The organism is Micromonospora humi (assembly GCF_900090105.1).
Lineage (GTDB): Bacteria > Actinomycetota > Actinomycetes > Mycobacteriales > Micromonosporaceae > Micromonospora > Micromonospora humi.
Genome location: NZ_FMDM01000008.1, coordinates 1 through 57,671, shown reverse-complemented (window position 1 = coordinate 57,671; position 57,671 = coordinate 1). Strand labels below are relative to the sequence as shown.

At 76.3% G+C, this 57,671-nt stretch carries 3 protein-coding genes and 3 pseudogenes (1 of these 6 running past the window's edge); 1 reads left to right on the top strand and 5 read right to left on the bottom strand.

What is annotated here, in order from left to right; genetic code table 11:
- Both GA0070213_RS16815 and GA0070213_RS31895 read right to left on the bottom strand, forming a co-directional pair.
- Nucleotides 1–1,046: pseudogene (locus GA0070213_RS16815) on the bottom strand (type I polyketide synthase) (its annotated part extends 3,700 nt beyond the left edge of the window); the annotation flags it as partial.
- 18 nt (nt 1,047–1,064) lie between these two features.
- Nucleotides 1,065–17,165 (bottom strand): type I polyketide synthase, encoded by a 16,101-nt coding sequence (locus GA0070213_RS31895; RefSeq protein ID WP_245716424.1) that lies wholly within the window; start codon nt 17,163–17,165, stop codon nt 1,065–1,067.
- 217 nt (nt 17,166–17,382) lie between these two features.
- On the opposite strand from GA0070213_RS31895, the gene GA0070213_RS16805 reads away from it, so the two are divergent.
- Entirely contained in the window at nt 17,383–18,603 is a 1,221-nt protein-coding gene (locus tag GA0070213_RS16805) for a cytochrome P450 (protein ID WP_091064510.1), read from the top strand.
- Between the two features lie 51 nt (nt 18,604–18,654).
- Here GA0070213_RS16805 and GA0070213_RS16800 read toward each other — a convergent pair.
- The 3 genes and pseudogenes from GA0070213_RS16800 to GA0070213_RS31855 all read right to left on the bottom strand — a co-directional run.
- A pseudogene (locus GA0070213_RS16800) lies at nt 18,655–28,470 on the bottom strand (type I polyketide synthase); the annotation flags it as partial.
- 43 nt (nt 28,471–28,513) lie between these two features.
- A pseudogene (locus GA0070213_RS32235) lies at nt 28,514–36,964 on the bottom strand (type I polyketide synthase); the annotation flags it as partial.
- Between the two features lie 23 nt (nt 36,965–36,987).
- Nucleotides 36,988–57,642: a type I polyketide synthase gene (locus tag GA0070213_RS31855; RefSeq protein WP_425412838.1), complete on the bottom strand. Its 20,655-nt coding sequence runs from the start codon at nt 57,640–57,642 to the stop codon at nt 36,988–36,990.
- Nucleotides 57,643–57,671: the final 29 nt, after the last annotated feature.

Here is a 57,671-nt window from a genome sequence, read left to right as displayed (position 1 = left end):
GCCTGCGCCTCGATCGGGTCGCCGAGCGTGGTGCCGGTGCCGTGCGCCTCCACCACGTCGACGTCGCCCGGGCCGAGGTCGGCGCCGGCCAGCGCCTGCGCGATCACCCGCTGCTGGGACGGGCCGTTGGGGGCGGTCAACCCGCTCGACGCGCCGTCCTGGTTGACCGCGCTGCCGCGCACCAGGGCCAGCACCGGATGCCCGTTGCGCCGGGCGTCGCTCAGCCGTTCCAGCACGAGCAGCCCCGCGCCCTCGGACCAGGCGGTGCCGTCGGCCGACGCGGCGAACGACTTGCAGCGCCCGTCGGCGGCGAGACCGCTGTCGACGGTGAAGCCGGTCAGCACCGACGGCGTGGCCATCACGGTGACGCCGCCGGCCAGCGCGAGCGTGCACTCCCCCTGGCGCAGCGACTGCGCGGCGAGGTGGACCGCGACGAGCGAGGACGAGCACGCGGTGTCGACCGTGACGGCCGGCCCCTCGAAGCCGAAGGTGTAGGACACCCGGCCGGAGATGGCGCTGCCGGCGTTGCCGGTCGCCAGGTAGCTCTCGGCGTGGTCACCGGCGGTGCCGACGAGCGCCCCGTAGTCGTGGTACATGGCGCCGACGAAGACCCCGGTGCGGGTGCCGCGCAGCAGCGTGTGGTCGACGCCGGCGTGCTCCAGCGCCTCCCAGGCGACCTGGAGCATGAGCCGCTGCTGCGGGTCCATCACCAGTGCCTCGCGCGGCGAGACGCCGAAGAGCTGGGCGTCGAAGTCACCGGCGCCGCTGAGGAAGCCACCCTCGCGCGGCCCGCCGGCGGCGGCGGTGAGCGCGTCGACGTCCCAGCCCCGGTCGGACGGCAGCGCGCCGATCGCGTCACCGTCGGCCGCCACCAGGTGCCACAGGTCCTCGGCGCTGGCCACCTCGCCGGGATACCGGCAGCCCATCGCCACGATCGCGATCGGCTCCCGGGCCCGGTCCTCGGCGGCGCGCAGCGCCTCCCGCGTGTCCCGAAGGTCGACCGTGGCCCGCTTCAAATATTCCAGGAGCTTGTTCTGGTCTGTCATGGCGCCTCTTTCCGTCGCTCACACCGCGCGGTCGAGGAACTCGAAGAGCTCCTCCGCCGTCGCCGACTCGAGGTCCTGCTCGCCGTCCGTGTCCTCGGTCCCGCCGTTCAGGCGGGCGACGAGCGAGCGCAACCTCCGCTTGACACGTGCATGCGCGTCGTCACCGGGCTCGACCGCGTCCAGCACGGCCTCCAACCGGTCCAGCTCCTCCAGGGCGACCTCGGCGGCCGGCTTGGCGGGTGGCACGAGCGCCAGCCGCAGGTGCTGGGCCAGCGCCATCGGGGTGGGGTGGTCGAAGACCAGCGTCGCGGGCAGCCGCAGGCCGGTGACGCCGGCGATCCGGTTGCGCAGCTCGATGCCGGTCAGGGAGTCCATGCCGAGGTCGAGGAAGCCCCGTTCGGAGCGCACCTCGCCGCCGGACGGGTAGCCGAGCACGACCGCGACGTGGGTGCGGACGAAGTCGAGCACGACGCGCTGCCGCTCCTCGTCGGGCAGCTCGACGAGCCGCTCGCGCAGCGGCGGGCCGTCGCTCTCCGCCGGGCGGCCGGCCGCGGACCGCACCGGGGTACGCACCAGCGAGCGCAGCAGGTGCAGCAGCGGCCCGGTGGCCGCGCTCAACGCGCCCTGGGCGAACAGCAGCGGCACCACCACCGGCGCGGGGTGCCGCACCGCCGCGTCGAACAACGTCATGCCGTACGCGGTCTCCATCGGCCGCAGGCCGGTCCGTTCGACCCGGCGCACGTCGAGTTCGGTGAGCGCGCCGGTCATCCCGGTCGGCTGCGCCCACGGGCCCCACGGCAGCGACTTGGCCACCAGTCCGTCGGCCCGGCGGCGCTGGGCCAGCGCGTCGAGGAACGCGTTGGCGGCCGCGTAGTTGCCCTGCCCGGCCCCGCCGAACGTGCCGGCGGCCGAGGAGAACAGCACGAACGCGGTGAGGTCGAGGTCGCGGGTGAGGTCGTGCAGGTTCGTCGCGCCCCGGGCCTTGCCGCGCATCACCAGGTCGACCCGGCCGGGGTCGAGCGCCGCGATCACCCCGTCGTCCAGGACGCCGACCGCGTGCACCACGCCGGTGAGCGGCCGGTCGGCCGGGATCGCGGCCAGCACCTCGGCCAGCCGGTCCCGGTCGGCCGCGTCGCAGGCCACCACCGTCGCCTCGGCCCCCAGGGCGGCGACGTCGGCGACCAGGTCCGCGGCGCCCGGGGCGTCGGCCCCGCTGCGGCTGGTGACCAGGAAGTGGCGTACGCCGTGCACGCCCGCCAGGTGTCGCACCAGCGCGCTGCCCAGCGTGCCGGTGCCGCCGGTGACCAGGACGGTGCCGTGCGGCCCGAAGGCCGGGGCGGTGTCGCCGTCGGCCGGCGCGACGCGCACCAGGCGGGCCGCGCGGACCCGGCCGGCCGCGGCGGCCAGCTGCGGCTCGCCCGAGCACACCGCCGCGGGCAGCGGCGTGAGGTCGGCGTCCGCGCCCAGGTCGAGCAGGACGAAGCGGTTCGGGTGCTCGGACTGGGCCGAGCGCAGCAGCCCCCAGGCCGCCGCCGGGGCGAGCGCGGGCTTCGCGCCGACCGCGCCCCGGGAGACCACGAGCAGGCGCGCCGGTTCGAACCGGTCGTCGCCGATCCACCGCTGGGCCAGCGCCAGGGCCTCGTGCACGCAGCCCGCCGCCCGGTCGACGACGTCGCCGTCGTCGTCGGTCGCGGACAGCGCGACCACCACCACGGCCGGGTCGTCGGCGCCGTCGAAGTGACCGGGGACGTCGTCGAACGTGGCGCAGGTGGTGATCCGCCCGCCCGCCGCGCGCACCTGGTCGGCCAGCGGGGCGTCGCCGACGACCAACCAGTGACCCGGATCGGTCGGGGTGACCGCGAGGTCGCTCCAGTCCAGCTCGTAGAGGGTGGTCGGCCGGGCCGGGCCGGACGCGCCGAACGAGGCCGGCAGCGGCCGGGCCGCGAGCGCGTCGACCGCGACGACCGGGGCGCCCGCCGCGTCGGCGATCCGCACCACGATGCCGTTCTGCTCGGAGAGGCCGAGCCGGACCCGGACGGTGTCCGCGCCGGTGGCCCAGAGGCGTACGCCGCTGAAGGAGAACGGCAGCTCGGCGCCGCGCGGTCCGGTGCCGCCGGCGGCCGGGTGCAGCGACCGCAGCAGCCCGATGCCGTGCAGGGCGGCGTCCAGCAACGCCGGGTGCACGCCGTAGCCGGCCGCGTCGTCCCCGTCGTCGTCGGGGAGCGCGACCTCGGCGAAGACCTCGCCGTCGCGCTTCCACATGGCGCGCAGCCCCTGGAACGCGGGGCCGTAGCCGTAGCCGCGCTCGGTCAGGTCGTCGTAGAACCCGGTCGTGTCCACCGCCTCGGCCTCGGCCGGCGGCCACTGCCGCAGGTCGAAGTCGGGTTCGTCGGCGGTCGGTGCGAGCGTCGCGCTGGCGTACCGGGTCCACTCCACGCCGTCGCCGTCGCCGGTGTCGGCGTCCGGGCGGGCGTAGACCGCGACGGTGCGGCGACCGGTTTCCCCGGGCGGGCTGACCACGACCTGGATCCGGACCGCCTGCCGCTCGGTGACCACCAGCGGCGCCTCCAGCGTCAGCTCGTCCAGCGCCGCGGCGCCGACCCGCAGCCCGGCCTGCAACGCCAGCTCGACGAACGCGGTGCCGGGCAGCAGCACGGTCCCGAGCACCGCGTGGTCGCCCAGCCAGCGCTGGTCGCCGGCGCTGAGCCGGCCGGTCAGCACCAGCCCGTCGCCGTCGGCCAGCGCCACGGCGGCGCCGAGCAACGGGTGGCCGGCGTCGGTCAGCCCGGCGCCGCTCAGGTCACCGGCCGCGGCGGTACGCGCCGGGGTGAGCCAGTAGCGGCTGCGTTGGAACGCGTACGTGGGCAGCGGTACCACCGGTGCGGCGTGCCCGGCCAGCGCGGCCGACCAGTCGACCGTGCCGCCCTGGGCGTGCAGCTCGGCGGCCGAGCGCAGCACCCGGGCCAGGTCGCCCTCGTCGCGGCGCAACGTGCCGACGACCGCCGTGCGGCTGCCCGGGTCGGCCTCGTCGAGGGTCGCGCGGACCGCCATGGCGAGCACCGGGTGGGCACTGGCCTCGACGAAGAAGTGGTAGCCGTCGGCGGCCAGGGCGCGCACGGCGGAGTCGAAGAGCACCGGCCGGCGCAGGTTGCGGAACCAGTAGCCGGCGTCCATCGTGCCGGTGTCGGCCCAACCGTCGTCCACCGTGGACCACATCGGGATGCGGCCCGGGACGGGGCGCACCGGGGCGAGCGCGGCGGTCAACTCGTCGCGCAGCGCGTCCATCTGCGGGCTGTGCGAGGCGTAGTCGACGGCGATCCGCTTGACCCGTACGCCGTCCGCGGCGCACGCGTCGGCGAAGCGGTCCAGGCCGTCCACCGTTCCCGCCACCACAGTGGTCTCCGGACCGTTGACCGCGGCGATCGACAGGTCGGGGTGGGCGGCGAGCCGCTCCTCGACCGGGCCGGCGCCCAGCCACACCGAGACCATGCCGCCGGTGCCGGCGACCGCGCCGACGAGCTTGCTGCGGACCGCGACGATCCGGGCGGCGTCGTCGAGGCTGAGGCCACCGGCCACGTGGGCGGCGACGATCTCGCCCTGCGAGTGGCCGACCACGGCGTCCGGCACCACGCCCCACGACTCCCAGAGCCGGGTGAGCGCCACCATCACGGCGAACAGCACCGGCTGGACGACGTCGACCCGCTCCAGCGAGGCGGCGTCGGGCCGGTCACGCAGGACGTCCTGGAGCGACCAGTCGAGGTGCGGCGCGAGCGCCAGGGCGCACTCGTCGATCGCGTCGGCGAACACCGGCGCGGTGTCCATCAGCGTGGCGGCCATGCCGATCCACTGGCTGCCCTGCCCCGGATAGACGAACACGGTCTCGCCGGTGGTCACCGTGCCGGTGACCACGTCGGCGCTGGGCCGGGCGGCGATCACGTCGTCCAGCCGGGCCAGCAGGTCCTCCCGGTCGGCGCCGAACAGCACCGCGCGGTGCTCGAACGCGGCCCGGGTGGTGGCCAGCGACCAGGCGACCGGGCCGGGCCCGGCGTCGGGCCGGTCGGCGAGGTGCCGGCGCAGCCGGTCGGCCTGTTCCCGCAGGGCCTCCTCGGTGCGACCGGAGAGCAGCCAGGCCAGCGGCGCCGGGGACGCCGGCGCGCCGGCGTCGGTCCCGGTGGGCTCCGGGGCCTGCTCGACGATGGCGTGCGCGTTGGTGCCGGTGCCGCCGAACGACGAGATGCCGGCCCGGCGTGGGCCGCCGCCGGACGGCCACGGCCGTCCCTCGGTCAGCAGCCGGACCGCGCCGCGTGCCCAGTCGACGTGCGGGGTGGGCTCGTCGACGTGCAGGCTCGGCGGCAGCACGCCGTGCCGGACGGCCATCACCGCCTTGATCACACCGGCCACGCCGGCCGCGGACTGGGTGTGCCCGATGTTGGACTTCACCGAGCCGAGCCAGAGCGGACGGTCGTCCGGCCGGTTCTGCCCGTACGTCGCGATGATGGCCTGGGCCTCGATCGGGTCGCCGAGCGTGGTGCCGGTGCCGTGCGCCTCGACCAGGTCGACGTCGGCCGGCTCCAGGCCGGCGTTGGCCAGCGTCTGCGCGATCACCCGCTGCTGGGAGGGGCCGTTGGGGGCGGTCAGGCCGTTGGAGGCGCCGTCCTGGTTGGTCGCGGTGGCGGCGACCACCGCGAGCACCGGGTGCCCGTTGCGGATCGCGTCGGAGAGGCGCTCCAGCAGGACGACGCCCGCGCCCTCGCCCCAGCCGGTGCCGTCGGCGGCCGCCGCGAACGGCTTGCAGCGGCCGTCCGGGGCCAGGCCGCGCTGGCGGCTGAACTCGGTGAACGAGGTCGGGGTGGGCAGCACGGCGACGCCGCCGGCCAGCGCGAGGTCGCACTCGCCCTGCCGCAGCGCCTGGGCGCCCAGGTGCAGCGCCACCAGCGACGATGAGCAGGCGGTGTCCACGGTGACGGCCGGGCCCTCCAGCCCGAGCCCGTAGGCCACCCGGCCGGAGACGGCGGCGGTGCCGGTGCCGGCCAGGAAGAAGCCCTCGGTGGCGCCGAGGCCCAGGTGCGCGCCCATGCCGTAGCCCTGGAACGAGGTGCCGACGAAGACGCCGGTGCGGCTGCGGGCCAGCGTCTGCGGGTTGATCCCGCCGCGCTCGATCGCCTCCCAGGACGTCTCCAGCAGGATCCGCTGCTGCGGGTCCATGGCGAGCGCCTCGCGCGGGCTGATGCTGAAGAACCCGGCGTCGAAGTCACCGGCGTCGTAGATGAACGCGCCCTCGCGGACGTAGGAGGCGCCGAGCGCGTCGGGGTCCGGGTCGTAGAGCGCGTCGAGGTCCCAGCCGCGGTCGTCGGGGAACCGGTCGACCGCGTCGACGCCGTTGACCACCAGCTCCCACAGCTCCTCCGGGGTCCGCACGCCGCCGGCGTACCGGCAGCTCATCCCCACGATGGCGATCGGCTCGTCGGCGCCGTTGGCGGCCGCCACGACGGTCTCGGCCGGCGCCTCGCCGAGCAGCTCGGCGCGCAGGTGCTCGGCGAGCAGCGCCGGGGTCGGGTAGTCGAAGATGAGCGTGGTGGGCAGTTGGAGGCCGGTGGCGGCGCGCAGCTTGTTGCGGACGTCGACCGCGGTGACCGAGTCGAAGCCCAGCTCCCGGAAGGCGCGGTTGGGTGCGATCTCCTCCACCCCGGTGTGCCCGAGCGTGTCGGCGGCCAGGTTGCGCACCAGGTCCTGGAGGAACCGCTTGCGCTCGCCGGCCGGCAGCGCGGTCAGTCGGGCCGCGAACTCGCCGGTCTCGCCGTCGGCGCCGTCCGGCCGGTCCGCCTCGCGTCCGGCGCGGGCCTCCGGGATCTCGTCGATGAGCGGTCGCGGGCGGGCGGCGGTGTAGCTGGGCGCGAAGCGCTCCCAGTCGATGTCGGCGACGGTGAGGTGTGGTTCCGGCTCGCCCATCGCCTGGTCGAGCGCGGCCAGGGCGAGCTGCGGCGGCATCGGGCGCAGGCCGCGCCGGGCGAGCTGGGCGACCGCGTCGGCGGTGGCCATCCCGCTGCCCTCCCAGCCGCCCCAGGAGACCGCCAGCGCGGGCTGCCCGCGCTCGTGCCGCTGCCGGCAGAGCGCGTCGAGGTAGGCGTTGCCGGCGGCGTACGCGGCCTGGCCGCCGCCGCCCCAGACGCTCGCGCCGGAGGAGAAGACGACGAACGCCTCCAGGTCGTCGCCGGCCAGCTCGTCGAGGTTGCGGGCGCCGGTCGCCTTGCCGCGTACGGTGGCGGCCAGCTCGGCCGGGTCGATGTCGGTGATCGGTGTGGACTGGGCGACCCCGGCGGCGTGGAAGACGGCGGTCAGCGGGGCGGTGTCGTCGACGCCGGCGAGCAGCGCGGCCAGCGCGTCGCGGTCGGCCACGTCGCAGGCGACGATCCGCACCCGCGCGCCGAGTTCGGTGAGCTCTGCGGCCAGCTCCGCCGCGCCGGGCGCGTCGGGGCCCCGGCGGCTGGTCAGGAGCAGCCGCTGCGCGCCGGCGGTGGCCAGCCGGCGGGCGACGTGGGCGCCGATGGTGCCGGTGCCGCCGGTGACCAGCACCGTGCCGCGCAGGCTCGGCGCGGGCCGGCGGTTCGGGTTCGGCGCGGCGCGCACCATCCGCCGGGCCAGGACGCCGGAGGCGCGGACCGCCAGTTGGTCCTCGTCGCCGATTCCGGCGAGCGCGGCGGCGATCCGGCCGGCCGCGCGGGCGTCGATCTCCGGCGGCAGGTCGATCAGGCCGCCGACGCGGTCGGGCTGTTCCAGGCTGGCCACCAGGCCCAGGCCCCAGCTCTGGGCCTGGGTGGCGCCGGTGATCCGGTCGGCCGGGGAGACGCTGACCGCGCCCCGGGTCACGATCCACAGTGGCGCGTCCCGGTCCGCGCGGGCGTGCTCCTGCACCAGGGCCAGGTTGCCGACGGTGCCGCGGGTGACGTCCGGCCGGTCCGGGTGCGGGGTCTCGTCCAGCGCCAGCAGCGACACGATGCCGGCGAGGTCCGTCGTGTCGACGTCGGTGACCACCTCGGCGCCGTGCGCGGTGAGCAGGCGGCCGATCTCTTCGGCCGTCGGTTCCCCGTCCGGGGCGACGAGCAGCCAGCGGCCGGACAGCGTGGCCGGGCCACCGGTCGGCGCCGGTCGCCACTCGACGCGGTAACGCCAGCCGTCGACGGTCCGGCGGCGCTGCTCCCGCGACCGCCAGGAGGCCAGCACCGGCAGCACCGGGGCGATCCGGTCGGCGCCGTCGGCGCCGAGCGCCTCGATCAGCGGGGCCAGGTCGGAGCGTTCCACCGCGTCCCAGAACCCGGCCTCGGCGGCGTCCTGCGCGGTGCCCGTGGAGGCCGGCGCGGGGTTCGGCTCGAGCCAGAAACGCTGGTGCTGGAAGGCGTACGTGGGCAGCGGCACCGGCGGCGCGGCGCCGTCGGCCCGCGCGGGCAGCGCGGTCCAGTCGAACCGGGCGCCCCGGGCGTACGCCTCGGCGACCGAGGCGCGGAAGCGGTCCAGGCCGCCCTCCTCGCGGCGCAGCGACCCGACGGCGACCGCCTCGACGTTCGCGTCCTCGGCGGCGTCCTGCACCGCGTGCACCAGCACCGGGTGGGTGCTCGCCTCGACGAAGACGGTGTGCCCGTCGCGCAGCAGTTGCCGCACCGCGTCGGCGAAGCGCACCGTCTGCCGGATGTTGCGGTACCAGTACGCCGCGTCGAGGTCGGCGGTGTCCACCGGCCCGCCGGTGACGGTCGAGTAGAACACCGGGCCGTCGCCGGCGCGGGGCGCGATGCCGGCCAGCTCGGCCAGCACCGGCTCGCGCAGCACGTCCATGTGCCAGGAGTGGGCCGCGCCGGGAATGCGGATCTTGCGGACCCGGACGCCCTCGGCGGTCAGGTCGGCGAACAGCCGGTCGGCGGTCTCCGGATCGCCGGCCACCGAGACGGTCCGGGGACCGTTGACGGCGACGACGTCCAGGCCGGGGTAGTCGGCGAGCCGGGCCTCGACGTCGGCGGCGGGCAGCGACACCGCGACCATCGCGCCGGCGATCTGGGCGCCCCGCTCGGCCAGCAGTCGGCTGCGCACGGCGATCACCGTGGCGGCGTCGTCCAGGGTCAGGCCACCGGCCAGGTAGGCGGCGGCCACCTCGCCCTGGGAATGGCCGACCACGGCGGCCGGCTCGACGCCCTCGGCGCGCCACAGCTCGGCCAGCGAGATCATGGTGGCGAACAGGGCGGGCTGGACCACCGCGACGTCGTCGAGCGACCGCTGCGGGTCGGCGCCGCGCAGCACGTCGGCCACCGACCAGCCGAGCCGGGGACGCAGCACCGCGTCGCAGGCCTCGACCGAGGCGCGGAAGACCGGCGAGGACGCCAGCAGCCCCTCGGCCATGCCGAGCCACTGCGGGCCCTGGCCGGGGAAGACGAAGGCGACCTTGCCGCCGGCACCGGCGACGCCCCGGACCAGGCCGGGCGCGCCGCTGTCGGCGGCGAGCGCGTCGAGCAGTCCGGCGTAGCCGTCCCGGTCGTCGGCGAACAGCACCGCGCGGTGCGGCAACCGGCCCCGGGTGGTGCTCAACGCGTACGCCACGTCGTCCGGCCGCCAGTCGGGCTCGGCGTCGAGGTGGGCGCGCAGCCGCTCGGCCTGCGCCCGCAGGGCCTTGGCGGTGCGGGCCGAGAGCAGCCACGGGCCACCGGCCCGGTCGACAGTGGACCCGGCGCCCGCCGGGGCCTGCTCGATGATCACGTGGGCGTTGGTGCCGCTCATGCCGAACGAGGACACGCCGGCCCGGCGGACCCGGTCGGCGGCGGGCCACGGCACCGGCTCGGTGAGCAGCCGGACGCCGCCCGCCGACCAGTCGACGTGCGCCGAGGGGCGGTCGACGTGCAGGGTGGCGGGCAGCAGCCCGTGCCGCAGCGCCAGCACCATCTTGATGATCCCCGCGACGCCCGCCGCGGACTGGGTGTGCCCGATGTTCGACTTGATCGAGCCCAGTCGGAGCGGGGCGTCGTCGGCGCGGTCCCGGCCGTACGTGGCCAGCAGCGCCTGCGCCTCGATCGGGTCGCCGAGGGCGGTGCCGGTGCCGTGCGCCTCCACCGCGTCCACGTCGGCGGCGGTGAGGCCGGCGTGCCGCAGCGCGGCGGCGATGACCCGCTGCTGCGACGGCCCGTTCGGGGCGGTGAGCCCGTTGCTGGCCCCGTCGTGGTTGACCGCCGACCCGGCGACCAGCGCCAGGACCGGGTGCCCGTGGCGGCGGGCGTCGCTGAGCCGCTCGATCAGCACCACGCCGGCGCCCTCGCCCCAGCCGGTGCCGTCGGCGCCGTCGGCGAACGCCTTGCACCGCCCGTCCGGGGCGAGCGCGCCGCCGCGGCTGCTGTCGACGAACATCCCGGGGGTGGTCATCACGGTGGCGCCGCCGGCGATCGCCAGGTCGCACTCGCCGTGCCGCAGCGCCTCGGCCGCCAGGTGCAGCGCCACCAGCGAGGACGAGCAGGCGGTGTCCACGGTGACCGCCGGGCCCTCCAGGCCGAACGTGTAGGAGATCCGGCCGGCGACCACGCTCGTCGCCGTGCCGGTGAGCAGGTGCGGTTCGGAGCCCTCGGGTAGCCGCAGGTCGCCGACGCCGTAGCCGGTGGTGGCGGCGCCCACGTAGACGCCGGTACGGCTGCCGCGCAGCGTCTCCGGGTCGATGCCGGCCCGCTCGAACGCCTCCCAGGACGTCTCCAGCAGCAGCCGCTGCTGCGGGTCCATGGTCACCGCCTCGCGGGGGCTGATCGCGAAGAACCCGGCGTCGAAGTCGGCCACGCCGTCGACGAAGCCACCCTCGAAGGTGTACGAGGTGCCGGGCTCGAAGAGGTGCTCGACGTGCCAGCCGCGGTCGGCCGGGAACGCGTCGACCGCGTCGACGCCGCCGGCGACGATGCGCCACAGCGCGTCGGGGGTGTCCGCCCCGCCCGGGAACCGGCAGCCCATGCCCACGATGGCGATCGGGTCGTCGGCCGGCCGGTCGACCGGCACCGGGGTGACAACGGGCGACTCGGCGGCGGTCCCGCCCAGTTCGGCGTCGAGGAAGGCGGCGACGGCCGCCGGGGTCGGGTGGTCGAACACGAGCGTGGCGGGCAGCCGCGTGCCGAGCACGGCGCGCAGCCGGTTGCGCAGCTCGATCGAGGTCAGCGAGTCGAAGCCGATCTCCTTGAACGGCCGGTCCGGCTCGACCGCCTGCGGGCCGGGCAGGCCGAGCACCGTGGCGGCGTCGGCGCGTACCTGCTCCAGCAGGGCGGCCCGGTCGAGCCGGGGCCGATCGGCGTCGCGGCCGGTGCCGGCCGCCCGGCGCTGCGGGGCGCGGGCCAGCTCGGTCAGTACGGCGGGCAGGTCGGCGGCGCGGGCGGAGAGCGCGGCCGGGTCGAACCCGGTCGGTACCAGCGCCGGTGCGGCGGCGGCGAGCGCGGCGTCCAGCAGCGCGAGTCCGTCGGCCTCGGTCAGCGGCGGGAAGCCGGCGGCGGCCAGGCGCGCCCGGTCACCGTCGGTGAGCTGCCCGACCATGCCGCCGCCGGACCACGGACCCCAGGCCAGCGCCTGGGCGGGCAGGCCGGCCGCGCGGCGTCGGAGCACGAGCGCGTCGAGCAGGTGGTTGGCGGCGGCGTAGCCGGCCTGCCCGGCGCTGCCGACGGTGCCGGCCAGCGCCGAGAAGACGACGAAGGCGGCGAGGTCGAGGCCGCGGGTCAGCTCGTCCAGGTGCAGGGCGGCGTCGCCCTTGGGCCGCAGCACGGTGTCCAGCCGCTCCGGGGTCAGCGCGGACACGACCCCGTCGTCGAGCACGCCGGCGACGTGGAAGACGCCGGTCAGCGGCCGGTCGGCGGGGATGCCGTCGATCAGGGCGGCAAGGGCGGACCGGTCGGCCACGTCGCAGGCGACCACCTCGGCGCCGGTCGGCACGCCGTCGCCCGGGTCGACCGCCCCGGGTCCACGCCGGCTGGCCAGGATCAGGTGCCGGACGCCGTGCTCGGCGGCCAGGTGCCGGGCGACCAGGGTGCCGAGCCGGCCGGTGCCGCCGGTGATCAGGACCGTGCCGGCCGGGTCGAGCGGCCGGGGCACGGTGAGCACCACCTTGCCGACGTGCCGCGCCTGGCTGACGTGTCGGAACGCCTCGGGCGCCCGGCGGACGTCCCAGGCGTGCACCGGCGACAGGCGCAGGCTGCCGTCGGCGAACAACTCCACCAGCCGGCCGAGGATCTCCCGGATCCGGGCCGGCCCGGCGTCGATGAGGTCGAAGGCGCGGTAGGTGACGCCCGGGTGGGCGGCGGTCACCGCCGCCGGGTCGCGCACGTCGCTCTTGCCCATCTCGACGAACGTGCCGCCGCCGGCCAGCAGCCGCAGCGAGGCGTCCACGAACTCGCCGGCCAGGCTGTTCAGCACCACGTCGACGCCCTCGAACGCGGCCTCGAAGCCGAGGTCCCGCGACGACGCGATGTGCGCGTCGTCCAGGCCCAGCCCGCGCAGCACGTCCCACTTCGCCGGGCTCGCGGTGGCGAAGACCTCGGCGCCGAGGTGCTGGGCGAGTTGCACGGCGGCCAGGCCGACGCCGCCGGTCGCGGCGTGGATCAGCACCGACCGGCCGGCGGTGAGCGCGCCCAGGTCGTGCAGGCCGTACAGGGCGGTGCCGTAGACGATCGGCACGGACGCCGCCTCGGCGAACGTCCACCGCTCGGGCATCGGCGCGAGCACCCGGTGGTCGGCCACCGCGACCGGGCCGAACGACGCGGGGCAGAGCCCGAACACGCGGTCGCCGGGGCGCAGCGCGGCGACGTCCGGCGCGACCTCCAGGACCACGCCGGCGACCTCGGCGCCGAGGTCGACGCGGCCCGGGTACATGCCGAGCGCGGCCAGCACGTCGCGGAAGTTCAGCCCGGCGGCGCGCACCGAGAGGCGGACCTGGCCGGGGGCCAGCGGCGCGTCCGCGCCGGACGGCACGAGCGCGAGCTGGTCGAGCGTGCCGTTCTCGGGCAGCGCGAGCCGCCAGTGGTCGGTCCCGGCGGGCGGGACGAGGTCGGCGGCCGGCTCCACCCGGCGCAGCCGGGCCCGGTACAGGCCGGTGGTCCGGATCGCCAGTTGCGGCTCGCCGGTGGCCAGCCCGGCCGCGAGGGCGGGCAGCGGGTCGGGCGCGACCAGCGGGCCGCCGGGCAGGTCGACCAGCACGACGCTGCCCGGGTCCTCGGCCTGGGCCGACCGGACGAGTCCCCAGACGGCCGCGCCGGCCAGGTCGGTGACCCGGTCGCCCGGCTCGGCCGCGACGGCTCCCCGGGTCACCACGACCAGGCGGCTCGCGCTCCCCCGGAGGCGGGCGAGCAGGTCGAGCGTGCGCGTGGTGGCGGCGCGGACCCCCTCGGCGGTCGGCGTGTACCCGACCACCGGGACCAGCAGGACGTCGGCGTCGCCGCCGACCGGAACGCCGGCGCCGATCGGGTCGCCGTCGAGCTGGGCCCAGCGGGGTGCCGGGGTGTCCTCGGCGGCCAGCGGGGACCAGGCCAACCGCAGCAGCGCCGCCGCGCCGGTGACCCGGGTGGCGAACTGCGCCCCGGCGATCGGGCGCAGCAGCACCCGGTCGACGGTGAGCACGGGCGCGCCGGTGTCGTCGTAGGCGTCCAGCCGGACCGCGTCCACGCCGTCCGGGACAAGCCGGACCCGCAGCGTGGTCGCGCCGGTGGCCCGCAGGGTGACCCCGGTGAAGGAGAACGGGAGACCGGTGAAGCCGTCCGCGGCCGTCGCCCGGGCGGCCAGCGCCTGCAGGCCGGCGTCGAACAGGGCCGGGTGCACACCGTAGCGGCGGGCGTCGGACTCCTCGCCCGCCGGCAGGCGCAGCTCGGCGAGGATCTCGTCGCCGGACCGCCAGGCCGACCGGATGCCCCGGAAGACCGGGCCGTAGGCCAGGCCGGCGGCGTCGAAGCCCGCGTAGAGCGCGGCCACGTCGACCGGCTCGGCGTCGGCCGGTGGCCAGGCCGGCGCCGCCGGCGGCGGGGTGGCCGTCGCGGCCGGGGCGAGCACGCCGGTCGCGTGCACGGTCCACGGCTCCTCGGGCCAGCCGTCGGCCGCCGCGCCCGCCACCCGGGAGTGGACGGTGACGTCCCGGCGGCCCTCCGCGTCCGCCGCGCCCACCAGCACCTGCACCTGCACGGCCGCGTCGGCCGGCACGACCAGCGGCGCCTGGAGCACCAGCTCCTGCACGACACCGCAGCCGACCTGGTCGCCGGCCCGCACGGCGGCCTCGGCCAGCGCGGTGCCGGGCAGCACGACCCGGCCGAGCACCACGTGGTCGGCGAGCGCCGGATGGCTGGCCACCGACAGCCGGCCGGTGAACAGCGCCTCGTCGCCGCCGGCCAGCATGACGCCGGCGCCGAGCAGCGGGTGGCCGGTCACGCCCAGGCCGGCGGCCCCGACGTCGCCCCAGCCCGGCGCCGGCTTCGGCCAGAAGCGCTGCCGCGCGAACGGGTAGGTGGGCAGCGCGACGGTCCGGCCGGCCGCGCCGTCGACGGCGGTCCAGTCGACGGGCACCCCGCCGGTGTACGCGGTGGCCAGCGCGGACCACAGCGTCGCGGCCTCGGGGCGGTCGCGGCGCTGGGTGGCGACGGCGGTGACGTCGTCCAGCTGCTCGGCGGCGAGCGCGGTGAGCGGACCGTCCGGGCCGATCTCCAGGTACGCGGTGGTCTCCCGCCCGCGCAGCCAGGCCAGCCCGTCGGCGAAGCGGACCGTGCCGCGCACGTGCCGGACCCAGTGGTCGGCGTCCATCCGGTCGACCGGCTCACCGGTCAGGTTGGACACCACCGGGACACGCGGCGCGGCGTACGTCAGTCCCTCGGCCACCGCCCGGAACTCGTCGAGCATGGCGTCCATGCGCGGCGAGTGGAAGGCGTGCGAGACGCGCAGCCGCTTGGTCTGCCAGCCCCGCTCCCGCCACCGGGCGTCCAGCTCGTCGATCGCGTCGGCGTCGCCGGAGACCACCACGGCGGCCGGGCCGTTGACCGCGGCGACGTCCACGCCGTCGACCAGCTCGGCGCGGACCGCCGCCTCCGGGGCTGCCACGGCCAGCATCGCGCCGCCGGCCGGGAGCGCCTGCATGAGCCGGCCTCGGGCGGCGACGAGCGTGCAGGCGTCGTCGAGGTCGAGCACGCCGGCCACGTGGGCGGCGGCGATCTCGCCCACCGAGTGGCCGAGCATCCGGTCGGGGACGACGCCCCAGTGCTCCAGCTGACGGGCCAGCGCGACCTCGAAGGCGAAGAGGGCGGCCTGCGTGTGGACGGTCTGGTGGATCTCCTCGGACCCGAGCGCCTCGGCGAGCCCGTCGAAGCGGGCGCGGATCGCGTCGAAGTGCTCCGCGAAGACCGGGAACCCGGCGGCCAGGGCGGTGCCCATGCCGATCCGTTGGGCGCCCTGACCGGTGAAGAGGAAGGCCAGCTTGCCGTCGCGGGTCGTGCCGCGGACGACGCCGTCGTGCTCCGCGCCGGACTCGACCGCGGCCAGCGCGGCCAGCAGCTCGTCGCGGTCGCCGGCCCGGACGACGGCCCGGTGCGCCATCGCGGCCCGGGCGGTGGCCAGCGTGTGGGCGACGTCGGCGGGCCGGATCGCGGGGTCGGCGTCCACCGCGGCGCGCAGCCGGGCGGCCTGGCGGCGCAGCGCCTCGCCGGTACGCGCCGAGATCGGCACCGTCACCGGTCCCCCGGTGTCCTCGACCGCCTCCGGGGCGGCCGGCGCCGGGGACTGTTCGAGGATGATGTGCGCGTTGGTGCCGCTCACCCCGAACGACGAGACGCCGGCCCGGCGGGGGTGGCCGGTCTCCGGCCAGTCCCGACTCTCGGCCAGCAGGGCGACGCGGCCGGCGTCCCAGTCGACGTGGGAGGTCGGCTCGTCGAGGTGCAGGGTGCCGGGCAGCACGCCGTGCCGCAGCGCCATGACCATCTTGATGATGCCGGCGACGCCGGCGGCGGCCTGCGGGTGCCCGATGTTCGACTTGACCGACCCCAGGTAGAGCGGCTCGCCGGTGCGGTCCTGGCCGTACGTGGCGAGCAGCGCCTGGGCCTCGATCGGGTCGCCGAGGGTGGTGCCGGTGCCGTGGCCCTCGACCGCGTCGACGTCGGCGGGGGTGAGCCCGGCGTTGGTGAGCGCCTCCAGGATCACCCGCTGCTGGGCGGGGCCGTTCGGGGCGGTCAGCCCGTTGGACGCCCCGTCCTGGTTGACCGCGCTGCCCCGCACCACCGCGAGGATCGGGTGGCCGAGGCGTTGCGCCTCGGAGAGCCGTTCGACCAGAAGCACGCCGACGCCCTCGGACCAGCCGGTGCCGTCGGCGGCCTCGGCGAACGACTTGCAGCGGCCGTCGCCGGCCAGGCCGCGCTGGCGGCTGAACTCGGTGAACACGCCGGGGGTGGCCATCACCGTGACACCGCCGGCGATCGCGAGGGAGCACTCGTTCTGCCGCAGCGACTGGCACGCCAGGTGCAACGCGACGAGGGACGAGGAGCACGCGGTGTCCACGGTGAGCGCCGGGCCTTCCAGGCCCAGCACGTAGGAGATCCGGCCGGACACGACGGCGGTGGCGCCGCCGGTGAGCAGGTAGCCCTCGCTGTCCGAGCCGGCGTTGCCGAACAGCGCGAGGTAGTTCTGGTCGTTGGTGCCGGCGAAGACCCCGGTGCGGCTGCCGCGCAGCGACGTCGGGTCGATGCCGGCCCGCTCGATCGCCTCCCAGGTGGACTGCAGCAGGATCCGCTGCTGCGGGTCCATCGCGACCGCCTCGCGGGGCGAGATGCCGAAGAACGCCGGGTCGAAGTCCCCGGCGCCGTCGATGAAGCCGCCCTCGCGCACGTAGCTGCTGGCCGGGCGGTCCGGGTCGGCGTCGAAGAGGCGGCCGAGGTCCCAGCCGCGGTCGGTCGGGAACGGACCGATCCCGTCCCGCCCCTGCGCCACCAGGTCCCACAGGTCGTCGGGTGAGCCGGCACCACCGGGGTAGCGGCAACTCATCCCGATGATGGCGATGGGTTCCCGGCCGCCGTCCTCGACCTCCCGCAGGCGCTGGCGCGCCCGGTGCAGGTCAGTGGTGACCAGCTTCAGATAGTCGCGAAGCGTGTCGTTGTCAGCCATCAGTGAGGACCTCATTTTGCGACGGAGTGCGCCTGGCGGGGCCATGACCAGGCCGGATCGGCCATGGCTGACGCTAACGGCGGCCTTCGGCGCCGGACACCCCTAGCCGGGCCGGACGGCACCCTTCAACCTGCGGCGTCGTCGGTGAGGTCAGGGGTTGCGAGGCGGGCGCGGCGCTGGCGACAGTGACCGCACATCCGACAGATCGGCGACCACCATGACGACTGCTGGGACGAGGCTGCTCTTCGACCTGCGGGACCCCGCGCTGCAGGACGACCGCTACGGCTACTACCGGCGGGTCCGCGAACGCGAGCCGGTGCACCGCTCACCCCTGGGCTACTGGGTGGTCACCGGCTACGACGAGTGCGACGCGGTGCTCCGCTCCCCCGGGGTCAGCACCGACTTCACCGACGATCCACAGTGGGCACGGGTGCGCGGCGGGCCGGACAGCCCGGTCGTCGCCAGCGCACGCCGGTGGATGCTCACCCGTGGCGGCGGCGACCACCGTCGGCTGCGCCGGATGGTGTCCCGGGCGCTGTCGCCGGCCGCCATGGCCCGGCTCCGCCCGCGGATCCGGGCGCTGGTCAACGAGATGATCGACGAGATGGGCGAGGGCGAGGCGGACCTGATCGCCGGTCTCGCGCTGCCGCTGCCGGTCGTCGTCGTGTGCGAGCTGGTGGGCATTCCCCTGGCGGACGCCGACCGGTGCCGGCAGTGGACGAACACCATCGCCGACGTGGTCGACCCGATGGTCACGCCCCGGATGCGCCGGCGGATGAACGAGGCGGTCCCGGAGTTCAGCGCGTACATCGCCGAGCGGCTCGCGGAGCGCCGAGCCGAGCCGCGCGACGACCTGCTGTCGATCCTGCTGGAGCCGGACGCCAAGGGTGACCGGCTCAGCGACGAGGACATCGCCGCGCAGATCCTGGTGCTGTTCAACGCCGGGCACGAGACGTCGGTGAACGTGATCGGCAACGGCATGGTGTCGCTGTTGCAGAACCCGGACCAGCTCCGGCTGCTGCGGGAGCAGCCGGAGCTGATCGAGCGCGCCTTCGACGAGCTGTCCCGGCACAACTCCGCGGTGCAGATCATGGCCCGGCAGACGATCGCGCCGGTCGAGGTCGGTGACGTCACCATCCCGGCCGGGGCGTCGGTCTTCATCGTGCTCGGCGCCGCGCACCACGACCCGCGCAGGTATCCGGACCCGGAGCGGCTCGACGTGACCCGGACCGGCACGTCGCCGCTGATCTTCGGCTCCGGCCCGCACTACTGCATCGCCGCGACGCTCGGCAAGATGGAGGTGGTGATCGCGTTCGAGGAGCTGCTGCGGCGCTACTCCTCGATCGAGCTGGCCACCACCGAGCTGCCGTGGTACTCGCACTTCACGTTCCTGCTCGGCCTGCGCAGCCTGCCACTGCGCCTCACGTACGCCGACTGACCGGCACGACGAGGGGGCCCAGGCGGACGCCTGGGCCCCCTCGTCGTGCGCTCAGCGCAGCCCGGCCAGCCACCCGGTGACCGCGGCGGCCGTCTCGCCCGCGTGCTCGGCCATGATCGAGAAGTGGTTGCCGGTCACGTCGACGGCGGTGTGCGGCAGCTCCCAACCGGCCCGCCAGTCGTCGTCGCGGTCCCACGGGCCCAGCGGCTCGGTGGCCCGCACCACGAGCGTCGGCGTCTCGATCTCGCGGGCCTCGAAGCCGCCGCTCATCACGCCGTAGTGCCCTTGCGCGGTGAGCCGGATGTCGTCCATCGGCACGTACTGGTGCTGCCGCTCGATGACGCCGGTGGACAGCTCGTTCTGCCAGACCTCGTGCATCGGCCGGGACAGCGGGTAGGTGTCGACCAGGACCAGGCCGGCCGGCACCACGTCCTCCTCCTCCAGGTAGCGGGTCAGCGCGTGCGCCAGGATCCCGCCGCCGGAGTGCCCGACCAGGACGAACGGGTCGTCCCCCACCAGCTCGCGCAGGCACCGGGCCTGCCAGGCGAGCATCACGTACGCGTCGGCCGGCAGCAGCTCGCCGCGACCGAAGCCGGGCACCGGCAGCACCGACACGTCGCGCTCGCCCCGAAACGCCGCGGCGAAGCGGGCGAACTCGTGCGGGCCGCCGGCCGCCGTGGTGCCGGTGTGGCACACCAGCCGGGGCGTGCGGTCGCCGCGCACCAGGGTCACCGGGTACGGCCCGTCCGCCATCTGGGCCGGGTCGGTGAAGACCGGCCGGAACTGCGAGGCCTCGTACGCCATCTTCATGAAGTCGACGACCCGGTTCGTCCGGATCGCCTCGCGGTAGAGCGAGTTGAGCAGGCCGACCGGGTTCTCGTCGTCCGGGGCGATGCCCAGCAGCGGCGCCGCCGGGTCGCCGGTCACCCCGGCCGAGGCGAGCAGCACCTGCTCCACGTGCGCGGCCAGCAGCACCGCCGACGGGTGGTCGAACGCCGCCGTGGAGCTCAGCGTCAGGCCGGTGGCCGTCTGCAGCCGGGTGCGCAGCTCGATCGAGGTCAGCGAGTCGAAGCCCAGCTCGAGGAACTTGTCGTCGGCGCCCACCGCCTCGGCCGACGGGTGGCCGAGGACGCGCGCGGCGTGGTCGCGGACCAGGTCGAGCAGGATCGGCCGCCGCTCGTGCGCGGGCGCAGCGAGCAGCGTCTCACGCAGCTCCCGCGCGCCGGGGGCCGGCGACTGCGACCGGGCGGCGAGGCCGCGTACCTCGGGCACGCCGTCGAAGAACGGCCGCGGGCCGCTCGCGGTCATCGTCTCGACGAACGGCTGCCAGCGGACGTCGGCGACGACGAGCGTGGTGTCGTCGTGCTCGACCGCCTGGCCGAGCGCGGCGAGCGCCTCGCCCGGCGCCATGGCCGGCAGGCCGAGGCGCTCCAGCCGGTCACGGATCTCCGGTGCGCCGGAGACGCCCTCGGGGTCGTCCCACGGCCCCCAGGCGACGGACGTGGCCGGCCGGCCGGCCGCCCGCCGCCGCTCGGCGAGCGCGTCGAGGTAGGCGCCGGCGGCGGCCGTGGTGGCCTGCCGGCTGCCGCCCCAGACGCCGGCGGCGGAGGAGAACAGCACGAAGGCCGTCAGCGGCAGGTCCCGGGTCAGCTCGTCCAGGTGCCGGGCCCCGGTCACCTTGGCGGCCAGGGCGGTCGCGACGGTCTCCGGCGTCAGGGCCGCGAGCGCGGTGTCGTCCCGCACCCCGGCGGCGTGGAAGACGGCGGTGAGCGGTTCGTCGGCGCCGATCCGGTCGAGCAGCCCGGCGAGGGCGGTGCGGTCGGCGACGTCGCAGGCCACCACCGTGACCCGGGTGCCCGACGCGGCCAGCTCGTCCAGTTCCGGGCCGCTCGTGGCGGCGCGGCCGGCCAGCACGACGTGCGGGGCGCCGCGGTCGGCCAGCCACCGGGCCAGGCGCCGGCCGAGCGCGCCGGTGCCGCCGGTGACCAGCACGGTGCCCTCCGGCTTCCAGGGGGCGGGCGCGGCGGTCAGCGGCGCCCGGACGAGTCGCCGCCCGAACGTGCCGGCCGGCCGCAACGCCACCTGGTCGTCGGCGCCGGAGGCGAGGACCCGGACGAGTTCCGCCGCCACCCGGTCGTCGACGACGGCCGGCAGGTCGACCAGGCCGCCCCAGCGCTCCGGGTGCTCCAGCGCGATCACCCGGGCCAGGCCCCAGACGGCGGCCTGGTCGGGGTCCACCGGGGCGTCCGAGCGGCCCTGGGCCACCGCGCCCCGGGACACCGTCCACAGCGGCGCGTCGATCCGGTTCACCAGGTCGATCGTCGAGTCGAGGGTCGGCGCGAGCGCCACCACGCCCGCCGGGGACGCGCCGGGCCCGATCTCCGCCGCGGTCAGCACGGTGGGCAGCACGCCCCGGTTCCGCAGCGCCGCGGCGACCAGGTCGGCGAGCGCGCGCACCTCGGGATCCCCGGGCGCGACGACCAGCCAGTCGCCGGTGAGCGTGCCGGCGGTGCCGTCGGGCAGCGCGGCCCAGGCGACCCGGTAGCGCCACGGCGTCGCCTCGACCGCGTCCACCGCCGGTTCCGGCGTCAACCAGTAGCGCTGGTGCTGGAACGCGTACGTCGGCGCCGGCACGCGCCGGCCGCCGGAGCCGGCGAGGACCGCGGTCCAGTCCGGGGAGACGCCGGCGACGTGCAGGCGGGCCAGCGCCTCGAGGACGGAACCGGTCTCGTCCCGGCCGTCGCGCAGCGTCGGCACCACCAGCGGCGCGTCGGCGTCGGGGAGTGACAGCCGGGCCATGCCGGTCAGCACGCCGGCCGGGCCGACCTCGACGAACCGCGTGACGCCGGCCGCGGCGAGGTGGCCGATCCCGTCGGCGAAGCGCACCGGCTCGCGCACCTGCCGCAGCCAGTACGCGGCGGAGAACTCCTCGACCGGCTCGCCGGTGAGGTTGGAGACGACCGGGATCCGCGGCCGCTGGTGGGTCAGCCCGGCGAGCACGCCGGCGAACTCGGCGAGCATCGGCTCCATCCGCGCCGAGTGGAACGCGTGCGAGACGCGCAGCCGGCTGGTGCGGCGGCCGAGCCCGGCGAAGTGCGCGGCGACCGCGTCGACGGCGTCCTCGTCGCCGGAGACGACGACGGCGCGCGGCGCGTTGACCGCGGCGATCTCGACGCCGGCACGCAGGGCGGCGCGGACCTCGTCCTCGTCGGCCTGGACCGCGAGCATCGCGCCGCCGGCCGGCAGCGCGTCCATCAGGCGGCCCCGGGCGGCGACGAGCGTGCAGGCGTCGTCCAGCGACAGCACGCCGGCGACGTGCGCGGCGACGATCTCGCCGATCGAGTGGCCGAGCACCGCGTGCGGGCGGATCCCCCACGACTCCAGCAGCCGGTACAGGGCCACCTCGACGGCGAACAACGCGGCCTGCGCGTAGCCGGTCCGGTCGAGCGCGTCGGCGTCCGCGTCGAGCACGTCGCGCAGCGGGCGGTCCAGCAGGGCGTCGAAGCGGGCGCAGGCGGCGTCGAAGGCGTCCGCGTAGGCGGGGAAGCGGTCGTGCAGTTCGCGGCCCATCCCGAGGCGCTGGGCCCCCTGGCCGGTGAACATCATCGCCAGCCGGCCCTCGGTGGCGCGGCCGTGCGGCACGCCGCCGGCCTCCGGGTCGCCGGCCGCCAGCGCGTCCAGCCCGGCGATCAGCCCGGCCCGGTCGGCGGCGAGCACGACCGCCCGATGGTCGAGCGCGGCCCGCCCGGTCGCCAGCGTGAAGCCGATGTCCGCGGGCGTGTCGGCGCCCTCGGCGACGAAGGCGCGCAGCCGCGCCGCCTGGGCCCACAGCCCGTCGGCGGTCCGGGCCGCCAGCGGTACGGGCACCGGGCCCGACCCCGCGGCCGGCTCGTCCCGCGCCGGCGTCGGGGGTGCCTCCTCCACGATGACGTGGGCGTTGGTGCCACTGATGCCGAACGCGGAGATGCCGGCCCGGCGGGGCCGCTCCCCCGGCGTCCACGGCGTCGGCTCGGTGAGCAGCTCGACCGCGCCGGCCGCCCAGTCGACGTGCGGGGTGGGCGTGTCGACGTGCAGCGAGCGGGGCAGCTCGTGGTGGCGCAACGCGAGCACCATCTTGATCAGCCCGGCCGCGCCGGCCGCGAACTGGGTGTGCCCGAGGTTCGACTTGACCGAGCCCAGCCGCAGCGGGCGGTCCGCCGGCCGGTCCCGCCCGTACGTGGCGATCAGCGCCTGCGCCTCGATCGGGTCGCCGAGCGTGGTGCCGGTGCCGTGCGCCTCGACCGCGTCCACGTCGGACGCGTCGATCCCGGCGTCGGCCAGGGCCTGCCGGATCACCCGCTGCTGGGACGGGCCGTTCGGCGCGGTGAGCCCGTTGGACGCCCCGTCCTGGTTGACCGCGGTCCCGCGCACCACGGCGAGCACCTCGTGACCGTGCCGTCGGGCGTCGGAGAGCCGTTCCAGCAGCACCAGCCCGGCGCCCTCGGACCAGCCGGTGCCGTCGGCCGCCGCCGCGAACGGCTTGCACCGGCCGTCGGCGGCGAGCCCGCCCTGCTTGCCGAACTCGGCGAACACCGCCGGGGTCGGCATCACCGTCACGCCGCCGACGAGCGCCATGGCGCACTCGCCGCGGCGCAGCGCCTGCGCCGCCAGGTGCAGCGCGACGAGCGCCGAGGAGCACGCCGTGTCGATGGTGACGGCCGGCCCCTCCAGGCCGAACGTGTAGGAGATCCGGCCGGACATCACGCTGCCGGCGTTGCCGGTCATGTAGTGGCCCTCGGCGTCCGGCGGCAGCGCGACCCCGACGCCGTAGCCGGTCGAGGCGCCGCCGACGAACACGCCGGTGGCGCTGCCGCGCAGCGAGCGCGGGTCCAACCCGGCCCGCTCGAACGTCTCCCAGGCGGTCTCCAGCAACTGCCGCTGCTGCGGGTCCATGGCGACCGCCTCGCGCGGCGAGATCCCGAACAGGCCGCCGTCGAACAGCGCGGCGTCGTACAGGAAGCCGCCCTCGGGCGCGAAGCCCGCGTCCCGGATCTCCGGCCAACCCCGGTCGGTGGGGAACCCGGAGACGCCGTCGCCGCCGTCGGCCAGCAGCCGCCACAGTTCCTCCGGTGACCGGACGCCGCCGGGGAACCGGCAGGCCATCCCGATGATCGCCAGCGGCTCGGCGTCGGGCACGGCGATCGGGTCCGGCGCGGCGGCCGGGTCCCCGCCGGCCACCAGCTCGCCGAGCAGGTGCCCGGCGAGGTCGTGCGGGGTCGGGTAGTCGAAGACCAGGGTGGCCGGCAGCCGCAGCCCGGTGACGCCGGCCAGCAGGTTGCGCAGGTCGAGCGCGGTGAGCGAGTCGAAGCCGAGGTCGCGGAACGCCTTCGCCGGTTCGATGGCGTCGCCCGACGGGTGGCCGAGCACCAGCGCGGCGTGCCCGCGGACGAGGTCCAGCAGGACGGCCGGCCGCTCGGCCGGGTCGGCCGCGGCGAGGCGGTCGGCCAGGGTGCCGGCCGGGCCCTCGTCGCCGGCGCCGGGTTCCGGCGTAACCGCCCGCACCTCGGCCAGGTCGGCGATGAGCGGGCTGGGCCGGGTGGCGGTGAACGCGGGGGCGAACCGGGGCCAGTCGATGTCCACCACGGCGACGTCGGTCTCGTCCCGGTCGACGGCGGCGGCCAGGGCCGACATCGCGGTCGCCGGGTCCATCGGCGGGACCCCGGCGGTCCGCAGCCGGCGCTGGACCACCTCGTCGGCGGCCAGGCCGGCGCCGGCCCACGCGCCCCAGGCGATCGACGTGGCCACCTGTCCCCGGTCGCGGCGGCGCCGGGCCAGCGCGTCCAGGGCGGCGTTGGCGGCGGCGTAGTTGGCCTGGCCGGCGGCGCCGATCGTGCCGGCGATCGAGCTGAACAGGACGAACATCGAGAGCGGCCGGTCGGCGGTGAGGTCGTCCAGCACCTCGGCGGCGGCCGCCTTGGCGTGCAGCACGGTGGCGAGCCGCGCCGGGTCGAGCGTGTCGATCACCCCGTCGTCGACGACCGCGGCGGCGTGCACGACCCCGGTCAGCGGGTGGTCGGCGGGAATCGCGGCCAGCACCCCGGCCAGCGCGTCCCGGTCGGCGACGTCGCAGGCCGCCACCGTCACCGCGGTGCCGCGCCCGGTCAGCTCGGTCACCAGCTCGTCCGCGCCGGGCGCGTCCGGTCCGCGCCGGCTGACCAGCAGCACGTGCGGGACGCCGCGGTCGGCCAGCCAGCGGGCGATCGTGGCGCCGAGGGCGCCGGTGCCGCCGGTGACGAGGACGGTTCCGTCCGTACCCCGGCGGGCCGGGCCGGCGGGGGCCGGCGCCGCGCGGACGAGGCGACGGGCGAGGACGCCGGAGCCGCGGACGGCGAGTTGGTCCTCGCCGTGGCCGCCGCCCAGCACGCCCGCCAGCCGCCGGCCGTCCCGCTCGGACAGCTCCTCGGGCAGGTCGACCAGGCCGCCCCAGCGGTCCGGCAGCTCCAGCGCGGCGACCCGGCCGAAGCCCCACACCTGCGCCGCCGCGACGCCGCGTTGCGGGTCGGACCGGCCGGTCGAGACCGCGCCGCGGGTCAGGCACCACAGCGGCGCCGGGGTGCCCGCGTCGCCGAGCGCCTGCACCAGCGCCACGGTGGCGGCGAGCCCGGCCGGGACGGCGTCCACCCCGCCGGCCGGCGTCTCCACGGTGGCCAGCAGTGAGACGACGCCCGCCGGGTCGGCCTCGGCGAGCGCGTCGAGCAGCAGCTCGGTCAGCTCGGCCCGGTCGGTGGCCGGCGCGTCGACGGCGACGGCCAGCACCTCGGCGCCGGCCCGGCGCAGCGCGGCGGTCACCTCGGCCGCCCCGGCGGCGTCGCCGGCGTCGTGCACCAGCAACCAGGTGCCGTCGAGCGTCCCGGCCGGCAGGTCGGCCACCGGCTTCCACGCCGTGCGGTAGCGCCAGGAGTCCACCGTGGACTCGGTGCGGCGGCGACCGCGCCAGGCGGAGAGGGCGGGCAACACGTCCTGGAGCCCCTCGGCGGGGTCCAGCCCGAGCGTGCCGGCGACGCCGTCGAGGTCGCGGCGCTCGACCGCCTCCCAGAACAGCGTCTCCGCCGGATCGGCCGGGCCGGCGTGCGGGGCGGCCGCCCCGGCCGGCGCGTCGATCCAGTAGCGCTGCCGCAGGAACGCGGTGGTCGGGAGTGGGTGGAGCCGGGGCCGCGCGGCGGCGAAGAACGCGGTCCAGTCGACCTCGACCCCGTGCGCGTGGAGCTGGGCCAGCGCGCGTACCGCGGCCTCGGCTTCCGGGCGGTCCGCCCGCAGCGCCGTCGCCAGCGCGGGCGCCTCACCGGGCACGGCGTCCGGGGTCTCGTCCAGGGTGAGCCGGACCAGCCCGGTGAGGGTGCCGTCCGGGCCGAGTTCGAGGAAACGGGTGACGCCCTCACGGCGCAGCCAGTCGACGCCGTCGGCGAAACGGACGGCCGACCGGGCGTGCCGGGCCCAGTAGTCGCCGGAGCGCATCTCCGGCCCGGCCGGCGCGCCGGTCACGTCCGAGACGATCGGGATGGTGGGCTCGGCGTGGGTCAGGCGCGCGCCCACCGCGCCGAGCTCGGCCAGGATCGGATCCATCCGGGCCGAGTGGAACGCGTACGAGCCGCGCAGCATCGTGGTCTTGCGGCCGGCGTCCCGCCAGTGGACGGCCAACTCCTCGACCGCGTCCCGGTCGCCGGAGACCACCACCGAGGACGGGCCGTTGACCGCGGCCAGGTCGGCCCGGCCGGCGTACCCGGTCAGTGCCTCGCGTGCCTCGTCGGCGCTCGCCCGGACCGCCATCATCACCCCGCCGGGCGGCAGCTCGTCCATCAGCCGGCCGCGCGCGGCGACCAGCTCGCAGGCGTCGACGAGCGTGAGCACGCCGCCGACGTGCGCGGCCACCACCTCGCCGAACGAGTGCCCGAGCAGGTAGTCGGGTCGGACCCCCCAGGACTCGAAGAGCCGGAACAGCGCGACCTCGACGGCGAACGTCGCCGGCTGGGTCCAGGTGGTGCGGTCGAGCAGCCCGGCGTCGTCGGAGGTGAACACCACGTCGCGCAGCGGCCGGTCGAGCAGCGGGCCGAAGGCCGCGCACACCTCGTCGAACGCCGCCGCGAACGCCGGGTACGCCGCGTACAGCTCCCGGCCCATGCCGGCGCGCTGCACGCCCTGGCCGGGGAAGAGGAACGCGAGCTTGCCGGAGCCGGCCGCCCCGGTCAGCGCGTACGGCGAGGGCTCGCCCGCCTCGACGGCGGCCAGCCCGGCCGCGGCGGTCCCGGTGTCCGCGGCCACCACCACCGCCCGGTGCTCGTGCCGGCCCCGGGAGGCGACCAGCGACCACGCCACGTCGGCCCGGTCCAGATCGCCGGCCCCGTCGACGAACTCCCGCAGCCGCCCGGCCTGGGCCCGCAGCCCCTCCGGGGTGCGGCCGGTGACGACCCAGGGCAGCGGGCCGGTCTCCGGCCGCGGGTCCCGCTCCGGCGCGGGCTCGACCGGCGGCGCCTGCTCGACGACGGTGTGCACGTTGGTGCCGCTGATCCCGAACGAGGAGACCGCCGCCCGCCTCGGCGCGCCGGTCTCCGGCCAGGGCCGGGCCTCGGTCAGCAGGCTCACGTCGCCCGCGCTCCAGTCGACGTGCGGCGTCGCGGTGTCGGCGTGCAGGGTGCGGGGCAGCAGGCCGTGCCGGATGGCCAGCACCATCTTGATCACGCCGGCGACGCCGGCGCCCTGCTGGATGTGGCCGATGTTCGACTTCAGCGAGCCGAGGTGCAGCGGGCGGCCCGGGGGCCGCTGCCGGCCGTACGTGGCGATCAGTGACCGGGCCTCGATCGGGTCGCCGAGCGGAGTGCCGGTGCCGTGCGCCTCGACGGTGTCGATCTGTTCGGGCGAGAGCCGGGCGTCGGCCAGCGCCGCCCGGATGACGCGTTGCTGGGCCGGGCCGCTCGGCGCGGTCAGGCCGTTGGAGGCGCCGTCGGAGTTGACCGCCGAGCCGCGGATCACCGCGAGCACCTCGTGGCCGTTGCGGCGCGCGTCGCCGAGCCGCTCCAGCAGCAGCACCGCGGCGCCCTCGGCGAAGCCCATGCCGTCGGCGCCGGCCCCGAACGCCTTGCACCGGCCGTCGGCGGCGAGCACCCGCTGGCGGCTGAGCTCCAGCACGCTGATCGGGTTGGGGATGACGGTCACGCCGCCGGCGATGGCCAGGGTGCACTCCTGCCGGCGCAGCGCCTGGGTGGCCAGGTGCAGGCTGACGCTCGACGACGAGCAGGCGGTGTCCACGGTGAGCGTGGGGCCCTCGGTGCCGAGGACGTACGCGACGCGCCCGGACACCACCGACAGCGAGCTGCCGGTGACCAGGTAGCCCTCGGACCCGGTGGCCGCGCCGACCGCGCCGGCGCTGTAGCCGAGCGAGCTGGCGCCGAGGAAGACGCCGGTGGGGGTGCCGCGCAGCGCGGTCGGCGCGATGCCGGCCCGCTCGACGGTCTCCCAGCACACCTCCAGGATCATCCGCTGCTGCGGGTCCATCGCGATGGCCTCGCGCGGGCTGATGCCGAAGAAGCCGCTGTCGAACATGGTCGCGTCGGCCACGTAGCCGCCGGCGGCGGAGTACGTCGTGCCCGCGTGCTCCGGGTCCGGGTCGTAGTAGTCGGCCAGGTCGAAACCCCGGTCGGCGGGAATCGGGCCGACCGCGTCGACCTCGCCGGCGACCAGTCGCCACAGGTCGTCCGGTCCGGTGACGCCGCCGGGCAGCCGGCAGCCCATCGCGACGATCGCGATCGGTTCCTGGTCGCCCGACTCGGCGGTACGCAGCCGCTGCCGGGTGTCGTGCAACTCGGCGATGACCCGCGCCAGATAGCCGCGCAGTTTCTCCTCGTTGTCCATGCGAACATCGATCCTTCCGGGAGGGTCAGGCGAGGCCGAGGTCCTGGTCCACGAGGGCGAAGAGTTCTTCGCTGGAGGCCGAACCGAGCTTGTCGATGAGGTCGGGGTCGACGGCCGGCACGGCCGGGGCGGCGCCGCGGGCGTGCCGGTCGAGCAGGGCTTCGAGCCGGAGCACGATGCGGATCCGGTCGATGTCGTCGGCGGGCAGGTCGGCCAGCGCGGAGTCGAGCCGGTCCAGCTCGGCCTCCGAGGGCAGAGCGTCCACCGCGTCCGCCGGGCCGAGTTCGGCGGCGATCCAGGCGGCCAGCGCCGCCGGGGTCGGGTGGTCGAACACCAGCGTCGCCGGCAGGGTCAGGCCGGTGGCCTCGGCCAGCCGGTCCCGCAGCTCGACCGAGGTGAGCGAGTCCAGGCCGAGTTCGCGGAACGCGCGGCCGGGTTCGATCGCGCCGCTGGAGACGTGCCCGAGCACCGCCGCGACGTGCGACCGGACCAGGTCGAGCAGCGCCCGTTCCCGATCGGCCGGGGCGAGCGCCGCCAGCTCCCGACGGGTGGTGTCCTGGTCCGGGTCGCCGCCGGGCTCCGGGGCCGCGTCGCGCCAGCCGGCGACGTCCGGCAGGTCGGCGATCAACGGACTGGGCCGTGGCGCGGTGAACGCCCGCGCGAACCGTGCCCAGTCCACGTCGGCCACGGTGACGGTGGTGTCGCCGTGCTCCAGCGCCTGTTCGAGGGCGGCGACGGCGTCGTCCGGGTCGAGCAGCGGCAGGCCGATGCGGCGCATGCCGCTCTCCGCGTCCGGGTGCACCATGCCCCCGCCGCGCCACGGCCCCCAGGCGACCGAGAGCACCCGGGCGGCCGGGGCCCGGCGGCTGCGGGCGAGCGCGTCGAGGTAGGCATTGGCCGCGGCGTACGCGCCGTGCCGGCCACCGCCCCAGGTCGCCGCGATCGACGAGAAGTAGACCACGGTGTCGAGCTGCGCCGGGTCGAGCAGCTCCGCCAGGTGCCGGGCGCCGGCGACCTTGCCGGAGGCGATCGCGGCCAGCTCGTCCGGCCCGGTGTCGGCCACATCGACGAGGGTGTTGACGCCGGCGACGTGGAACACGGCGCGAACCGGGTCACCGGCTGCCGCCAGGCCGTCGAGCAGGTCGCGTACCTGGTCGCGGTCGGTGAGGTCGCAGGCGGCGACCGTCACCCGGCTGCCGGTCGCGGCCAGCTCGTCGGCCAGCTCGGGCACGGCGCGGCCACCGCGGCCCACCAGCACCAGGTGCTCGGCACCCCGGCCGGCGAGCCAGCGCGCGACCCGCTCGCCCAGCGCGCCGGTGCCGCCGGTCACCAGCACGGTGCCGCTCGGCGTCCACGGTCGGGCGGGCTTCGGCCCGACCGGCGCCCGCTCGATGCGGCGCAGGAACGCGCCGGCGGTCCGCAGCGCGATCTGGTCCTCGCCGTCGGCGCCGGACAGCGCGGCGACGAGCCGGTCCGCGGCGCGGCCGTCCGGGGAGGTCGGCAGGTCGATCAGGCCGCCCCAGCGGGAGGGGCTCTCCAGCGCGGCGACCCGGCCGAGACCCCAGACCGCGGCCTGCTCCGGGCGGTCCACCGGCTCGGCGCCGACGGCGACCGCGCCGCGCGTCACGCACCACAGCCGGCCCTGCGTCACGGCCCGCAGCAGGGCCACGGTCGCGGCGAGCCCGGCGGTGACGACCGGGTGCTCCGGGTGCGGGGCCTCGTCGAGGGCGAGGAACGACAGCACGCCGGCCGCGCCGTCGAGCTGCTCCGCCGGGGCGGCATCACCGGCCACCACGGTGGTCTCGGCGCCCGCCGCGGTGAGGGCGGCGAGGGCGGCGAGGACGTCCGGGTCGGCGGCGTACGCGGGCGGGACCACCACCACCCACCGTCCGGTCAGCGGCGCGGACGGCCGGTCGGCGGCCGCCGTCCAGCCGGCGACGTACCGCAGGCCGTCGAGCCGGCCGGACCGCACGCCACGACGGTGCCAGGCGGACAGGGCGGGCAGCAGCTCGCGCACCGCGTCCGGCCGGTCCACGGCCAGCGTGCCGGCCAGCGACTCGGCGTCGGACCGGTCGACGGCGTCCCAGAAGGACGCCTCGAAGCCGGCGGCGGCGCCCGGCGCCGGGGCCGGGGTGGCGGACGGCAGCGGCCAGAACCGCCGGCGCTGGAACGCGTACGTGGGCAGGTCGGCGACCGCCCCGGCCGGGGGTGACACGGTCGACCAGTCCACCGGCACCCCCCGCACGTACGCCTCGGCGAGGCTGGTCAGCAGCCGCCGCGGGCCGCCGTCGTCGCGGCGGAGCGTGCCGACCACGTCGGAGCGGCGTCCGGCGTCGGTCAGCAGCTCGGCGAGCGGCACGGCGAGCACCGGGTGCGGGCTGATCTCCAGGAACACGGCGCCGTCCGGCATGGCGAGGACCGCCCGGTCGAAGCGGACCGTCTCGCGCAGGTTGCGGAACCAGTACGCGCCGTCCATGGTCGTGGTGTCCAGGCGCTCGCCGGTGACCGACGAGTAGAGGGGCACCGTCGACGGACGGCCGGTCACCCCGGCCAGCAGTCGCCGCATCGGCTCGCGCAGCTCCTCGACGTGCGCGGTGTGCGACGCGTAGACGACCGGGACGCGCTTGACCCGTACGCCGGCGGTCTCGCCGGCCGCGAGCAGCTCGGTCAGCGCCTCCTCGTCGCCGCCGACCACGACGGCGGTCGGGCCGTTGACCACGGCGACCTCCAGCCGGTCGGCCCACGGCGCGATCCATCCGGTGGCCTCGTCCAGCGGCAGCGCGACCGACACCAGGCCACCGCGGCCGGCGATCAGGCGCAGCTCCCGGGAGCGCAGCGCGACCACGGTGGCGGCGTCGGTCAGGCTGAGCGCGCCGGCCACGCAGGCCGCCGCGATCTCGCCCTGGCTGTGCCCGACCACCGCGGACGGGCGGACGCCGTGCGAGCGCCACACCTCGGCCAGCGCCACCATCACGGCGAACAGCATCGGCTGGACGACGTCGTCGCGATCGAGCGCCGGGGCGCCCTCGACGCCGAGCAGCACGTCGTGGGCGGACCAGTCGAGGTGCGGGGTGAGGGCGTGCGCGCAGGCGTCGAAGCGTGCGGCGAAGGCGGGATGGCGCCGGTAGAGCTCCCGGGCCATGCCGGCCCACTGCGAGCCCTGGCCGGGGAAGACGAAGACCGCCTCGGCCGTACTCCGGGCGACGCCGTGCACGACGCCGGGCGCCGGCTCACCGGTGGCGAGCGCGGCCAGGCCGCCGGTGAGGTCGGCCGGGTCGTGGCCGACCACGACGGCCCGGTGCTCGAACCGGGACCGCCGGGCGAGGGCCGCGGCGACGTCGGCCACCGGCCGGGCGGCGTGCTCCGCCAGATACGCGCGCAGGCGTTGGGCCTGGGCCCGGACCGCCTCGGCGGAGCGCCCGGAGAGCACCCACGGCACCGGCCCGCCGTCGGCGGGGGTCGCCGGGTCCGGCTCGGCCGGCGCGTCGGCCGGGGCCTGCTCGATGACGAGGTGGGCGTTGGTGCCGCTCGCGCCGAAGGACGACACGGCGGCCCGGCGGGGGCGGCCGGTCTCCGGCCAGGGTTGCGTCTCGGTGACCAGCTCGACCGCGCCGGCGCTCCAGTCGACGTGCGGGGTGGGCGCGTCGACGTGCAGGGTGCGGGGCAGCACGCCGTGCCGCATGGCGAGCAGGATCTTGATGATCCCGGCGATGCCGGCGGCGGCCTGGGTGTGGCCGATGTTGGACTTCACCGAGCCGAGCCGGAGCGGCCGGTCGGCCGGGCGTTCCTGCCCGTACGTGGCGAGCAGCGCCTGCGCCTCGATCGGGTCGCCGAGCGTCGTGGCGGTGCCGTGCGCCTCGACCAGGTCCACCTCCGAGGAGTGCAGGCCGGCGTCGGCGAGGGCCGCCCGGATGACGCGCTGCTGGGCCGGGCCGTTGGGGGCGGTGAAGCCGTTGCTGGCCCCGTCCTGGTTGAGCGCCCCGCCGCGCACCAGCCCGAGGACGGGGTGACCGTTGCGGCGCGCGTCGCTGAGCCGCTCGATGAGCACCACGCCGGCCCCCTCGCTCCAGCCGGTGCCGTCGGCGGCGGCGGCGAACGGCCGGCACCGGCCGTCGGAGGCGAGCCCACCGAGGCGGCCGAACTCGGAGAACGGGCCGGGGGTGGCCATCACGGTGACGCCGCCGGCGAGCGCCATCGTGCACTCGCCGCGGCGCACCGCCGCGGCGGCGAGCTGGAGCGCGACCAGCGACGAGGAGCACGCGGTGTCGACCGAGAGGGCCGGGCCCTGCAACCCGAACGTGTAGGCCAGGCGACCGGAGATGACGGCGGCGCTGACGCCGGTGATCAGGTGGCCGCCGGCGCCGGTGTCGGTGTTGGTGAGCACCACGCCGTAGTCCTGGGTGTTGGTGCCGACGAACACGCCGGTGTCGCTGCCGCGCAGGCGGTGCGGGTCGATCCCGGCCCGCTCGACGGTCTCCCAGACGGTCTCCAGCAGGACGCGCTGCTGCGGGTCCATGGCCAGCGCCTCGCGCGGGCTGATGTCGAAGAACGCCGCGTCGAAGTCGCCGGCGTCGTAGAGGAAGCCGCCGGCGCGCGGGTAGTCGACCGGGTCGGCGTCCGGGTCCCAGCCCCGGTCGCCCGGGAACTCGCCGATGGCGTCGCCGCCGGACTCCAGCAGCCGCCAGAACTCCTCCGGCGACCGGACGCCGCCCGGGTAGCGGCACCCGACGGCGACGATGGCGATCGGGTCGTCGTCCGTCTCCGGCCGGGCCACCGGCGGCGCCGGCTCCGGCTCGTCGGCCGGCACGGCGTCGAGCTGCCGCTCGATGTGCGCCGCGAGCACGGCCGGGGTCGGGTAGTCGAAGATCAGCGTGGCCGGCAGCCGGATCCCGGTGCGGGCCTTCAGCCGGCCGCTCAGCTCGACCGCGGTCACCGAGTCGAAGCCGAGGTCGTCGAAGGCGCGGTCGACCTCGACGGCGTCCGCGCCGGCGTGGCCGAGCACCTCCGCGGCCTCGGCCAGCACGGTCGCCAGGACGAGACGCGCCCGCTCCCCCGGTTCGGCGGCGGCGAGTTCGGCGAGCAGCGTCGGCCGGGCCGGGTCGGCGTCGGGTTCGGCGGTCACGGCGGCCTCGGGCAGGTCGGCGAGCAGCGCGCTGCGCCGCGCCGACTGGAAGCCCGGCGCGAATCGCGGCCAGTCGACGTCGGCGACGACCAGGTCGGCGTCGCCCGCGTCGACAGCGGTCGCGAGCGCCTCGACCGCCGCCGCCGGCGCCATCGGCACCAGGCCGCGGCGGATCAGGTACGCGGCGGAGTCGTCCCCGGCCGCCATCCCACCGCTGGCCCAGGCGCCCCAGGCGATCGCGGTGGCGGCCAGCCCGGCGGACCGGCGGCGCTCGGCGAGGGCGTCGAGATAGGCGTTGCCGGCGCTGTAGGCGCCCTGCCCGCCGCCGCCCCACACCCCGGCGACCGAGGAGATCAGGACGAACCGCTCCAGCGGCCGGTCGGCGGTGAGCGCGTGCAGGTGGGCCGCGCCGGCGACCTTGGCCCGGACGGTGGCGGCGAACCCGGCCGGGTCCACGTCGGCGAGCGCGGCGGAGTCGGCCGCCCCGGCGGCGTGCACGACGGCGGTGAGCGGCCGGTCGGCGGGAATGCCGGCGAGCACACCGGCCAGCGCGTCCCGGTCGGCCACGTCGCAGGCGACGACGGTCACCGTGGTGGTGTCGGACGACAGTTCGGCGACGAGGTCCCGGGCGCCCGGCGCGTCGGGGCCGCCGCGGCTGAGCAGCAGGACGTGTGGGGCGCCGCGTCCGGCCAGCCAGCGGGCGACGTGCCCGCCGACCGCCCCGGTGCCGCCGGTGACCAGCACCGTCCCGCCGGGACGCCAGGACTCGGCGGGGTCGGCGGCACCCGCGCGCACCAGTCGCCGACCGAACACACCGGAGGTGCGCACGGCCACCTGGTCCTCGACCGGTTCCCCGTCGGCGGCCGGGTTCGTGCCGGCGACGGCCAGCAGCGCGGCGAAGCGGCGGCCGTCCCGGACGGTCATCGCCGGCGGCAGGTCGACCAGGCCGCCCCAGCGCCGGGGGATCTCCAGCGCGGCGGCCCGGCCGAGCCCCCACACCTGGGCCTGGTCCGGCTCGCGCAGCGGGTCCGACCGACCGGTGGAGACCGCGCCGCGGGTCACGCACCACAGTGGCGCGTCCAGCCCCACCGCACCCAGCGCCTTGATCAGCGCCAGCGCCACCGACGCGCCGGCGGAGACGCCGGCCGGCGCGGCGGGCCCGTCGGTCAGGGCCACCACGCCGGTGATGTCGTCCGCTTCGAGGATCGCGTCGAACAGTTCGTCGGTCAGGCTCTCGGCGTCGGCCGCCGCCGGGCAGCGCACGGTGCGGGCCCCGGCCGCGTGCAGCGCCTCGACCACGTCGTCGCCGTCGCCGACGACCAGCCAGGTGCCGCTCAGCCGGCCGGCGGGCGGCTCGGGCAGCGGACGCCAGGTCACCCGGTAGCGCCAGGAGTCGACGACGGCCTCGGTCCGGCGACGTTCGTGCCAGGAGGCGAGCGCGGGCAGCAGCGCGGTCAGCGACGCCTGCTCGGCCTCCGAGTCCAGGCGTAGCGCCCGGGCCAGGCCGTCGTGGTCGCGGCGGGTCACCGACTCCCAGAAGGCGCCGTCGGTGGTGCCGGACAGCGCCCGGGCCGTCGGGGCGGAGAGCCAGTAGCGCTCCCGCTGGAACGCGTACGTGGGCAGCGGATGCGGTTCCCCCGGCCACTCGCCGGTGAGCACGTCGACCCGCTCCCCGGCGGCCCAGCGCGCGGCCAGCGCGACCGTCTCCGCCGGCGCGCCGTCCACCACGACGACGGGTCCGTCCTCGGCACCCGTCGCCAGCGCGGTGCACGCCCGTGCGAAGTCGCCCGGCTCCCGGCCGAACACCACGGCCCGGTACTCGAACGCGGTCCGGGTGCCGGCCAGCGCGTACGCCACCGCGGCCGGGTCGGTGCCGGTGCCGGCGACGTCGGCGAGCGCGGCGGCCTGGGCGCGCAGCGCCGGAGCGGACCGGGCCGACACCAGCCACGGGACGACGTCCGGGGCCCCGACGGGCGGCGTGGGCGGAGCCTCGTACGCCGGCGCCTCCTCGACGATGACGTGGGCGTTGGTGCCGCTGATCCCGAACGAGGAGACCGCGGCGCGTCGCACCCGGTCCCCGGCCGGCCAGTCGCGCGCCTCGGTGAGCAGGCGGACCGCGCCCGTGGACCAGTCGACCTCCCGGGTGGGCTCGGCGGCGTGCAGGGTACGGGGCAGCACCCCGGCCCGCAGGGCCAGCACCATCTTGATGACCCCGGCCACGCCGGCGGCGGCCTGGGTGTGGCCCACGTTGGACTTCACCGTGCCCAGCCAGAGCGGGTCGGCGCCGGCCGCCCGGCCCTGCCCGTACGTGGACAGCAACGCCTGGGCCTCGATCGGGTCGCCGAGCCGGGTGCCGGTGCCGTGCGCCTCGACCGCGTCCACGTCGGCCGCCTCGATCCCGGCGTCGCGTAGCGCGTCCTCGATCACCCGCTGCTGGGACGGGCCGTTGGGGGTGGTGAGCCCGCTGGACGCACCGTCCTGGTTCACCGCGGTGCCGCGCACCACGGCCAGCACCGGGTGCCCGTGGCGGCGCGCGTCGCTCAGCCGCTCCAGCAGCAGCACGCCGGCGCCCTCGGACCAGCCGGTGCCGTCCGCGCCGTCGGCGAAGGACTTGCACCGGCCGTCGCCGGCCAGGCCGCCCTGCCGGGCGAAGTCGAGGAACGTGTCCGGGTTGACCATCACGGTGACGCCACCGGCGAGCGCCAGGCTGGTCTCCCGCGCGCGCAGCGAGCGGGCCGCGAGGTGCAGGGCGACCAGCGACGACGAGCACGCGGTGTCGACAGTGAGCGCCGGCCCCTCCAGACCGAGCGTGAACGCGACCCGCCCGGAGAACACGCTGCCGGTGTTGCCGGTGCCGAGGAACGTCTCGACGCCCTCCGGGATGTCGAGGATCCGCTTGGCGTAGTCCTGGTACATCAGCCCGGCGAAGACGCCGGTCCGGCTGCCGCGCAGCGTGGACGGGTCGATGCCGGCCCGCTCGATCGCCTCCCAGGTGACCTCCAGCAGCAGCCGCTGCTGCGGGTCCATGGCCAGCGCCTCGCGCGGCGAGATGCCGAAGAAGCCGGCGTCGAACCGGGCGGCGTCGGGCAGGAACCCGCCGACCGGTTCGAGCCCGGCCGGGATCGCGCCGAGGTCCCAGCCCCGGTCGGACGGGAACGGGGACATCGCGTCCACGCCGTCGTGGACCAGGTCCCAGAACCGTTCCGGGGTGTCGGCGTCGCCGGGGAAGCGGCAGCTCATCCCGATGACGGCGATCGGCTCGGCGTCCGCCTCCTCGACCGCGCGCAGCCGCTGCCGGACCTGGGCCAGGTCGGCGGTGACGCGCTTGAGGTATTCGCGGAGCTTCTCTTCGTTGGTCATCGCAGTCCTCCGCAGTCTCAGGAAGCGCCGAGCTCGTTGTCGATGAAGGCGAAAATCTCGTCGTCGGTGGCCGCGTCGAGGCCGCCGGTGGCCGCCGGTTCGGCGGTGCCGTCGGTGCCGCCGAACTTGGCCGCCAGGGCCAGCAGCCGGGCGACCGCCCGCCGGCGCACCGACTCGTCCAGGCCGTCGAGGGCGAGACCGCCGGCGACCCGGTCGAGGTCGTCGAGCAGGCCCGGGTCGGTGGGACCCGCCGCCGCCAGCCGCCGGTCGAGTTCCGCGGCCAGCCGTACCGCGGTGGGATGGTCGAAGACCAGCGTGGAGGGCAGCCGGAGCCCGGTCGCGGCGGCCAGCCGGTTGCGCAGCTCCACCGCGGTCAGCGAGTCGAGGCCCTGGTCGGTGAGGCCGCGCTCCGGCTCGATCGCGGCGGGGTCGGGGTAGCCGAGGGCGGCGGCGGCCTGCCCGCGGACGAGGGCGAGCATCTCCTCCGCCCGCCCGGTCGGGTCGAGCCCGGCCAGCCGCCGGGCCAGCTCGCGCCCGTCCGGTGCGGACTCCCCCGCCCGCCGGGGCGCCGCCGGCACCAGCGTGCGCAGCAGCGGCGGCAGTTCCGCCCCGGCCAGCGCGCGCAGGTCCAGCGGGTTCAGCACCGCGTGCGGCAGGCCGGCGGCGAGCGCCCGGTCGAACAGGGCGAGCCCGTCGCCGGTGGCCATGCCGCCGCCGATGCGGGCGACGTCGCGGTCGTCGAGCTGCCCGGTCATCCCGGAGGAGACCGCCCAGAGGCCCCACGCCATCGACTGGGCGGGCAGGCCGAGCCCGCGCCGGTGCGACGCGAGACCGTCGAGGAACCCGTTGGCCGCCGCGTAGTTGGCCTGCCCGGGCGCGCCGAACGTGGCCGCGACGGAGGAGAACAGCAGGAACCACCGCAGGTCGAGATGCGCGGTCAGCTCGTGCAGGTGCCGGGCGGCGTCCGCCTTGGGGCGCAGCACCCGTTCGACCCGTTCGGCGGTGAGGCTGCCGAGCACGCCGTCGTCGAGCACGCCGGCGCAGTGGATCACGCCGGTGAGCGGCGCCGCGGTAGGGATCGCGGCGATAACGCGGCGCAGGTCGTCCCGGTCGCCGGCGTCGCCGCGGGCGAGCGTCGCCCGGGCGCCCAGCGCTTCGAGCGACGCCACCAGGTCGGCGGCGCCGGGCGCGTCCGCGCCCTGCCGGCTGACCAGCACGAGGTCGCGTACGCCGTGGGTCCGCACCACGTGCTCGGCGACGAGCGCGCCGAGCGCCCCGGTGCCGCCGGTGACGAGGACCGTGCCGGGGAACGGCTCCGGCTCGCTCGCCGCGGGCGCCTCCGCCCGCACCAGCCGGGGCACGAGGACCGTGCCGGCGCGTACCGCGATCTGCGGCTCGTCGCCGGCCGCCGCGGCGACGACGGTGGCCCACGAGGCGGGGTCGTCGTCGGTGTCGGCGAGCACGATGCGGCCGGGGTTCTCGCTCTGGGCGCTGCGGATCAGGCCCCAGACCGCCGCGCCGTCCGGGTCGGCCACCGGGCCGCCGGCCGGGACCGCCAGGCGGGTGAGCAGCACCAGGCGGGACGGTCGGTCCGGCTCGTCGGCCAGCCAGCGCTGGGTGAGACCGAGGACCTCGGTGACCGATGTCGCCGGGACCACGACGAGGTCCGCCACGGTGGCCGGCTCGTCGACCGGCGGCAGGCCGAGTCGCTCGGCGGTCGCCGGGTCGCCGGCGACGACAGCGGTCGGCGCGGTGTCGCCCGGGGTCGCCGGGGCGGGGACCCAGTCGACGGTGAAGAACGCGTTCGCCGGTCCGGCGGCGTCGGCCGGGAGGGCGGCCGGGCGCAGGGCCAGGGCGTCGACGGTGGCGACCGGCTGACCGGCGCCGTCGGCCACCGACAGCGCGACGGTGTCGGTGCCGGCCGGGGAGAGCCGGATCCGGGCGGCGGTGGCGCCGATCGCGTGCAGGGTGACGCCGGACCAGCTGAACGGCAGCCACGGCCGGTCGGCGTCGCCGACGAAGGCGCCGAGTCCGATGCCGTGCAGCGCGGCGTCGAGCAGCGGCGGGAAGAGCGCGTAGCGGCCGGCTTCCGGGTCGGTGGTCTCGACCTCGGCGTAGACGTCGGCGCCGAGCCGCCAGGCCCGCCGCAGGCCCTGGAAGACCGGGCCGTAGTCGAGTCCGTTGGCGGCGGTCGCGGCGTAGAGGCCGTCGACGTCGACCGGCTCCGCGCCGACCGGCGGCCAGGCGGTGAGGTCGAACGCCGGCGCCGGCCCTTCGCCGGGGCTGACCACGCCCGTCGCGTGCGTGGTCCAGTCGGTCGCGCCGTCGGCCCGCGCCGCGATCACCACGCGCCGGTCCCCCGCCTCGTCCGGCTCGGCGGCCCGGACCTGGAGGTCGACCGCGCCGCCGGCCGGCACCACGAGCGGCGCGGCGAGGGTCAGCTCGCGGATCGCGCCGCGGCCGGCGTGCACCGCCAGCTCGACGAACGCGGTGCCCGGGACGACGATCCGGCCGAGCACGACGTGGTCGGCCAGCCACGGGTGGGTGTCGACCGACAGGCGGCCGGTGTAGACGTCGCCGTCGCCGCCGGTCAGCCGGACGGAGGCGGCGAGCATCGGGTGGCCGCCACCGGTCAGGCCGGCGGAGGTGACGTCGCCGGCCCCGACGGACGCCGGCCAGAACCGCTCACGCTGGAACGCGTACGTCGGCAGCGGCACCGTGCGCCCGCCCCGCCCGTCGAGCACCGCGGCCCAGTCGACGGCGGCGCCGGAGACGAACAGCCGGCCGACGGCGTCCAGGGCGGTCGCCGCCTCGTCGCGGTTGCGCCGCATCCCGGGCGCGTAGAGCAGGTCGGGGGCGGTCTGCGGGGCCATCGTGGTGAGCACGCCGTGCGGGCCGACCTCCAGGCACCGCACCACGCCGTGCGCGGCGAGCCAGGCGACGCCGTCGGCGAAGCGCACCGCCTCGCGTACGTGCCGCACCCAGTAGCTCGCGGTGTACTCCTCGACCGGCTCGCCGGTCAGGTTCGACACCACCGGGATCCGCGGCGCCCGGTAGGTGAGGTTCTCGATCGCGGCGCCGAACTCGGCGAGCATCGGCTCCATCAGCGACGAGTGGAACGCGTGTGACACGGTCAGCCGGGTCGCACGGGGGAACCGTGGCTCCAGCGCGTCGATGGCGTCGGCGGGCCCGGAGAGGACCACCGCGTTCGGGCCGTTGACCGCGGCGACGTCCACCCCGGCCGGCAGCGCGGCCCGGACGTCGGCCTCCGACGCGCGGACCGCCAGCATCGCGCCGCCGGCCGGGAGCGCCTGCATGAGCCGGCCCCGGGCGGCCACCAGGGTCACCGCGTCGTCCAGGTCGAACACGCCGGCGACGTGCGCGGCGGCGATCTCGCCGATCGAGTGGCCGAGCAGGTGGTCGGGGGTGACGCCCCACGACTCGAAGAGCCGGTAGAGCGCCACCTCGACCGCGAACAGCCCGGCCTGGGTGTGCACGGTCTGGTGGATCGCGTCGGACTCCAGCGCCTCGCGCAGCCCGTCGAAGCGTCCCACGATGGCGTCGAACGCCTCGGCGAAGACCGGGAACCGGGTCGCCAGGCCGGCGCCCATCCCCGGCCACTGCGCGCCCTGCCCGGTGAACAGGACGGCGGTCCGGCCGGTGCCGGCCGGCGTGCCGGTGTCGTCACCGGCGGCGATGCGGGCCAGGGTCTCCACGGCGGCGGCGGGCACCACGGCGCGGTGCTCCAGGACCGCGCGGGCGCTCGCCAGGGTGTGCCCCACGTCGACCGGGCGCAGGTCGGGGTGGGCGAGCAGGTGCTGGTGCAGCCGGCCGGCCTGGGCCCGCAACGCCTCCGCGGTGCGGGCCGAGAGCACCCACGGCACGACGCTCGGGTCCGGTTCGGTCGGTGCCGGGGCGGGCGCCCGGGTGGGCGCCTCCTCCAGCACGACGTGGGCGTTGGTGCCGCTGATGCCGAAGGACGAGACGGCGGCCCGGCGCGGGCGCCCGGCGCCGGCGGTCCACGACACCGGCTCGGTCAGCAGGCGCAGCGCGTTGCCGGTCCAGTCGATGTGCGGCGAGGGCTGGTCGGCGTGCAGCGTCCGGGGCAGGACGCCGTGCCGCATGGCCAGCACCATCTTGATGATGCCGGCGACGCCCGCGGCGCACTGGGTGTGACCGATGTTCGACTTGATCGAGCCGAGCCACAGCGGCTGCCCGTCCCGGTCGCCGCCGTACGCGGCCAGCAGCGCCTGCGCCTCGATCGGGTCGCCGAGGACGGTGCCGGTGCCGTGCGCCTCCACCACGTCCACGTCGGCCGGGGTGAGCCGGGCGTCGGCGAGCGCCTGCCCGATGACCCGCTGCTGGGACGGCCCGTTGGGGGCGGTGAGCCCGTTGGACGCGCCGTCCTGATTGACCGCGGTGCCCCGCACCACGGCCAGCACCTGGTGGCCGTTCCGTCGGGCGTCGGAGAGCTTCTCGACGAGCAGCACGCCGACGCCCTCGGACCAGCCGGTGCCGTCGGCGTCGGCCGAGAACGGCTTGCACCGCCCGTCCCCGGCCAGGCCGCCCTGGCTGTCGAAGCTCGGGAAGATGCCGGCGCTGGCCATCACCGTGACGCCACCGGCGATCGCCATCGTGCACTCGCCCCGGCGCAGCGCCTGCGCCGCCAGGTGCAGCGTGACCGAGGACGACGAGCAGGCGGTGTCCACGGTCAGCGCCGGCCCCTCCAGCCCGAACGTGTACGCCACCCGCCCCGAGATGATGCTGGGGGCGGTGCCGGTGAGCAGGTGGCCCTCGCTGCCCGGGGGCATCCCGCCGTTCATGCCGTAGCCGAACGTGGAGGCGCCGATGAAGACGCCGACCGGTTCGCCGCGCAGCGACTCGGGGTCCATCCCGGAGCGTTCGAACACCTCCCAGCAGGCTTCCAGGAGCACCCGCTGCTGCGGGTCCATGGCGACCGCCTCACGCGGCGAGATGCCGAAGAGCCGGGCGTCGAAGTCGGTGGCCGCGTCGAGGAAGCCGCCCTGGCGGGCGTATCCGGCCGGGTCGGCGGGCCAGCCGCGGTCGGTGGGGAACGGGCCGATCGCGTCGGCACCGTCGCTGAGCAGCTGCCAGAGCTCCTCCGGGCTGTTGGCCCCGCCGGGGAACCGGCAGCTCATGCCGACGATGGCGATCGGGTCGTCGTCGGTGGCGGCCCGGACGCGCCGCGCCTGGGCGGGGGCCGGGGCGCCGAGCAGCTCGGTGCGCAGCCAGCCGGCGAGCGCGTCCGGGGTCGGGTAGTCGAACACCAGCGTGGCGGGCAGCCGCAGCCCGGTCGCCGCGTTGAGCCGGTTGCGCAGCTCGACCGAGGTGAGCGAGTCGAACCCGAGGTCCTTGAACGCCCGGCCGGGCAGCACCGCGTCACCCGAGGAGTGGCCGAGCACGCCGGCCGCGGCCGTGCACACCACGTCGGTCAGCAGCCGGTCGCGGTCGGCGTCGGGGAGGGCGGCCAGCCGGTCGGCCAGGCCGGTGCCGGTGGCGCCGCCGTCGTCGGCCCGCCGGACCGTCGTGGTGACCAGCCGGCGCAGCAGCGGCGGCACCGTCCCCGAGGCCCGTACCGCGTCGAGGTCGAGCCGCGCCGGGACGACGTGCGCGTCCGGCAGCCGGCGGGCCGCGTCGAACAACGCCAGGCCCAGCTCGTCGGACATGCCGCCGCCCAGTCGCGCGGCCAGCTCACCGCCCATGCCCGCGGCGTTGGCCCACAATCCCCAGCTCAGGGACTGACCGACCAGACCGAGACCACGACGGTACGAGACGAAGCCGTCCAGGAACGCGTTCGCGGCCGCGTACGCCGCCTGACCCGCCGACCCGAACACCGCCGACACCGAGGAGAACACGGTGAACATCGCCAGGTCGAGGTCGCGCGTCAGCTCGTGCAGGTGCACCACCGCGTCGGCCTTGGGCGCCATGACCCCGGCCACCCGCTGCGGTGTGAGGCTGGTGAACACGCCGTCGTCGAGCACTCCGGCGCAGTGCACCACCCCGGCGAGACCGTCGATGCCCTCGATCACCGCCGCCAGGGCGGCGCGGTCGGTGACGTCGGCAGCGACGACTCTTACCCGCGCGTCCACCTCCGGTGCCGGCCCGCCGGAACGGCTCACCAGCACCAGGTCCCGCACGCCATGCGTCTCGACCAGATGCGCCGCGACCAACGCGCCCAGACCACCCGTGCCACCGGTGATCAGCACCGTCCCGTCGATCGGGGCGGGCGTCCCGGTCCCGGGGGTGGCGCGGACCAGGCGCGGGACGAGGAACTCGCCGGCGCGTACCGCCACCTCGGGCTCGCCGAGCCCGACCGCGTCGACGACGTCCGGCGCGGCGGGGTCGTCGTGGTCCACGTCGACGAGCACGATCCGGTCGGGGTTCTCGGTCTGGGCGGACCTCAGCAGGCCCCACACGGCGGCGCCGGGCAGGTCGGAGACCGGGCCGCCGGCCGGGACCGCGCCCCGGGTGACGACGGCCAGCGTGCCGCCCGCGTCGTCGGCGGCGAGCCAGTTCTGTACGGCGTCGAGCGCCTGGTCGACGTCGCGGACGGGCAGCACCACGACGCCCTCGACCGGGTCCCCGGCCGGGGTGGGCAGCGGCGTCCACTCGACGGTGAACAGCGCGTCGCGGACGGCGGCCGGAGCGCCGGTGGGGAGTTGCTCCGCGGAGGCACCGCGCAGCATCAGCCGTCGCACGGTGGCGACCGGCTCACCGATGCCGTCGGCGACCCGTACGGTCACCGCGTCCGGGCCGGCGAGGCTCAACGCGACGCGCAGCCGGGTGGCGCCGGTGGCGTGCAGGGTGACGCCGGACCAGGCGAACGGCAGGCGTGCGGTGCCGTCGGCCGGGAACAGCAGGGCGCAGCCGTGCAGGGCGGCGTCCAGCAGGGCCGGGTGCAGGTCGAAGCGGGTCGCGTCGGCGTGCGCCTCGGCGGGCACCGCCACCTCGGTGTAGACCGTGTCGGCGGTGCGCCAGGCGGACCGCAGGCCCCGGAACACCGGCCCGTAGTCGAGGCCGGCGTCGGTGGCGAGGCGGTCGTAGAAGCCGTCCAGCTCCACCGGCTGGGCGTCGGCCGGCGGCCACTGCGCCAGGGTGAACGTGTCGTCTCCGCCGGCGTCGGTGAGCGCGCCGGAGGCGTGCAGCGTCCACGGGCCGTCGGCGTCGTGCGCCGGGCGGGCGTGGATCCGCACATCGCGCACGCCGTACCCGTCCGGTGCGGTGACCCGCACCTGCACCTCGGCGCCGCCGGCCGCCAGGATCAGCGGCGCCTCGACGGTCAGCTCGTCGATCCGGCCGCCGCCGACCTGCCGCGCGGCACGCAGCGCCAGGTCGACGAAGGCGGTGCCGGGGACGACGACGCGGCCCCACACGGTGTGGTCGGCCAGCCAGGGTTGGACGGACGCGGCCAGGCGGCCGGTCAGCAGCACCTCGTCGGCGCCGGCCACCGGCATCGCGAGGCCGACCAGCGGGTGGTCGGTGACGGTCAGGCCGGGCACGGCGACGGCGGCGCCGGGGGCGGCCTCGGGCCAGAAGCGGCGGCCCTGGAAGGCGTACGTGGGCAGTTCCAGTCGAGCTCGTGCGGGCAGGATCGCGGCCCAGTCGACCGGCACGCCGGCGGTCCACAGTGTGGCGACCGCGTGCAGCAGGCTGTCGGTCTCGTCGCGGTCCTTGCGCAGCGCCGGGACATAGGCGAGGTCGGGGGCGGCCAGCGCGGACAGCACGCCCGCCGGGCCGACCTCCAGACAGCGGGTCACCCCGTTGCCGGCGAGCCACTGCATGCCGTCGTCGAAGCGCACCGCCTCGCGCACGTGGCGCACCCAGTAGCCGGCGGTGAACTCCTCCACCGGCTCGCCGGTCAGGTTCGACACCACCGGAACACGCGGCGGCGCAAACGAGATGTGCGCGATCGCCGCCGCGAACTCGGCCAGCATCGGCTCCATCAGCGACGAGTGGAACGCGTGCGACACCGTCAACCGGGTGGCCCTGGCGAACCTGGGCGCCAACTCGTCGATCTTCTCTTCCGGCCCGGAGACGACGACCGAGGTGGGGCCGTTGACGGCGGCGACGTCCACCCCGTCGATCAGCTGGCCGCGGACTTCGGCCTCGGAGGCCCGCACCGCGAGCATCGCCCCACCGGCCGGCAGCGCCTGCATCAGCCGGCCGCGCGCCGCCACCAAGGTCACCGCGTCGTCGAGCGACAGCACCCCCGCGACGTGCGCGGCGGCGATCTCCCCGATCGAGTGACCGAGCAGGAAGTCCGGGATCACCCCCCACGACTCGACGAGGCGGAACAACGCCACCTCGACGGCGAACAGGCCGGCCTGCGTGTAGACGGTCCGATGGACCGCCTCCGAATCGATCGCCTCCCGCAACGGCACGTCCAGCACCTGATCGAAGCGGGCGCAGATCCCGTCGAACGCCTCGGCGAACACCGGGAACCGGGCGTACAGGCCCGCACCCATCCCGACGCGCTGCGCGCCCTGACCGGTGAACAGGAACGCCAGATCACCCTCGGCCGCCACACCCGATGCCCCGGCCGCCTGCGGACCGCCGGCGTCGGACGCCACGGACGCCTGCAGACCGGCGATGAAGTCCTCGCGGGTGGCGCCCAGCAGCACCGCGCGGTGCTCCAGCGCGGCCCGGCCGGTCGCCAGCGACCAGGCCACCGCCGCCGGGTCCAGCTCCGGCTCGGCGGCCACGAAGTCGCGCAGCCGCTCCACCTGGGCGGCCAGCGCCTGCGGCGAGCGCGCCGAGACCAGCCACGGCTGGCGGCCCTCGACCGGCGGGACGCCGAGCTGCGGGTCGGTGACCGCGGCCGGCTCCTCGATGATCACGTGGGCGTTGGTGCCGCTGATCCCGAACGACGACACCGCGCCCCGGCGGGGATGGCCGTTCGGCTTCCACGGCCGGGCCTCGGTCAGCAGCTCGACCGCGCCGGCGCTCCAGTCGACGTGCGGGGTGCGCTCCTCGGCGTAGAGGGTGGGCGGCATGGTGTCGTGCCGCATCGCCATGATCAGCTTGATGATCCCGGCGACGCCGGCGGCGGCCTGGGTGTGACCGAGGTTCGACTTGATCGAGCCCAGCCACAGCGGCCGTTCCGCGCTCCGCTCCTGGCCGTAGGTCGCCAGCAGCGCCTGGGCCTCGATCGGGTCGCCGAGCTTGGTGCCGGTGCCGTGCGCCTCCACCAGGTCGACGTCGCCGGTGGTCAGGCCGGAGTTGGCGAGGGCCTGCCGGATGACGCGCTGCTGCGCACCGCCGTTGGGTGCGGTGAGCCCGTTGCTGGCGCCGTCCTGGTTGACCGCGCTGCCGCGTACCACCGCGAGCACCCGGTGCCCGTTGCGCCGGGCGTCGCTGAGGCGTTCGACCACGAGCATGCCCACGCCCTCGGACCAGCCGGTGCCGTCCGCACCGGCGCCGAAGGACTTGCACCGGCCGTCGAACGACAGGCCCTGCTGGCGGCTGAACTCCACGAACGTGTACGGGGTGGTCATCACGGTCACGCCACCGACCAGCGCCAGATCGCACTCGCCCTGCCGCAGCGCCTGGCCGGCGAGGTGCAGCGCGACGAGCGACGACGAGCAGGCCGTGTCGACGGTGACGGCCGGGCCTTCGAGGCCGAACGCGTACGACAGCCGCCCGGACATCACGCTGGCGATCGTGCCGGTCGCGACGTAGCCCTCGGACCCGGCCGCGGACGCGGACAGGGTGGTGTAGTCCTGGCCGTTGGTGCCGACGAACACGCCGGTGGGCGTGCCGGTGAGAGACGTCGGGTCGACGCCCGCCCGCTCCAGCGCCTCCCACGTCGTCTCCAGCAGCAGCCGCTGCTGCGGGTCCATCGCCAGCGCCTCGCGCGGCGAGATGCCGAACATGTCGGCGTCGAACGTGGAGGCGTCCCGCAGGAAGCCGCCCTCCCGCACGTACGAGCTGCCGGCGCGGCTGCCGTCCGGGTCGAACAGCGCGTCCAGGTCCCAGCCCCGGTCGGTCGGGAACGGCCCGACGGCGTCGGCGCCGTCGGCGACCAGCCGCCACAGGTCCTCGGGACCGGTCACCCCGCCGGGGTACCGGCACGCCATGCTCACGATGACGATCGGGTCGGTGGTGACGGCGGTGGCGGTCAGCACCGGCGCGGCCGTGTCGGCGCCCGTGACGTGCGACTGGAGGAGGTCGGTGACCGCGGTGGCGGTGGGGTGGTCGAAGGCGAGGCTGGCCGGCAGCGCGAGCCCGGTCAGCGCCTGCAACCGGTCGCGCAGCTCGACCGCGGTGAGCGAGTCGATGCCGAGGTCCTTGAACGCCCGGCCCGGCGGCACCCGGTCCACGTCGGCGTACCCGAGCACCTCGGCCACCGTGCGGCGCACCTGCGCGAGGACCGTGCGGGAGCGTTCCGCCGGCCCGAGCGCGGCCAGGTGCCCGGCCCACCGGTCGGTGTCGGGCGTCGTCACGGCCGGAGCCGCGTCGGCGGGGAGCAGGTCGTGCAGCAGCGGGCTGGGCCGGGAGGCGGTGAACGCCGGCCCGAACCGGGCCCAGTCGACGTCGGCGACGGTCAGGCAGCCGGTGTCGGCGTCGACCGCCTCGGCCAGCGCCCGGATCGCCAGCGCCGGCGGCATCGGGCGCAGACCGCGCCGGCGCAGGTAGTCCTCGGCGCCCTCCTCGGCGACCAGCATGCCGGCCTCGGCCCACGGCCCCCAGGCGATCGCCGTGCCGGGCTCGCCCTTCGCGCGGCGCGCCTGCACCAGCGCGTCGAGAAACGCGTTCCCGGCCGAGTAGGCCGGCTGGCCGCCGCTGCCCCAGACGCCGGAGATCGACGAGAAGACCACGAACAGGTCGAGGTCGTGGGTCAGCGCGTCCAGGTGGACCGCGCCGGCGACCTTGCCGCGCACGATCGCGGCGAACTCCTCGGCGGTGGTCTGGGAGAGCAGGCCCATGCCGGCGACGCCGGCGGCGTGCACCACGCCGCGCAGGTCCGGGATCCCGGCCAGCAGCTCCGCCACCTGCGGACGATCCGCGACGTCACACGCCACCACGTCCACCCGCGCCGGCGACAGCTCCGCCACCAACTCAACGGCACCCGGCGCGTCCATCCCCCGCCGCGACGTCAACACCAACCGCGGCACCCCACGACCCACCAGCCAACGGGCCACCTGAGCGCCGAGCGCCCCGGTGCCGCCGGTGACCAGGACCGTACCGTCCCAGGTGCGCGGGGCCGGCGGTCGGGCCGGCGACGGCGCGGGTCGCAGCCGCCGGACGAAGACCCCGGAGGCACGGACCGCGACCTGGTCCTCGCCGCCACCGAGGACGCCGGCCAGCCGGTCGCCCTCGCGCCCGCCGAGACCGGCCGGGACGTCGACGAGGCCACCCCACTGTTCCGGCGCCTCCAGCGCGGCGACCCGGCCCGCGCCCCACACGAGGGCCGCGGTCGCGTCGTGCAGCGGGTCGGAGCGGCCGACCGAGACGGCGCCCTGGGTGACGCACCACAGCCGCGCGTCGACGCCGCTGTCGCCGAGGGCCTGCACGACGGTCAGGAAGCTGCGCGGCACCACCGAGTCGGCGGGCTCGGCCAGCGACAGCAGGGACACGACGCCGGCGAGGCCCGCCAGGCCCGCGCCCATGGCGGCGAGTTCCTCGGCCAGGACCGCACGGTCCAGGTCCTCGGGCATGACCGGGAGTTCGACGATGTCCAGGCCGGCGCCGCTCAGCGTGGACACCAGCGGGTCGGCGACGCCGTCGTGCGGGGTCAGCACGATCCAGGAGCCCGGGGCGGGCCGAGCCGGGTCGGCGACCGGCTGCCAGGTGACGTCGTAGCACCAGGACGCGACCGCACCGGCGGCCATCCGGTCGCGGCGCCACTCGGCGAGCGCGGCGCCCAGCGAGGCCGGGACGTCGGTGTGCAGCAGGTCGTGCAGGCTCTCGCCCTCGACGGCCTGCCAGAACGCCGCCTCCACCGGGTCCGCGGCGGTGGTCGCCGGGAGGTCGAGCGGGGTGAGCCAGTAGTGGTCCCGCTGGAACGCGTAGGTGGGCAGGTCGACGCGGGGCGCGGCGGGCAGGATCGCGGTCCAGTCGACCGGCACGCCGACGGTCCACGCCTGGGCGACCGCGTACAGCAGGCTCTCGGCCTCGTCGCGGTCCTTGCGCAGCGCGGGCGCGTACGTGAGGTCCGGCGCGGTCAGGCGCGCCATCGCGGACAGCACACCGGACGGGCCGACCTCGACGGCCCGGGTCACGCCCTGCGCCCGCAGCCACGCCACGCCGTCGGCGAAGCGGACCGCCTCGCGCACGTGGCGCACCCAGTAGTCGGCGGTGAACTGCTCGACCGGCTCGCCGGTCAGGTTCGACACGATCGGGATGCGCGGGGGCGCGAAGTCGAGGTGCCTGATCGCGGCCGCGAAGTCGGCCAGCATCGGCTCCATCAGCGACGAGTGGAACGCGTGCGACACCGTCAACCGGGTGGCCTTGGCGAACCTGGGCGCCAGCTCGTCGATCGCGTGCGCCGGACCGGAGATGACAACCGAGGTGGGGCCGTTGACCGCGGCGACGTCCACGCCGCCGGCGAGCATCGACCGGACCTCGGCCTCGGAGGCCTGCACCGCGAGCATCGCGCCGCCGGCCGGCAGCGCCTGCATCAGCCGGCCGCGCGCCGCGACCAGCGTGACCGCGTCGTCCAGGGAGAGCACGTCCGCGACGTGCGCGGCGGCGATCTCGCCGATCGAGTGGCCCAGCAGGTAGTCGGGGGTGATCCCCCAGGATTGGAGGAGCCGGAACAGGGCCACCTCGACCGCGAACAGGCCGGCCTGGGTGTAGACGGTCTGGTGGATCGCGTCGGAGTCGACGGCGTCGCGCAGCGGCATGTCGAGGAGCTGGTCGAAGCGGGCGCGGATCGCGTCGAACGCCGCCGCGAACACCGGGAACCGATCCGCCAGCCGCAGGCCCATGCCGATCCGCTGCGCGCCCTGACCGGTGAACAGCACCGCCAGGCCACCCTCGGCCGCCACGCCGGACACCGTCGGCGCTCCCAGGCCGGTGAGGAGGTCGTCGCGGGTGCCGGCGAGCACCACCGCGCGGTGCTCCAGCGCGGCGCGCCCGGTCGCCAGCGACCACGCCACCGCCGCCGGGTCCAGCTCCGCCACGGTCTGTCGAAGCCGGACCAGTTGCCCGGCCAGCGCCTCCGCCGACCTGGCGGAGACGAGCCACGGCAGCGGGCCGTCGGCCTCGGGCGCCTCGACGGTCGCCTGCTGCTCGGCGGGTTCCTGGAGGATCAGGTGCGCGTTGGTGCCGCTGATCCCGAACGCCGACACCGCCGCGCGGCGTGGGCTGCCGTTCGACTCCCACGGTCGGGCCGCGGTCAGCAGTTCCACCGCCCCGGCGCTCCAGTCCACGTGCGGCGACGGCTCGTCGACGTGCAACGTCGCCGGCAGCACGCCGTGGCGCATCGCCAGGATCATCTTGATGATCCCGGCGACACCGGCGGCGGCCTGGGTGTGCCCGATGTTCGACTTGATCGACCCGAGCCACAACGGCTCGTCGCGGTCCTGCCCGTAGGTCGCCAGCAACGCCTGCGCCTCGATCGGGTCGCCCAACCGGGTGCCGGTGCCGTGCGCCTCCACCACGTCCACGTCGGCCGTCGTCAACCCGGCACTGGCCAGTGCCTGCCGGATCACCCGCTGCTGCGCCGGCCCGTTCGGCGCGGTCAGGCCGTTCGACGCGCCATCCTGGTTGACGGCGCTGCCGCTGATGACGGCCAGGATGCGGTGCCCGAGCCGTTCGGCGTCAGCACGGCGCTCCACCAGCAGCATGCCGGCGCCCTCGGCCCACCCCGTGCCGTCCGCGGCACCCGCGAACGACTTGCACCGCCCGTCCGACGACAACCCGTCCTGACGGGCGAACTCCGCGAACACCTCCGGACCCGTGATCACCGTCACCCCACCGGCAAGCGCCAGATCACACTCACCAGAACGCAACGCCTGCGCCGCCAGATGCAACGCCACCAGCGACGACGAACACGCCGTGTCCACCGTCATCGCCGGACCCTCGAACCCGAACGAATACGACACCCGACCCGAGATCACACTGTTCGCCGTACCGGTCAGGACGTGCCCGTCACCGGTCTCCGCGAACAGTCCCCCAGTGCCATAGCCGGAATTCGACGCGCCCACGAACACACCCACCGGACGACCCCGCAACGACCGCGGATCCACCCCCGAACGCTCCAAGGTCTCCCAGGACACCTCCAACAACATGCGCTGCTGCGGATCCATCGCGACGGCCTCACGCGGAGAGATGCCGAACAGGCCCGCGTCGAAACCCGTCGCGCTGTCAACGAACCCGCCCACCGCCGAGTACGACGCGTCGGCCGGAACGGCCCACCCCCGGTCGACAGGGAACACCGACATGCCATCGGCACCCCCGGCGACCAACCGCCACAGATCCTCCGGCGACTGAACCCCGCCCGGATACCGGCACGCCATCCCCACGATCACGATGTCGTCACCGTCGACCCGCCCCGGCATCGCCACCGCCGGCGCGTCGTCCGTCCCGGTGAAGCCCAGCGCCTCCAGGAGGTGGTCGGCCAACGCCTGGGGGGTCGGGTAGTCGAAGACCAACGACGACCCCAGGTGCAGACCGGTCGCCGCGTTGATCCGGCTCTTCACCTCCACCGCGGTCACGGAGTCGATGCCCAGATCCCGGAATGCCGTCTGCGGCTCCACCTGCACCGCCCCGGCGTAACCCAACGCCTTCGCGGTCTGCGCCCGCACCAACGCCAACAGCTCCCGGCGCCGCTCGGTCTGCGACAGGCCGGCCAGGCGTGCCGCCAGCGCATCGTCGGCCGGCGTCTCGGAGGCGACCACCGCCAGCTCACCGAAGAGCGGCGCCGGCCGCTGCGCGGCGAACGTCGGCACGAACCGCGACCAGTCCACGTCGGCGACCGTCGTCGTCGCGTCGCCGGAATCGACCGCCAACGCCAAGGCGTGCATCGCCAGGTCCGGGTCCATCGCGGTGAGACCGCGGCGGGCCAGGTAGTCGACGGCATTCGCCTCGCCGGCCATCCCACCCTCGGCCCACGGACCCCACGCGATGGCGGTGCCCGCCTTCCCGGCGGCGCGACGCGACTCCACCAGCGCGTCCAGCACCGCATTGCCGGCGGCGTAGGCGGCCTGACCGCCACTGCCCCAGACCCCGGCGATCGACGAGAACACCAGGAACAAGTCAAGATCAAGCTCGGCGGTCGCCTCGTCCAGGTGCAACGCACCCGACACCTTGCCCGACACCACCGCCCCGAACGACTCCTTCGTGACGTCGAGCAGGCTCTCCATGCCGGACACGCCCGCCGCGTGCACCACACCGGTCAAGCCCTCGATGCCCGCCACCACCGCGTGCACGGCATCACGGTCGGCGACGTCGCACGCCACCACCGACACCTCGGCACCCTCGGCGCTCAGTTCCGCGACGAGGTCACGGACGCCCGGGGCCTGCTCGCCACGACGCGACAGCAACACCACCCGGGAGGCGCCACGGCGCACCACCCACCGCGCCGCACGCGAACCAAGAGCACCCGTGCCACCGGTGACCAGCACGGTGCCCGACAGCGACACCGGGTTCGCCGGTCCAGCCGGGGCGGCACGCCGCAACCTGCGCACGAACACCCCGGACGACCGGACGGCAACCTGGTCCTCACCGCCGCCGGCCAACACTCCCGCGAACCGGCGGCCCTCAGGCTCGCCCAGGCGGGCGGGAACGTCGACCAGACCGCCCCACGTCTGCGGCAGCTCCAGGCCGGCGACCCGGCCCACACCCCACACCATCGACGCTCCGACGTCGGTCACCGACTCGGATCGACCCACCGCGACCGCGCCACGCGTCACCGCCCACACCGGCGCGGTGATCCCGACGGCGGCGATCTCCTTCAGCGCGGCCACCAACGGCCAACCCGCACCGCCGACCCAGACCACACCTCGCAGGCCGTCGACGACCGTGACGGAACTCGACCGCACCACCTCGGCACCCGCCGACGCCAGCGCCGCGACGATGTCGTCGGCGTCCGTCTCCGACAGCACCAGCCACGTACCCGACAGCACCACCGGCGCCGGCTCGGGCATCGGCGCCCAGCCGACCCGGTACCGCCATCCCTCCACCACGCCCTGCGAACGACGCCGGTGACGCCACGCGGACAGGGCCGGCAGCATGCGCTCCAGCGCTCCCGCGTCCACGCCGTCGAGTTCGCCGGCGAGGCTCTCGTGGTCGCCGCGTTCCACCGCCGACCAGAACGCGCCGTCCTCGGCGCCGGTGATCCCGGTCGTCTCGGCGGGCATCAGCCAGTAGCGGTCGCGCTGGAACGGGTACGTCGGCAGGTCGACCCGCGGCGCGGCCGGCAGGATCGCCGCCCAGTCGACGGGTACGCCCACGGCCCACAGCCGTCCGGCCGCCTCCAGGACGGTCGTGGTCTCGTCGCGGTCCTTGCGCAGCGCGGTGACGTAGGTGAGGTCCGGCGCGGCCGTCGCCGACAGCACGGCCGCCGGGCCGACCTCCAGGCACCGGGTGACGCCGTGGTCGGCGAGCCAGGTCATGCCGTCGTCGAAGCGCACCGCCTCGCGCACGTGGCGCACCCAGTAGTCGGCGGTGAACTCCTCGACCGGCTCGCCGGTCAGGTTCGACACCACCGGAATCCGCGGCGACGCGAACTCGATGTGCCCGATCGCGGCGGCGAAGTCGGCGAGCATCGGCTCCATCAGCGACGAGTGGAACGCGTGCGACACGGTGAGCCGGGTGGTCTTCGGGAAGCGCGCCGCGAGCTTGTCGACGGCGGCGGCCCTGCCGGAGACGACCACGGAGTTCGGCCCGTTGACCGCGGCCACGTCGATCTTCCGGCGGCCGATCGCCTTGCGCACCTCGGCCTCGGACGCCTGCACCGCGAGCATCGCGCCGCCGGCCGGCAGCGCCTGCATCAACCGGCCGCGCGCCGCCACCAACGTCACCGCGTCGTCGAGCGACAGCACGCCCGCCACGTGCGCGGCGGCGATCTCCCCGATCGAGTGCCCCAGCAGGTAGTCCGGGGTGACGCCCCAGGACTCGAACAACCGGTAGAGCGCGACCTCGACCGCGAACAGCCCGGCCTGGGTGTGCACGGTGCGGTGGATCGCGTCGGACTCCAGGGCCTCGCGCAGCCCGTCGAAGCGGGCGACGATGCCGTCGAACGTCTCGGCGAAGAGCGGGAACCGCTCAGCCAGGCCACTGCCCATCCCGATCCGCTGGGCGCCCTGGCCGGTGAACAGGAACGCGGTGCGGCCCGTACCGGTGCCGCCGGTTCCGGTGTCGAGGTCCGCCAGCGCCGCCGCGAACGACGCCAGGTCCGATCCCACGACCACCGCACGGTGATCGAGGACGGCCCGGGTCGACACCAGCGCCGCACCGACGTCCGCCGGCCGTGACTGCGGCCGCGCCAGCGCGTACTCCCGGAGCCGTTCGGCCTGGGCTCGCAGCGCCGCCGGCGTCCGGGCGGACAGCACCCACGGCACCGGTCCGGCGACCGGCTCGGCCGGGGCCGGCGCGGAGACCGGGGTGGGCGCCTCCTCGAGCACCACGTGGGCGTTGGTGCCGCTGATGCCGAAGGACGACACCGCCGCCCGGCGCGGGCGGTCGCCCGCCGGCCAGGCGACCGGTTCGGTCAGCAGGTGCAGGGCGCCGGAGGTCCAGTCGATGTGCGCGGACGGGGTCCGGGCGTGCAGCGTGCGCGGCAGCTCGCCGTGCCGCATGGCCAGCACCATCTTGATGATGCCGGCGACGCCGGCCGCGGCCTGGGTGTGGCCGATGTTGGACTTGATCGAGCCGAGCCGCAACGGTTGGTCGGCGGGGCGCTGCCGGCCGTACGTGGCGAGCAGCGCCTGCGCCTCGATCGGGTCGCCGAGCGCGGTGCCGGTGCCGTGCGCCTCCACCACGTCGATGTCGGCCGGGGTGAGCCGCGCGTTCGCGAGGGCCTGCGTGATGACCCGCTGCTGGGACGGCCCGTTCGGGGCGGTGAGCCCGTTCGACGCCCCGTCGGAGTTCACCGCGGTGCCCCGCACCACGGCCAGCACCTGGTGGCCGTGGCGCCGGGCGTCGGAGAGCTTCTCGACGAGCAGCACGCCGACGCCCTCGGACCAGCCGGTGCCGTCGGCGTCGGCCGAGAACGGCTTGCACCGCCCGTCCCCGGCCAGGCCGCCCTGGCTGTCGAAGCTCGGGAAGATGTCGGCGCCGGCCAGGACGGTGACCCCGCCGGTGAGGGCCATCGTGCACTCCCCCGACCGCAGCGCCTGGGCGGCGAGGTGCAGGGCGACCAGCGACGAGGAGCAGGCCGTGTCGACGGTGACCGCGGGACCTTCGATGCCGAAGGTGTACGCGACCCGTCCGCTGATCACGCTCGGCGCGGTGCCGGTGAGCGCGTGGGTCTCGGCGCCGTCCGGCAGCGGGCCGGCGGTGCCGTAGCCGGACGAGGACGAGCCGATGAACACGCCGACCGGCTCACCGCGCAGCGACTCGGGGTCGAACCCGGCCCGTTCGAAGACCTCCCAGCAGGCTTCGAGGAGCACCCGCTGTTGCGGGTCCATGGTCAGGGCCTCGCGCGGCGAGATGCCGAAGAGGCGGGAGTCGAACGCGGTCGCGTCGTCGATGAAGCCGCCCTGGCGTACGTAGTCGCCGGCGTCGGCGGCCCAGCCACGGTCGGTCGGGAACGGGCCGATCGCGTCCGTGCCGTCGGTGACGAGCCGCCAGAGGTCGTCGGGGCTGTTGGCGCCGCCCGGGTAGCGGCAGGCCATGCCGACGATCGCGATCGCGTCGTCGTCGGTGGCGGCCCGGACGATCCGGGCCTGTTGCGGGGCCGGCGCGCCGAGCAGCTCGGTGCGCAGCCAGCCGGCCAGGACGACCGGGGTGGGGTAGTCGAACACCAGCGTGGCGGGCAGCCGCAGCCCGGTCGCGGTGTTCAGCCGGTTGCGCAGCTCGACGGAGGTGAGCGAGTCGAACCCGAGGTCCTTGAAGGCCCGGGTCGGCTGGACCGCGTCGGCGGAGCCGTGGCCGAGCACGCCGGCGGCGGCCGTGCACACCACGTCGGTCAGCAGCCGGTCCTGGTCGGCGTCCGCCAGCCCGACGAGGCGTCGCGCCAGGTCGGGGCCCGTTGCGCCGCCGTCGTCGGCCCGGCGGACCGTGCTGGTGACCAGCCGGCGCAGCAGCGGCGGCACGGTCCCCGAGGCCCGGACCGCGTCGAGGTCGAGCCGTGCCGGGACCACGTGCGCGTCCGGCAGCCGGTGCGCGGCGTCGAACAGGGCCAGGCCCAGCTCGTCGGACATGCCGCCGCCGACCCGCGCGGCCACCGCGCCGCCCATGCCGGCGGCGTTGGCCCACAGACCCCAGCCCAGCGACTGACCGACCAGACCGAGACCGCGACGGTACGAGACGAAGCCGTCGAGGAACGCGTTGGCGGCCGAGTATCCGGCTTGGCCGGCGGTGCCGAAGACCGCCGAGATCGAGGAGAACACGGTGAAGAGCGCCAGGTCCCGGTCGCGCGTCAGCTCGTGCAGGTGCAGCACCGCGTCGACCTTGGGCGCGAGGACGGCGGCCACCCGTTCCGGTGTCAGGCTGGTGAACACGCCGTCGTCGAGCACGCCGGCGCAGTGCACCACACCGGCGAGGTCGTCGATGCCGTCGATCACCGCGGCCAGGGCGGCCCGGTCGGTGACGTCGGCCGCGACCACCCGCACCCGGGCGTCCAGCTCCGGCGCCGGCCCACCGGACCGGCTCACCAGCACCAGATCCCGTACGCCGTGCGCCTCGACCAGATGCGCGGCGACCAGCGCACCCAGACCGCCGGTGCCGCCGGTGATCAGCACCGGCCCGTCCACCGGGCGGGGAACGAGGACCACGTTCTTCCCGACGTGCGCGCCACGACTCATCGCACCCAGCACCGCCGGCAGTTCCCGCACGTCCGCCACGGTCGGCGGCAACAGCCGCAGGTCCCCCGACTCGAACAACGCGACGAGGTCGGCCAACATCGCCGCCGTGCGATCCGCGCCCGCCTCCGACAGGTCGAACGCCTTGTACCAGACCCCGAGCCGACGCTCGACCTCGGCGGCGTCGCGGATGTCCGCCTTACCCATCTCCACGAACCGGCCACCCGGGCGCAGCATGCCCAACGACGCGTCCACGAACTCACCGGCCAGCGAGTCCAACACCACATCCACACCGCCGAACACGTCGGCGAAGCCCAGATCCCGCGACGACGCGATGCGCTCCGGGTCGACGCCGAGCGCTTCGACCGCCGCCCACTTCGCCGGTGAGGCGGTCGCGAACACCTCCGCACCCCACAGCCGCGCCAACTGCACCGCCGCCATACCCACACCACCGGCAGCGGCATGCACCAACAGCCGCTCACCGGCCCGCAGACGTCCGAGGTCGTCCAGCCCGTACCAGGCCGTCAGGAACGCCATCGGCACCGCCGCCGCCTGCGCGAACGACCAACCCTGCGGCATCCGCGCGACCACCCGATGATCCGCCACCACCCGCGGCGCGAACCCACCGTGGAACAGCCCGAACACCCGATCACCCACCGCCAGGTCGGAAACGTCGGGGCCGACCTCGACCACCACACCCGCACCCTCGGAACCCATCACCGCATCCGGATCCGGATACACCCCCAGACCCAACAGCACGTCCCGGAAGT

What these genes read in the sequence shown, in the direction of transcription:
- GA0070213_RS31895 (WP_245716424.1), bottom strand. Translation starts at nt 17,165, where the DNA reads ATGGCTGACAACGACACGCTTCGCGACTATCTGAAGCTGGTCACCACT.
- GA0070213_RS16805 (WP_091064510.1), top strand. Translation starts at nt 17,383, where the DNA reads ATGACGACTGCTGGGACGAGGCTGCTCTTCGACCTGCGGGACCCCGCG.